53 protein-coding genes and 1 pseudogene (1 of these 54 running past the window's edge) are annotated in these 56,651 nt (G+C 58.9%); 18 read left to right on the top strand and 36 right to left on the bottom strand.

Going from position 1 to position 56,651, the window contains the following annotated elements; genetic code table 11:
* The first annotated feature begins 14 nt into the window (after nt 1–14).
* The gene (gene azu, locus I6L41_RS02805) at nt 15–455 is read left to right on the top strand and encodes an azurin (RefSeq protein ID WP_005337768.1); all 441 of its coding nucleotides are present in this window, start codon (nt 15–17) and stop codon (nt 453–455) included.
* Between the two features lie 112 nt (nt 456–567).
* Here the strand turns inward: azu and I6L41_RS02810 are convergent, their stop codons facing one another.
* From I6L41_RS02810 to I6L41_RS02855, 10 genes are all read right to left on the bottom strand, one after another.
* Nucleotides 568–1,125, bottom strand: a complete 558-nt coding sequence (locus tag I6L41_RS02810) for a HutD family protein (protein WP_204483094.1) — start codon at nt 1,123–1,125, stop codon at nt 568–570.
* A gap of 85 nt (nt 1,126–1,210) precedes the next feature.
* Nucleotides 1,211–1,870: a YceH family protein gene (locus I6L41_RS02815; protein WP_204483096.1), complete on the bottom strand. Its 660-nt coding sequence runs from the start codon at nt 1,868–1,870 to the stop codon at nt 1,211–1,213.
* A 139-nt stretch (nt 1,871–2,009) separates the two neighbouring features.
* Entirely contained in the window at nt 2,010–4,148 is a 2,139-nt protein-coding gene (locus tag I6L41_RS02820; protein WP_216961859.1) for a GGDEF domain-containing protein, read from the bottom strand.
* Nucleotides 4,145–5,338 (bottom strand): extracellular solute-binding protein, encoded by a 1,194-nt coding sequence (locus I6L41_RS02825; protein ID WP_216950473.1) that lies wholly within the window; start codon nt 5,336–5,338, stop codon nt 4,145–4,147. Before I6L41_RS02825 ends, I6L41_RS02820 begins: the two co-directional genes overlap by 4 nt.
* Nucleotides 5,339–5,500: 162 nt before the next feature.
* Entirely contained in the window at nt 5,501–5,716 is a 216-nt protein-coding gene (locus tag I6L41_RS02830) for a YdcH family protein (protein WP_005337763.1), read from the bottom strand.
* A 275-nt stretch (nt 5,717–5,991) separates the two neighbouring features.
* Nucleotides 5,992–6,603, bottom strand: a complete 612-nt coding sequence (locus I6L41_RS02835) for a hypothetical protein (protein WP_005361671.1) — start codon at nt 6,601–6,603, stop codon at nt 5,992–5,994.
* Nucleotides 6,600–7,961: an MATE family efflux transporter gene (locus tag I6L41_RS02840; RefSeq protein WP_013723595.1), complete on the bottom strand. Its 1,362-nt coding sequence runs from the start codon at nt 7,959–7,961 to the stop codon at nt 6,600–6,602. Before I6L41_RS02840 ends, I6L41_RS02835 begins: the two co-directional genes overlap by 4 nt.
* Nucleotides 7,962–8,082: 121 nt before the next feature.
* Nucleotides 8,083–9,906, bottom strand: coding sequence for a SulP family inorganic anion transporter (locus tag I6L41_RS02845; protein ID WP_204483110.1), 1,824 nt, complete (start codon nt 9,904–9,906; stop codon nt 8,083–8,085).
* Between the two features lie 71 nt (nt 9,907–9,977).
* Nucleotides 9,978–10,568: a nucleotidyltransferase family protein gene (locus tag I6L41_RS02850; RefSeq protein WP_216961864.1), complete on the bottom strand. Its 591-nt coding sequence runs from the start codon at nt 10,566–10,568 to the stop codon at nt 9,978–9,980.
* Complete coding sequence (locus tag I6L41_RS02855) at nt 10,555–10,815, bottom strand: GNAT family N-acetyltransferase (RefSeq protein WP_005337747.1); 261 nt, start codon at nt 10,813–10,815, stop codon at nt 10,555–10,557. Before I6L41_RS02855 ends, I6L41_RS02850 begins: the two co-directional genes overlap by 14 nt.
* Nucleotides 10,816–11,009: 194 nt before the next feature.
* Between I6L41_RS02855 and I6L41_RS02860 the strand changes: the two genes are divergently transcribed.
* Nucleotides 11,010–11,315: a hypothetical protein gene (locus I6L41_RS02860; RefSeq protein ID WP_129503659.1), complete on the top strand. Its 306-nt coding sequence runs from the start codon at nt 11,010–11,012 to the stop codon at nt 11,313–11,315.
* A gap of 3 nt (nt 11,316–11,318) precedes the next feature.
* Here the strand turns inward: I6L41_RS02860 and I6L41_RS02865 are convergent, their stop codons facing one another.
* The 4 genes from I6L41_RS02865 to I6L41_RS02880 are packed head-to-tail and all read right to left on the bottom strand — an operon-like array spanning nt 11,319 to nt 15,098.
* Nucleotides 11,319–12,503 (bottom strand): iron-containing alcohol dehydrogenase, encoded by a 1,185-nt coding sequence (locus tag I6L41_RS02865; RefSeq protein WP_216961867.1) that lies wholly within the window; start codon nt 12,501–12,503, stop codon nt 11,319–11,321.
* Between the two features lie 18 nt (nt 12,504–12,521).
* Nucleotides 12,522–13,040, bottom strand: a complete 519-nt coding sequence (locus I6L41_RS02870) for a hypothetical protein (RefSeq protein ID WP_040094758.1) — start codon at nt 13,038–13,040, stop codon at nt 12,522–12,524.
* The gene (locus I6L41_RS02875) at nt 13,021–13,641 is read right to left on the bottom strand and encodes a TetR/AcrR family transcriptional regulator (protein WP_064337669.1); all 621 of its coding nucleotides are present in this window, start codon (nt 13,639–13,641) and stop codon (nt 13,021–13,023) included. The genes I6L41_RS02870 and I6L41_RS02875 overlap by 20 nt, the downstream gene beginning before the upstream one ends.
* An 11-nt stretch (nt 13,642–13,652) precedes the next feature.
* Entirely contained in the window at nt 13,653–15,098 is a 1,446-nt protein-coding gene (locus I6L41_RS02880; protein ID WP_216961871.1) for a coniferyl aldehyde dehydrogenase, read from the bottom strand.
* Between the two features lie 212 nt (nt 15,099–15,310).
* Here I6L41_RS02880 and I6L41_RS02885 point away from each other — a divergent pair, with 212 nt between their 5' ends.
* From I6L41_RS02885 to I6L41_RS02895, 3 genes are all read left to right on the top strand, one after another.
* The gene (locus I6L41_RS02885) at nt 15,311–15,604 is read left to right on the top strand and encodes a hypothetical protein (protein ID WP_005337735.1); all 294 of its coding nucleotides are present in this window, start codon (nt 15,311–15,313) and stop codon (nt 15,602–15,604) included.
* A 222-nt stretch (nt 15,605–15,826) separates the two neighbouring features.
* Nucleotides 15,827–16,795: a nucleoside hydrolase gene (locus I6L41_RS02890; protein ID WP_216961874.1), complete on the top strand. Its 969-nt coding sequence runs from the start codon at nt 15,827–15,829 to the stop codon at nt 16,793–16,795.
* Between the two features lie 106 nt (nt 16,796–16,901).
* Complete coding sequence (locus tag I6L41_RS02895) at nt 16,902–17,237, top strand: DUF3634 family protein (RefSeq protein ID WP_005353195.1); 336 nt, start codon at nt 16,902–16,904, stop codon at nt 17,235–17,237.
* A gap of 89 nt (nt 17,238–17,326) precedes the next feature.
* Here the strand turns inward: I6L41_RS02895 and I6L41_RS02900 are convergent, their stop codons facing one another.
* Nucleotides 17,327–18,532, bottom strand: coding sequence for a cytochrome c (locus I6L41_RS02900; protein WP_216961877.1), 1,206 nt, complete (start codon nt 18,530–18,532; stop codon nt 17,327–17,329).
* Complete coding sequence (locus I6L41_RS02905; protein WP_043821315.1) at nt 18,529–20,454, bottom strand: FAD/NAD(P)-binding protein; 1,926 nt, start codon at nt 20,452–20,454, stop codon at nt 18,529–18,531. The genes I6L41_RS02900 and I6L41_RS02905 overlap by 4 nt, the downstream gene beginning before the upstream one ends.
* 367 nt (nt 20,455–20,821) lie before the next feature.
* Here I6L41_RS02905 and I6L41_RS02910 point away from each other — a divergent pair, with 367 nt between their 5' ends.
* On the top strand, nt 20,822–21,196 hold the full coding sequence (locus I6L41_RS02910; protein ID WP_005337730.1) for a DUF805 domain-containing protein: 375 nt from the start codon (nt 20,822–20,824) through the stop codon (nt 21,194–21,196).
* Nucleotides 21,197–21,278: 82 nt separating this feature from the next.
* Here the strand turns inward: I6L41_RS02910 and I6L41_RS02915 are convergent, their stop codons facing one another.
* From I6L41_RS02915 to manA, 4 genes are all read right to left on the bottom strand, one after another.
* Nucleotides 21,279–22,382: a YdcF family protein gene (locus I6L41_RS02915; RefSeq protein ID WP_216961879.1), complete on the bottom strand. Its 1,104-nt coding sequence runs from the start codon at nt 22,380–22,382 to the stop codon at nt 21,279–21,281.
* A 323-nt stretch (nt 22,383–22,705) separates the two neighbouring features.
* Nucleotides 22,706–23,458: a DNA/RNA non-specific endonuclease gene (locus tag I6L41_RS02920; RefSeq protein WP_216961883.1), complete on the bottom strand. Its 753-nt coding sequence runs from the start codon at nt 23,456–23,458 to the stop codon at nt 22,706–22,708.
* Nucleotides 23,459–23,690: 232 nt separating this feature from the next.
* Nucleotides 23,691–25,571 carry a PTS fructose transporter subunit EIIC gene (locus I6L41_RS02925; RefSeq protein ID WP_216961887.1) on the bottom strand — a complete coding sequence of 627 codons (1,881 nt, stop codon included), beginning with the start codon at nt 25,569–25,571 and terminating at the stop codon, nt 23,691–23,693.
* Nucleotides 25,572–26,074: 503 nt separating this feature from the next.
* Nucleotides 26,075–27,274, bottom strand: a complete 1,200-nt coding sequence (gene manA, locus I6L41_RS02930) for a mannose-6-phosphate isomerase, class I (RefSeq protein ID WP_216961889.1) — start codon at nt 27,272–27,274, stop codon at nt 26,075–26,077.
* A 129-nt stretch (nt 27,275–27,403) separates the two neighbouring features.
* Here manA and I6L41_RS02935 point away from each other — a divergent pair, with 129 nt between their 5' ends.
* Together I6L41_RS02935 and icd are read left to right on the top strand one after the other, a co-directional pair.
* A complete protein-coding gene (locus I6L41_RS02935; protein ID WP_005361632.1) occupies nt 27,404–28,279 on the top strand; it encodes an AraC family transcriptional regulator in 876 nt (291 codons plus the stop codon).
* Nucleotides 28,280–28,435: 156 nt separating this feature from the next.
* The gene (gene icd, locus I6L41_RS02940) at nt 28,436–29,689 is read left to right on the top strand and encodes an NADP-dependent isocitrate dehydrogenase (RefSeq protein WP_216961892.1); all 1,254 of its coding nucleotides are present in this window, start codon (nt 28,436–28,438) and stop codon (nt 29,687–29,689) included.
* 72 nt (nt 29,690–29,761) lie between these two features.
* On the opposite strand, the gene I6L41_RS02945 is transcribed toward icd, so the two are convergent.
* From I6L41_RS02945 to dsdX, 3 genes are all read right to left on the bottom strand, one after another.
* The gene (locus tag I6L41_RS02945) at nt 29,762–29,938 is read right to left on the bottom strand and encodes a hypothetical protein (protein WP_005337712.1); all 177 of its coding nucleotides are present in this window, start codon (nt 29,936–29,938) and stop codon (nt 29,762–29,764) included.
* Between the two features lie 308 nt (nt 29,939–30,246).
* The gene (locus I6L41_RS02950; protein WP_216961895.1) at nt 30,247–31,578 is read right to left on the bottom strand and encodes a D-serine ammonia-lyase; all 1,332 of its coding nucleotides are present in this window, start codon (nt 31,576–31,578) and stop codon (nt 30,247–30,249) included.
* A 16-nt stretch (nt 31,579–31,594) separates the two neighbouring features.
* The gene (gene dsdX / locus I6L41_RS02955) at nt 31,595–32,932 is read right to left on the bottom strand and encodes a D-serine transporter DsdX (RefSeq protein WP_216961899.1); all 1,338 of its coding nucleotides are present in this window, start codon (nt 32,930–32,932) and stop codon (nt 31,595–31,597) included.
* Between the two features lie 223 nt (nt 32,933–33,155).
* Here dsdX and dsdC point away from each other — a divergent pair, with 223 nt between their 5' ends.
* Nucleotides 33,156–34,100, top strand: a complete 945-nt coding sequence (gene dsdC, locus I6L41_RS02960) for a DNA-binding transcriptional regulator DsdC (RefSeq protein ID WP_216961902.1) — start codon at nt 33,156–33,158, stop codon at nt 34,098–34,100.
* 168 nt (nt 34,101–34,268) lie between these two features.
* Here the strand turns inward: dsdC and I6L41_RS02965 are convergent, their stop codons facing one another.
* From I6L41_RS02965 to I6L41_RS02975, 3 genes are all read right to left on the bottom strand, one after another.
* A complete protein-coding gene (locus I6L41_RS02965; protein ID WP_005337704.1) occupies nt 34,269–34,445 on the bottom strand; it encodes a hypothetical protein in 177 nt (58 codons plus the stop codon).
* 311 nt (nt 34,446–34,756) lie between these two features.
* Nucleotides 34,757–35,206 carry a C40 family peptidase gene (locus I6L41_RS02970; RefSeq protein ID WP_042083908.1) on the bottom strand — a complete coding sequence of 150 codons (450 nt, stop codon included), beginning with the start codon at nt 35,204–35,206 and terminating at the stop codon, nt 34,757–34,759.
* Between the two features lie 198 nt (nt 35,207–35,404).
* Complete coding sequence (locus tag I6L41_RS02975) at nt 35,405–36,313, bottom strand: hydrogen peroxide-inducible genes activator (protein WP_005337702.1); 909 nt, start codon at nt 36,311–36,313, stop codon at nt 35,405–35,407.
* Between the two features lie 146 nt (nt 36,314–36,459).
* Here I6L41_RS02975 and I6L41_RS02980 point away from each other — a divergent pair, with 146 nt between their 5' ends.
* Complete coding sequence (locus I6L41_RS02980; protein WP_005337701.1) at nt 36,460–37,062, top strand: peroxiredoxin C; 603 nt, start codon at nt 36,460–36,462, stop codon at nt 37,060–37,062.
* Nucleotides 37,063–37,354: 292 nt separating this feature from the next.
* On the opposite strand, the gene I6L41_RS02985 is transcribed toward I6L41_RS02980, so the two are convergent.
* From I6L41_RS02985 to I6L41_RS03010, 6 genes are all read right to left on the bottom strand, one after another.
* Nucleotides 37,355–38,320 (bottom strand): alpha-L-glutamate ligase-like protein, encoded by a 966-nt coding sequence (locus tag I6L41_RS02985; protein WP_005353164.1) that lies wholly within the window; start codon nt 38,318–38,320, stop codon nt 37,355–37,357.
* Nucleotides 38,321–38,323: 3 nt separating this feature from the next.
* Nucleotides 38,324–39,862, bottom strand: coding sequence for an inactive transglutaminase family protein (locus tag I6L41_RS02990; RefSeq protein ID WP_005337699.1), 1,539 nt, complete (start codon nt 39,860–39,862; stop codon nt 38,324–38,326).
* 3 nt (nt 39,863–39,865) lie between these two features.
* Nucleotides 39,866–40,654 carry an ATP-dependent zinc protease gene (locus I6L41_RS02995; protein WP_005337698.1) on the bottom strand — a complete coding sequence of 263 codons (789 nt, stop codon included), beginning with the start codon at nt 40,652–40,654 and terminating at the stop codon, nt 39,866–39,868.
* 52 nt (nt 40,655–40,706) lie between these two features.
* A complete protein-coding gene (cmoB, locus tag I6L41_RS03000; RefSeq protein ID WP_042083906.1) occupies nt 40,707–41,684 on the bottom strand; it encodes a tRNA 5-methoxyuridine(34)/uridine 5-oxyacetic acid(34) synthase CmoB in 978 nt (325 codons plus the stop codon).
* Nucleotides 41,681–42,427 (bottom strand): carboxy-S-adenosyl-L-methionine synthase CmoA, encoded by a 747-nt coding sequence (gene cmoA, locus I6L41_RS03005; protein ID WP_201904247.1) that lies wholly within the window; start codon nt 42,425–42,427, stop codon nt 41,681–41,683. The genes cmoB and cmoA overlap by 4 nt, the downstream gene beginning before the upstream one ends.
* Before the next feature lie 275 nt (nt 42,428–42,702).
* Entirely contained in the window at nt 42,703–43,551 is an 849-nt protein-coding gene (locus tag I6L41_RS03010) for a DUF72 domain-containing protein (protein ID WP_216961905.1), read from the bottom strand.
* 162 nt (nt 43,552–43,713) lie between these two features.
* Between I6L41_RS03010 and I6L41_RS03015 the strand changes: the two genes are divergently transcribed.
* The 3 genes from I6L41_RS03015 (at nt 43,714) to I6L41_RS03025 (ending at nt 46,607) form a co-directional block, all read left to right on the top strand.
* On the top strand, nt 43,714–43,965 hold the full coding sequence (locus I6L41_RS03015; RefSeq protein WP_005337686.1) for an FmdB family zinc ribbon protein: 252 nt from the start codon (nt 43,714–43,716) through the stop codon (nt 43,963–43,965).
* 32 nt (nt 43,966–43,997) lie between these two features.
* Nucleotides 43,998–45,764: an aspartate--tRNA ligase gene (gene aspS / locus I6L41_RS03020; protein WP_129503677.1), complete on the top strand. Its 1,767-nt coding sequence runs from the start codon at nt 43,998–44,000 to the stop codon at nt 45,762–45,764.
* Between the two features lie 102 nt (nt 45,765–45,866).
* The gene (locus I6L41_RS03025) at nt 45,867–46,607 is read left to right on the top strand and encodes a YebC/PmpR family DNA-binding transcriptional regulator (RefSeq protein ID WP_005337681.1); all 741 of its coding nucleotides are present in this window, start codon (nt 45,867–45,869) and stop codon (nt 46,605–46,607) included.
* A gap of 237 nt (nt 46,608–46,844) precedes the next feature.
* On the opposite strand, the pseudogene I6L41_RS20860 reads toward I6L41_RS03025, so the two are convergent.
* The 4 genes and pseudogenes from I6L41_RS20860 to adhE all read right to left on the bottom strand — a co-directional run.
* Nucleotides 46,845–47,057, bottom strand: a pseudogene (locus I6L41_RS20860) (PT domain-containing protein); the annotation flags it as partial.
* Entirely contained in the window at nt 46,961–47,185 is a 225-nt protein-coding gene (locus I6L41_RS20865) for a PT domain-containing protein (protein ID WP_367947676.1), read from the bottom strand. The pseudogene I6L41_RS20860 and the gene I6L41_RS20865, both read right to left, overlap by 97 nt.
* Before the next feature lie 21 nt (nt 47,186–47,206).
* Nucleotides 47,207–48,426 (bottom strand): IS3 family transposase gene (locus tag I6L41_RS03035; RefSeq protein WP_216961908.1). Its coding sequence is split into 2 segments (ribosomal slippage): nt 47,207–48,078 and nt 48,078–48,426, totalling 1,221 coding nucleotides; the frame shifts between segments, so codons are not numbered across the junction.
* Nucleotides 48,427–48,533: 107 nt separating this feature from the next.
* On the bottom strand, nt 48,534–51,200 hold the full coding sequence (gene adhE / locus I6L41_RS03040; protein WP_106844015.1) for a bifunctional acetaldehyde-CoA/alcohol dehydrogenase: 2,667 nt from the start codon (nt 51,198–51,200) through the stop codon (nt 48,534–48,536).
* Between the two features lie 840 nt (nt 51,201–52,040).
* Between adhE and I6L41_RS03045 the strand changes: the two genes are divergently transcribed.
* The 5 genes from I6L41_RS03045 to I6L41_RS03065 form a co-directional block, all read left to right on the top strand.
* A complete protein-coding gene (locus tag I6L41_RS03045) occupies nt 52,041–52,676 on the top strand; it encodes a YchE family NAAT transporter (protein ID WP_005337678.1) in 636 nt (211 codons plus the stop codon).
* Nucleotides 52,677–52,956: 280 nt separating this feature from the next.
* Nucleotides 52,957–54,576, top strand: a complete 1,620-nt coding sequence (locus tag I6L41_RS03050; RefSeq protein ID WP_216961912.1) for an ABC transporter substrate-binding protein — start codon at nt 52,957–52,959, stop codon at nt 54,574–54,576.
* Nucleotides 54,577–54,674: 98 nt separating this feature from the next.
* Entirely contained in the window at nt 54,675–55,595 is a 921-nt protein-coding gene (oppB, locus tag I6L41_RS03055; RefSeq protein ID WP_005337672.1) for an oligopeptide ABC transporter permease OppB, read from the top strand.
* A gap of 14 nt (nt 55,596–55,609) precedes the next feature.
* Nucleotides 55,610–56,521: an oligopeptide ABC transporter permease OppC gene (oppC, locus tag I6L41_RS03060; protein ID WP_139407229.1), complete on the top strand. Its 912-nt coding sequence runs from the start codon at nt 55,610–55,612 to the stop codon at nt 56,519–56,521.
* Between the two features lie 54 nt (nt 56,522–56,575).
* Nucleotides 56,576–56,651, top strand: the 5' end (the start) of a protein-coding gene (locus tag I6L41_RS03065; protein WP_005337668.1) for an ABC transporter ATP-binding protein. Its footprint extends 905 nt past the window's final position; 76 of the gene's 981 nt are visible here — the first part of the coding sequence; its start codon is at nt 56,576–56,578; its stop codon lies beyond the right edge, outside the window.

Here is a 56,651-nt window from a genome sequence, read left to right on the forward strand (position 1 = left end):
CAAAGGAGAAGATGATGAAAAAGGCGATTACCCTGCTGTTTCTGAGTACCCTGGCTGCCCCCGTGCTGGCGGATGAGTGTGCACTGGTCATCGAAGGCAATGATGCCATGCAGTACAACCTCAAAGAGATGAGCGTGCCGGCCACCTGCAAGGAGGTGACGGTCACCCTGAACCATACCGGCAAGCTGCCCGTGACCGCCATGGGTCACAACTGGGTGCTGGCCAGCACCGCCGACTATCAGACCGTGGCAACTGCCGGGATGAGCGCCGGGGCCGAGAACGGCTATCTGCCCAAGGATGATCCCCGTGTGCTGGCTCACACCAAGCTGATCGGCGGCGGCGAGAGCAGCAGCGTCACTTTCAAGACCGACGGTCTGGCGGGCAAGGATCTCACCTTCTTCTGCTCCTTCCCCGGCCACTTCGCCATGATGAAGGGCTCCTTCAAGGTCAACTAAGGTGCTGACCGGCACGAGCCGGTTGCCTCAATAGCAAAAGCCGGGATTTCCCGGCTTTTTCATCTCTGCTGTTTGTGTGGCGTGGCATGACTGCACACCGCCGACTTTTGCGTTATTTAGTCTGCAGGGTAAAGAAGGCGATGGCGGTCTTCTTCTGGCATTCGAAGTGAATGCTCTCTTCACCGGTCACCACCAGCGTCTCGTTGATGGCCACCTCTTTGCCCTGCACGGCCAGCTGGCCGCTCAGCAGGTGACAGAGGTAGGTCTTCTCTGGCTCGAGGGTAAGGGTCAGCGGGAAGGGGAGGTTCAGTACCCGCACGTTGGCGCTGATGCGATCCGGATGGTAGATAAGCCCCAGATCGGTCACCTCTTTTTTCAGCAACTCGCAGTGGGTCTCCTCATCGCCGCTAAAGTGCGCCGCCTCGAAGGTGGCGTAGGGGTGACCATTGAGCACAAAGCCTGCCCCGCTCACCGGCAGCAAAATGCGCTGATAGCCGGGAAAGGGGGAGAAGGGACCCGCGCTCTTGATGGGGGCCGAGCTCAGTCGATAGTTAAAGTCGAGTTTGGCAAGGCTGCTCCCCTTGGGGGAGATGAGGATCTGGCTGGTAGTGCCCTGCTGGTTTTTCCAGGGCATCTTCTGGTGGTCAGACTCTTTAATCAGGGTGATCACGGGCACTTCCTCACGATAAAAAAACGCAGGGAGCCGGGGACATCAGCCCCGGCTCCCTGATAGAGAGTGGCGATGGTAAAGGCGATCAGCCCTGACCATCCAGAACGGCCAGCCGTGCTTCCATGGCGGCGAGACGGCTCTTGAGCTCGTTTACCTCCTGCTCCAGCTCGCTCAGGCGGTCGGCGGCAGGGGAGGCATAGGCCGCGGCGGGAGCGGCATCCATCATCGCCTGAATATCCACTTCGCCGCTAAACAGGTGAGCGTAGCGGGATTCGCGCTTGCCCGGCTCGCGCTGCAGCTTGACCACGTAGGGGCCACGCTCGATAAGCTGGGTCAGCACCGCATCCACCTCGGTGACATCATCGAAGCTGCAGAGGCGGTTGGTGCGCGAGCGCAGCTCCCCCGGGGTTTGCGGGCCGCGCAGCAGCAGTTCGCAGACGATGCCGAGCTCCTGGGCACTGAATTTCAGCTCGCCAAATTCGGTGTTGCAGAATCTGTGCTGATAGCGGGGCACCCGGGCGTTGAAGCCGGCGGTGTTGACCACCAGCCGCTTGCGGATCAGCTCGTCCACCACGGCGCGGATATCGAGCTCGGAGAGCTCCAGCACCGGCTCGCGGTTGCTCTTCTGGTTGCAGGCGTTGACCAGTGCATTAAGGGAGAGGGGATATTGATCCGGGGTGCAGATCTCTTTTTCAATCAGACAGCCGATGACGCGGGCTTCCAGCGGGCCAAGTACTAACTCCATTTCCTACTCCCTTCCAAATCGAGACATCAAGAGCCCCTATCTTAGTCATGGTCCGCGCCGCGTCTAGCGTTGCGCGCCATTTTTGCGAGCTGATCAGGGCGTTGGCGAAAGGCTCGCCAACGCCAGAGGCCTCCACTTTTTATCGCTGCCCCTGATAGAAGCGCGCCTTATTGGCATACATGGCGTCGTCCGCCACCCGGCTCAGCTCCGCCAGGGGGGTCTGGTCGCTGCTGCTCCAGCCGATGGCAAAACGCAGCGGGAAGCTATGCTCCCCATGCTGCACGATGGCGTGCTGCTGGCTTGCCTCCAACCTGCCTGCCAGCAGCTGGCTGGCGAGGTGATCCGCCTCCGCCAGCAGCACGAACTCGTCGCCGCCGATGCGGAAAATCTTCTCATCCTGACGGCAGAGGGTGCGTAGCTGGTGAGCCATCTGGATCAGCAGGGCGTCGCCTGCCTCGTGCCCATACTGGTCATTGGTACGCTTGAGGCCGTTGAGATCGAGCATGAAGAGGGCGAGGTGACGCTCGGGATGGCGTGCCAGCACCGCCTGATAGTGATGGAAGGTCTCTTCGAACGCCTGCCGGTTGGGCAGCCCGGTGAGGTTGTCGGTGCGGGCGACCCGCGCCAGCTCGTCGGTGAAGAGGCGCCCCTCGATGCCCACCGCCAACTGCTTGGCAAACAGCCGCAAGATGGCCCTGTCTTCGGACTCCAGCCCTTCTGCGCTCACCATCAGATAACCAAACAGCACGCCGCTCTGGCTACCGGGCAGGGTCATGATCTTCCAGAGAGCGTCATCCCACTGGCATTCGGAGTGTTTGACCTCCTCATCCATCAGTTGAGCCAGTTTCTCCAGCAGGGCATCCCGCAAGGGGGCATCGACCCCCTGGATCAGGGAGTAGTGGGGCTGCCCGTCTCGGCGGATCACCAGTCCCCAGCGGTGGCCGGGATAGAGCTGCGAGAGCTGCAGCAGGGCAGAGCTGGCCAGCTCGGCAATATCGATATCCAGCTGCTGGTGCAGACCGAACTGCAACCAGGATTGCAGGATATGGCGGCTGCGCTCCTCCCGGCTCAGGGCCGAGCGCAGGGCGGTCGTTTGCGAGGCAACCTCTTGCTCCAGTTCGTCGTTGAAGCCGAGCAGCCGCTGGTTGAAGGCCTCTTTCTCGCTATTGGCCTGCTGCAGCTGTTCATTTTGTTGATAGAGCGCCCGCACCTGATCCGAGATGGTGCTGGCCATCTCCTGTAGCAACTGGCGCACCTCGTCGTACTCCACAAAGCGCAGCGGCGCCTGCCGTTGCTGGTAATTGCCCTTGCCATAGCTGCGCACCAGCGCGGCCAGCGAGCGCAGCGGTCGGGTGAGCCAGCGGGTGAGCCAGACGCAGCCGATGGCTACCAGCAGCAACATGACGGCGATGCTGACGGTCAGCAGCTGTTGGGATTTGTTGAGCTCGCTGACCCTGTCATTGCTGTAGCTGTAGAGGGTGATGGTGGGGGTGATCTCCTGCTCCAGCTGGGGCCAGCCAATGGCCAGGGGCTGCGCCATCTTGCTTGGCTCCCTGTCATCCATGGCGTTGGCGCTCTGGTGAGCCCCTTCGTAAAGACGGTTCTCGCCCTGGGAGATCACCAGATATTCGCTTCCCTTGAGATAGGGTTCCAGCAACTGGGCCATCTGCCGCCAGGGGAGGATGGCCATCACGAAGCCGGAAGGAGCCTGCATCACCCCTGCGCGCTGGTGGTTGCGATAGATGGGGGCTACCAGCGCCAGCCCGCCGCTGCGGTTTTGCTCCATGTCGTCGACCAGCACGGGATCATCGACGGGCAGCAGCAGATGCTTGCCCTGTTTTGCCTCGCGGGTCTTGCCCCAGGCCATCAACTGCGGCATCAGGTTGCTCGACTCGAGGTGGGAGGCCTGACCATTGATGTACTCCACCACCAACCCCTTGTCATCGATGAGGTAGGCCGAGGTGATCAGGCTGTTGGATTTGACAAAGGTGGCCAGCGCCAGCCGGGCATGGCTGGAGAAGAGAAAGTTGTCGAGGGCCTGATGGAGTACCCGATCCTGGCTGAGCTGATTGAGCTGGGTGCCGATCAGCTCGCTGCGAAAGCGGGCCTCGCGGGTCATGCTGGTGAGGGCCCGCTCCAGCTGTGACTGCTCGCTCTGGGCGATGATCTGGTGCTGGCGGATCAGCAGCACAGTGCTGGCCAGCAGGGCCGGCAGCAAGGCGACGGTGAACAGGATGATGATGAGGGTCGGGCCGAGCCGAAAGGTGCGATGTTTCATGGTGCTTTGACCTGCCGGTACTGCTGATCGGCCAGCTGCTGCATATAGCGGGCGGTGTCGGCGGCACTGATCCCCTCTTTAAAGCGCTCGAACCCTTTCTCCATCGCTTGCCAGGCGATGGACATGGCGCTGTCGGAGGGCATGGGGGTACTGAGGGTGAACTGTTCCAGCAGCACTTTTTCCTGAGGCGTGGGACGGAGGTTGATGGCGGTAAAAGCCTGCTGATTGACCGGCAGCAGCGCCCCCTGATGATAGATGAACTGCTGAATATCCTGACGCTGGATAAAGGCCATCAGTGCTTTGATGACGGGTTGCCGATCCTCATCATCCATCGCCCAGCGGGAGGCTCCCATCACGTAGGCGCCGCTCATGGAGTGCATGGGATGGCTTTGCCAGCGGGGCAGCAGGGCAACGCCCAGCTTATCCCCCATGTTCTTCACCAGATCGTTGAAGGCCCAGTCCCCATTGATGAGGTAGGCGCTCTTGCCCTCATTGAAGCGGGCGAGGGCGGTGTCATAGTCGCACTCGGGATCGACCCACTGTTCGCTGGCGACGGTGCGGTAGGCCTCCAGTGCCTGCACCATGGCAGGGCTGTCGAGGGTGATGTGCCCTTCGGTCACCGGCGAACCGCCAAAGGTGTGTAAAAAGGCGGCGAAGTAGTACATGTCGTGATAGGGCCAGCTGACGGGGTAGACCCCCTTGGCCTTGAGGGCCGGGGTGATAGCAGTCAGTTGCTGCCATTGGGTCACCGGAGTCGAGACCAGCGCCTTGTTGTAAAACAGCATCAGATGGTTGCCCTGCATCATGGGCATGCCCCAGCGTTGCCGATCCAGGGTGACATAACGCAGGGCGCTGGCCATCAGCGCGGGGGAAAACCACTCGGCCGGGAGGGGAGCGAGGGTCATCTGGCGATAGAGGCCGATAAAATCGGAAGGGATCAGCATCAAATCGGGCAGTCCCCTGGCCTGAGCTGCCAGCAGGAGATCCGCCTTGATCTTGCTCGGCTCAATTTGGGTGACCCGCACTCTGTGGTTCCCCTCCTGATTGAAGCGGGCGATCACTTCGTCGATCACGTAACCGGCTTGCTGGGAGTGCCACAGCTCCAGTTCAGGCTCCTGAGCCTGCAGGGGGTGGCTCAATGCAAACAGGCAAAGCAGCAAGAGATGATAAAAAGATCGTTTTCTGCTCATGTTATCATCACCATTATTCCCTGATTTCCAAGGGAAAAATGTAACAAACTACCGGCAAGATCGGTAGGCTAGAGTGTCAACTAATTGACTGAAAAAACAAAAAGCCCGGCGCGTGGGCCGGGCTGGGGGATAAATTGCTTATCCGCATATTCTTCGAGGCATCTATTGTGGATGTTGTTTGAGGATGTCGTATATCTCCTCTTTCAGTTTGAGTTTCTGTTTTTTCAGATCTCTCACCTCGGCGCTATAGTCGCTGGCGTGATGCTTTTCCAACTTTCTAATCTCCGCATCCAGGTCGTTGTGCAAGTCAAACTTCTTCTGGAAATGGACATCACTGCTCTTCAGTTTCGAGATGAGTTCTCTGTACTCTGGGAACATGTAATGGAGCCTCCTTGGTTTCGTTTGATTGTGCCTGTAAGACCAAAGCTACCCCTTAGTGCCGGGGATAAATGTGATCCTGATCGGATTTGGGGGCAATGATTTGGAGTATTCGGCGGGATATTTATAACTTGTTGAATCAAAACAAGATAAGTGATTTATCAATCTGAATGGTGAGCCAAACTGTGCGACAAGTCACAACAGGGGCTGTGTTGGCGTGAGGGTGCAGGATCAAAAAAGGGGCCGACTGGCCCCTTTTATGGATGCAGGCAACGTTACTCTTTCTCTTCGTCCGCCTGCTCTTTTTTCTTTTTCTTCTCGGGCAGCGGCTTGCCATCGCGGTGGATCACCTTGCCCGCTTCAAAGCCAATCTGGGCCGCCAGCTCCTCCAGATCCGCCGACTTGGCCTGATCCCCGATGGCGTAGCGATAGTTGGCGATGGAGAGCTTTTCGGCCACCGGCGTGCCCGGGACGATAGGCTCGCGCCAGCCCTGGCCGATGTGGGCCACCAGGGTGCCGTTCATCAGCAGCTCGCCGACGATCTCCTGGGTCGGATTGCCCTTGCCGTAGGTGAGACCCTGCGGGTGCTTCTTGCCGACCAGCGGCTCGTTGCTGGCGGGGATCAGCTTGGTGCGGATCAGCCACTTGGGCTTTTTGGTGTTGCCCACCGCCTTGCCGGTCTGGTACTCGTTGATCTTGATGGTCTTGATCATCTGGGCCATGAAGTCCTTGGTCAGCGCCTTCTGGGCGTCGCTGGTTTCATCGATGGCGATGGGGGCCACATACCAGGTCTGGGTGGCTTGAGCCTTGGGAGCGGCAGGGGCAGTTTGCGCCATGGCCAGGGGGCTGAGCAGGATGGCAGCCAGCAAGAGTCCTATCTTCTTCATTGTGATTCCGCTTTTGTTTCAACAAGAATTTTGTTTTGCCAGCGACGACTGCGCCAGCGCCAGAACATGGCCAGACCGCGCACCCACTCGTCGCAGGCCAGCGCCAGCCAGATACCGACCAGTCCATAACCCTGCATGATACCGAGGAAATAGGAGAGTGGCACGGCAATTCCCCACATGGAGAGCAACGCCATGTAGAGGGGGAAACGGGCATCCCCGGTGGCCCGCAGGGCGTTGATCACCACCAGATTGAAGGTGCGGCCGGGTTCGAGGATAAGGCTGATAAGAAACAGCTGCGCCACCTGGGTGATGATGTCGGCATCATCGGTAAAGAGGCTGATGATGGTGCGGCCATTGAGGGCCGCCGCCACGGCGATGACGCAGGTAACTGCCAACCCCAGCTTGAGGCTCTTGAGCAGCTGCTGATAGGCGCGATCGAACTGTCTGGCCCCCGCCAGATGACCGATGATGATCTCGTTGCCAAGGCCGATGGAGAGGCCAAACAGCAGGATAAACAGGCAGATCTGAAAGAAGTAGGACTGGGTTGCCAGCGCCTTGTCACCCAGCAGTCCGACAAAGGCTGTCACCACCATAAACTGCAGCATCCAGGAGAGGTTCTCTCCTGCCGCCGGCAGGCCGATATGGAGCACTTTGCCCAGCATCTCCCGGCTGGGGTGGACGATATCGCGCACCACCAGTCGAATGCCGGTCTTGCGGGCTACCAGCCACACCAGCAGCACCACGCCGATCAGGCGGCCCGCGACCGTGCTGATGGCGACACCGGCGACGCCAAGCTGGGGCAGGCCGAACCAGCCGTAGAGCAGCAGCAGGTTGCCGACGAAGGTGATGAGGTTGACGATGAGGGTCACATACATCGCCTGACGGGTGTGGCCGTGAGCGCGCAGGGTCGCCGCCAGACAGAGGGCTGCGGCCTCCGGCAACAGGCAGAGACCGATGATCTGCAAGTAAAGCGTCCCGTCGCTCATCAGGTTGGCAGGCAGGTTCATCAGCGCCAGCATGGTGCTGGCCCCCGCCATCACGCCAATGGCCGCTACCAGACCGATCAGCAGGTTGAAGCCGATGGCGGTGTGGATCACCACCCGACTCTTCTCCCGATCGCCGGCCCCCAGATACTGGGTGATCACCACGCTGGTACCGATACTGACGAAGCTGAACAATGTGATGGCGAGATCGAACACCTGATTGCCGACCGCCAGCGCGGCCACTCCCTGATAGGAGACGTGACCCACCATGAAGGTGTTGAGGGCACCGGTCAGAAAGTGCAGGGCGAGATCGATAAAGAGCGGCCAGGTCAGCGCAAAGAGCGTGCCCGGGCCTGCATGGGATTGAGATTGCATGGCATGTCCAACAGCTGGGAGGGCACGGGGGAGTGCCCTCTGGGGGCGCATTTAACACCAAGGCCAAGGCCGGTGCAATCCTTGTGCAGGATTGCACCGGCCAGGGGAGCAGGCCAAGGTATCAGGCAGGCGTGGCGCCCGCCTCCTGTTCGCTTGGCAGGGTGAGGCGAGCTGAGTCGGGCAGGGCATCATCTTGCGGCCAATTCGAGCGGATGGCATCAGTGGTGCTCTCCACCACCGCATCATCCTTGAACACCGGCTCGCGATAGCAGCGGGTCAGGCGCAGCGCCTGATACATGTCGGGGCAGAGGATGATCCCTTCATCGCCCACCCGCACGCCCGCCTGCTTTAGCCAGTGGGTCATCTGGCCGTGGCGACCCGCCATCACCATATGGATGCCACGCCGTTTCAGCTCCTTGTGCAGCTCTCCCACCATGCTCATCACGCTGATGTCCTGATGGGTGAAGCAGGCGACCGCATCGATCACCAGACACTTGGGGGCTCGGGGATCCTGCACCAGCAGGGCCAGCACCCGCCGCTTGAAATAGGGGGCATTGAAGTAGGTGAGCGGCGAGTTGAAGCGATAGACCAGAATACCCGGGATCGCCTTGGCCTGCTCGTTGTCTCCCAGGGTGCGCACCACCCCCTCGTCATCCATGCCGAGCAGTTGATCGGTGGGACGCATCACATTACGCAGGAACTGGAACAGCCCCAGCAACACGGCGAGGGTGATCCCGGGGATCACTCCCATGGTGAGCACGCTGATAAAGGTGATCAGCGCCAGCCAGAAGGCGGAGCGATCGGAGTTACGCAGCGCCCAGAGACCGCGAAAATCGGTGAGCGACAGGGAGGCCATCACCAGCACCACCCCGAGGGCGGCGGTGGGAATATATTTGAGCGGCGCCGTCAGATAGAAGGTGATGAGGGCGATCACCGCCGCGGCGATGATGGAGACCAGCTGGCTCTTGCCGCCGTTGGCGTCGTTGACCGCGGTGCGCGAATCCGCCCCGCTGATGGCAAAACCCTGGGAGACCGCGGAGGCGAGGTTCGCCATACCGAGGGCCCGAAACTCCTTGTCTGCGTCGATTTCGTAACCGTTTTTGGCGGCAAAGCTGCGGGCGGTCAGCATCATGGAGACGAAGCTCACCATGGCCAGGTTAAGGGCAGGCAGCACCAGCTCCCGCATCAGACCGGGGGGAAATTCCGGCATCTGGAACGCGGGCAGGCCGGAGCCCACCGTCCCCAGGGTGGCGATATCAAACTGGCCGAGATTAAAGCCCCACACCAGCGCAGCGGTCACCACCATGGCCACCATGGAGGAGGGCCATGCCGGTTTGTAGCGCTTGGCCAGCAGCAAGGTGAGCAGGGCTACCAGACTCATGGCCAGGGTCGGCAGATGGGTCTGGGTGATATAGGTGGCCCCGCTGGCGATCCGCTCGATGAGGTAACGTTCGCTGAAGGTGAAGCCGAAGATCTTGGAGAGCTGGCCCACCATGATGGTGATGGCCACACCATTGAGCAGCCCCATCAGGATCGGGCGGGAGAGAAAGTCCGCCAGCACTCCCAGCTTGAAGCGGCTGGCAATCAGGCACCAGAAGCCGGTCATGGCGGTCATGGTCATCACCAGTTGCCAGTGACGGGTGGGGTCGCCTGCGGCTAGCGGTGTCACCACGGCGGCGATGACCGCACAGGTGGCGGCATCGGGGCCGACAATCAGCTGGCGGGAGGTGCCAAACAGGGCGTAGACCAGCATGGGCAGGATGCAGGAGTAGAGACCGACGATGGCGCCCACTCCGGCGAGTTCTGCATAGGCAATGGCGACGGGCAGCGCCACGGCCGCCACCGAGAGTCCGGCGCGAAGATCTGGCATCAACCAGGCGCGCTGGTAATGCAGCAGGGCGGCGAGGCCCGGTAGCCAGCGTTCGAGAGAGAAGAAATCGCGCATTATTTAACCCATTGAGTTACAACCAGCTTTTCCCCTAGTGTGCCCAAGGTTATCGAAAGATTGCAATCAGGTTATGGCCAGTTTACCTGAAGGTCAGGCCAGATAGCCTGCCAGCGTTTCTCCTTGATGCGCTGGGTAAAAATCTGTTTGTCTTGGCGACATCTGGGGTTGGCACTCACTTGCAGCGACCAGTTAATGGCAAAGCCGTAGGGGGCGAGCCACTCGAACTCGCCATCCTGATTCAGGCGCACGCCGATGCAGGTGGGCACTTCGACCCAGTGGCTGAGCGCCTCAAGGCTGCTGGCAAACGGCGTTACCAGCTGACGAGTGTGCATGCGGGCCTGATTGCGCACTTCCCACTGCTGATCCGGCAGCCGCTTTGCCAGCCAGGCTTCATGCGCCGTCTCGGCCAGCCCTTGCGGATCGCTTTTATCGAGATAGATAAGGTCGATGTCGTTGAGCGGGGTGGGCACCGCCTTGTGGTGAAGGTGATCCCAGATGAGGTTGCGGATAAAACCGGCCCCCAGCGCCCAGTCGGGCAGATTGAGCTCGGCCGCGGCTTGCAGGCAGGCCATCCGCTGCGGATCGGCCTGCAGCAGGGCTTCTGTTTTGGCTTGGAATTGCTGTTCGAGGACGGTGTTCAGAGGTTCAGTTGTTGGCATTGCGGCGTAACCAGACATCAATGTAGCGGCAGCTCGGCACTATAGTGAGCCCCTCCGCCTGAGTCCAGTTGAAGAAGGCGCGCGCCAGCTGATCAGCAATCCCCTGTACTCGCAGCTCGGGCGGCACGAAGGTGCTGTAGGCGTCGATGGTCTTGGCATCGAGCCGCCGGTAGCGCAGTCTCGACTCTTTCCCCTCCACCATACAGATGAACTGCTGCTGGTTGGCCTGATGGATGATGTCGCTCATGGTGGGCACCTCTGGCATAAAGTTGGGTCTCTCGGCACAACATAACTGTTAGCCAAGGTATAGAACAGATAGTGGATGATGTATCGATTGTTATCAGGATTATTGAGCCAGCTCTTGCTCTCTGGCTTTTATCTTGGCACGAATCGATGTGGCAATAATCAGCAAGTTCGGAAGAGGTAAAAATGGACACGGTAATGTTGAAAGTTACCCGGAAGGTGTTGGCTCAAAGTCAGAACAGCCCGGATCAGCGGCAGATTGCGATTTCTGATGCATCTAACCCTGAACTCAAGGCTCAGTTTGAAACGGCAGGTAAAAATAGAAAAATTCGGCTGTTGTTGGCCAAGAGAATCTCATTGTGGATGGGAGATACGGGGGCTATTTGGTATAGCCACAATCGCGCGAGCAAAAAGAACCAAGAGGATTTTGATCAACTCTTTTCATTGTTGGCGCACCATCCTGATGCGCCATTCCAGTTTATTTGTGAGGTTGCGGCCGATTAGCCACTAGGCCCATGCTCGCTCCAGCAGGGTGAGTAACTGCTCACGGTCGGCATCTTTGCGATTGAACAGCAGGGCACCGTCGTTGATCGCCAGATCGCGGATCTCGGTCAGTAGCGAGCGATCGCTTACCCCTGCCTCGCTCATGGTGCGCGGCAGCTTGACCGCTTGCCACAAGGTGTCGCGCAGGGTGCGAATGGCTGTGATGGTCGCCTCCGCCCGCTGATGGGCCGGGGTGGCAGCAAAGCGCTCTGCCCCCACCAGCGGCAACAGCAGCCGGGCCAACTCGCTATCCACCTCGGGGCGGTTGTAGTCGAGCACGGTCGGCAAAAAGAGGTTCATGCACAGCCCGTGTGGCAGATGGCAGCGGGCTCCCAGACTGTGGCCGAGGGCGTGCACCAGCCCCACCATGGAGTTGGAAAAAGCCATGCCAGCCAGCGTGGAGCCTTCCGCCAGTTGCAGCCGCAGCTGTTTGTTTTGCGGGTCGTGGATGATTTGCGGCAGGGCGCTGGCGATCTTCTCCACCGCCATCAGGGCCAGCGCATCGCTCACTGGGTTTTTCGCTGTGCCGATAAAGGCCTCGATGGCGTGGGTCATGGCGTCCATGGCGGTAGCGGCGGTGATATTGAGGGGCAGTCCCTGGGTCAGGCGCGGGTCGAGCACCGCCAGCTGGGGCAGCAGGAAGGGGGAGGTGAAGGGCACCTTGCGCCCGCTCGCCTCATCCTTTATCACCGCCACCAGCGTCACTTCTGAGCCTGTGCCCGCCGTGGTGGGCACCACCGCCAGCGGCTTGAGGGGACGGGTAAGGCAACCGGCGCCCGAGTAGTCGAGCAGATGATCCCCCCCCATGGAAGTGAGAATGTTGACTGCCTTGGCGGTGTCGATGACCGAGCCGCCCCCCAGCGCCACCAGACTGTCGCAGTCGAGCTCGCGATAGCGTTTGGCGATCCGCTCCACCACGGCGGTGGAAGAGTCGGCCGGGATCTCGTCCCAGATGGCGGCGACCGGCAGCTCCCCCTCGGCCAGCACATTGGCCAGCAGGGTGGCAAGGCCGGTGGCATTGACCCCCTTGTCGGTCAGCAGCAGCGGGCGACAGGCACCCAGACTGGCCAGCTCGCTGGCCAGCTGCTCCAGCGCCTGTTCACCGGCCAGCAGTTTGACCGGGCAGAAGAAATCGTAATAGCGGCTCATTTCAAGGCTCCTTGCGCGTTAGCCGGTCACCAGACCCAGATAGATGTTGCAGGCCCGGCCGATCTTGTTGGTCGGGGCGGGATAGTGGCGCAGCAGCGGCCGCGCGATAAAGGCGGGCAGGATCAGGGACTGCAACTGCTCAAGCCCCCGCACCAGATGCATGGCAACGGTCAGGTCTCCCTCCACCAGCAGCCGGTTTTCGCCAAATGCCTGATTGACCCCGAGCCGAAAACTCAGGGCGCGAAAGGCGATATTGGGGTGTTTGAAGCGTACCCGCAGCGGATGGATGGTGGCATGAGGAGCGGCTGGCGCACCGGGATACCAGCGCCCACCCTGCTTGTGCATGTTCATGGCGTAGCCGATGCCGCCCACTTCGAGGCGAATAGCCAGCCCGTCCGGCAACGGCGCCAATTCGCGGCGTACCGCCTCATCGGTGCGGGCGGCGCGGCAGAGGGTACGACCCACCACCCAGAGCAGAGTGGTGATCCAGAGGCGGCGGCCAAGGGCGGCCGCAGGTTCAAACATCCGTGTTTGCATGGGGATTGGCTCCTGAGATGGCTGACCAGAAGAGGGCGAACGCACTGGCTTGCCAGTAGTCGTCCTCTCCCAGCTCCGGTTGATCGACAAACAGTGATGCGCAGGCGAGGAACTGGCCCTGACACACCTCCAGCAACAGTGGCGCGGGGGCCTGCATCAGCTCGCCGCTGGCCTGCCCCTTTGCCAGCAGGGCAGGCAGAAAGCGCAGGGCATCGTTCAGGATCTGGCTGCGAGCCGGTCTGGCCAGCAGCGGGGAGTGAAAGAAGCCGAGCACAAATTTGAGCTCATTGGGGTTAGCCTGCATCCACTCCATCGCCAGCTGCCAGTAGTGGCGGGTCTGGTCGTACAGCGGCAGGGTGGGGTCTGCTTCATGGATGGCGCTCCCCATCCGGGTTTTCACATCCTGATAGAGGGCGAGGATCAGCGCCTCCTTGCTCGGAAAGTGGTGGAACAGAGTACCGTTGGCCACCCCGGCCGCTTTGGCGATACGGGCGGTGGCGGCCCCCTGCAGGCCATCTTCGGCGCAGAGGGCGAGGGCGGCATCCAGGATCTGGCGGCGCTTGTCGGTCATGTTTTGTGGCTGCGGGATAGCCTGGTTCATGGTCATCTCCATCAGCGCAGGAAGAAGGCCATCATCAGCTTCTGGATCCAGCTGTGGTAGGGGGGATGGATCAGGGAGCCGGTGGTGAACTTGCCGCGGGTCAGCACGGTTTTTGCCTTGGAGAAGGTGAGGAACCCCTCGTGGCCGTGGTAGTGGCCCATGCCGGAGGCGCCGATGCCGCCAAACGGCACATCGTCGGCCGCCACCTGAAACAGGCTCTCGTTGATCGCCATGCCGCCGGAGTGGGTCTCCCGGGTCACTCGCGCCTGCAGCTCGGGGTCGAAGCTCATCAGATAGAGGGCCAGCGGGCGGGGCCGCTCAGCAACATAGGCGAGCGCCTCCTCCAGAGTGTCGTAGGGGATAAGCGGTAGCAGCGGCCCGAAGATCTCCTGCTGCATCACCTGACACTGACTTGGTACCCCGGTCAGCAGGTGGGGCACCAGCAGGCGGCGCTGGTCGTCGCGGGCCGGGCTGCCACAGGGGTGGAGCTGGGCACCCGCCTGCTCGGCTTCATCCAGCCAGCTGACGAGACGTTGATACTGGCGGTCGTTGATGATGGCGCCGTAGTCGGCACTATTGAGCCCCTGCGGGTAGAGCTTGCTGAAGTGGCGGCGATAGGCGGCGATAAAGTTATCCACCTCGCTGCGGGGCAGCAGCACATAGTCGGGGGCGACGCAGATTTGTCCGGCGTTGAGGCTCTTGCCGAAGATCATCCGCTCGACCGCGGTGGCGACCGGCATGTCGGGGGCGATGAGACAGGGGCTCTTGCCACCCAGCTCAAGGGTGAGGGGGGTGAGCTGGGGCGCGGCGGCGGCCATCACCAGCTTGCCTACCATGGTGGAGCCGGTAAAGAGCAGGTGATCGAACGGCAGTGAGCTGAACGCCGCCGCCATCTGGGCATCTCCCTCGATGATGGCGATCTCGTTTTCGTCAAACACGCTGGTGAGCATGGTGCGCAGCACGGCATTGGTATGAGGGGTGAACTCGGAGAGTTTCAGCATCGCCCGGTTGCCCGCCGCGATGGCGGTGATGAGGGGGCCGAGGCTCAGCATCACCGGAAAGTTCCACGGCACGATAATGCCGACCACCCCGAGCGGCTGGAAGTGCACCTCTACTTTGGCGGGGGCCAGCAGCAGGCCGGTGTGGCGGCGGTGGGGCTGCATCCAGCGCTTGAGCCGCTTCTGGGTGTAGTTGATCTGCATGATGCAGGGCAGCACATCGGCGATCAGGCTGTCATAGTGGCTGCGCTGGCCATAATCTGCTGCCAGCGCCTTGCACAGCTGCCCCTTGTGGGCGAGCAACGCCTGCTTGAGTTTGGTCAGCTGCGCCCGGCGCTCGGCCAGGGTTGGCATGGGATGAGCCAGACTCGCCCGCTTGAGTCGTGCCAGCTGATCCGGCAGGGACATCTTGATGGCGAGGATATCCTCAGGAGTGTGTTGAAGCTGCGCCGCACCCATGTTGTTCTCCGCATGAAAAATGACCGACTGATTAGTCGGTCTAAATCTAGCTATTTGTTAGCGGAATGTAAAGCTGGCAAGCTGTCTGCCGTTCACCACGAGCCAGACGCAAGAGAGAACTGTGTGTCTCCCCACACTTTTGTGGTTTGCTCGTTGGTGACTTATCTAATAAGGGGTAGTTTTTGGCTATTAACCTACACGGAGAGAGCACTATGACCAGGGAACTGAACAGCTTGTTGGCCCGGCTTGAAGATGTGGTTGAGCGGATGCCGGATTGCTTCAACACCTACGAATTCGCCCAGAAGCTGGCACTGCAATATCAGCCGGAATTCTTTGCCGCGGGCCACTCTCTGGCCGAGCACGAGGGCAAAGTACTGCGGGTGTTGCACCAGAAGATCGCCGAGGCGCTGGCGGGTAGCGAGATGGTGATTGAAGGGGCGCTGCTCCCCTGTGTGACCCCCTGGGGAGAGAAATCCACCTCACCACGCTGGCACCGTAAACACTGAGGATCCGGTCAGGCAGATCACTGCCAGATAGCAGATAACGAACAACGATAAAGGGCGCGGCGCCGGCAACAGGGCCGCGCCGTTTTTTGTGAAGATTGTCGCCAGCAGCGCCCCCGCTGCCGGGAGCAAAGGCCCGCTCTGTGATCCCATGCCGGGATATGGGAGCGTCAGCCGGGTAGACTCCCCCTTTTGTCGCAGGGTTTGTCACCGTAGGAATTTCTCATGACCCATAAAATCATTCTGGATACCGATCCGGGTATCGACGATGCCATGGCTATCCTGTTTGCCGAGGCCCACCCCGCCATCGAGCTGCTCGCCATCACCACAGTTTTTGGTAACGCCACCATCGACAATGGCACCCGCAACGCCCTCTGGCTCAAGCAGAAGTACGGCATGAAGGCGGATGTGGCCAAAGGCGCTGCAGCCCCGCTGCTGCGCGAGCCGGTCGGCCCCACCACCATAGTCCACGGCCCGAGCGGCTTTGGCGACATGGAGGCGGGGGAGGTGACTATTGCTCCGGATCCTCGCCCCGCTTGGCAATATATTGTCGAGGCGGTGAAAGCCGCGCCGGGGGAGATCACCCTCGTCACTATCGGCCCGCTGACCAATCTGGCGCTGGCGCTACAGCAGGCGCCCGAGATTGTCTCGCTGGTGAAACAGGTGGTAGTGATGGGCGGCGCCTTTGGCGTCAACGGCCATCGTGGCAACGTGACCCCCTATGCCGAGGCCAATATTCACGATGATCCCGATGCCGCCGACCGGGTCTTTACCGCCGATTGGCCTGTGGTGATCATCGGGCTGGACGTGACCCAGCAGAGCTTCTTCAGCGGCGACTATCTCGATGCGCTGCGCGACGAGGCGGGGGAGCCGGGCCGCTTCCTGTGGGATGTCAGCCGCTTCTATCTGCGCTTCTACTCCGAGAAGCTGGGGCTCTCCGGTTGCCATGTCCACGACCCGTCCGCCATCGCCTATGTCATTGACCCGACCCTCTTTACCCTGCGGGAAGGGCCGGTACGGGTGATCACCAGCGGTCCGGCCATCGGCCACACCCTGCAAAAGTTCGATGGCAAGCGCCACTCCCACGATGACTGGGCAGCCTATCGCCCGCAGCAGGTCGGGGTGGCGGTGCGCGATAAAGCCTTGCTGGCGCTCTATCGCGAGACGCTGGTGGGCTGGGGCAAGGATTGCTGAGCTAAGAGGCGCTATTGCGCTGACGCGGGGGCTGTGATCGGCGCCAAACAATCGGAGCGCACGGCCGCTTATACTGCCTTATATCAAGAGCTTGGGAGGGATGAAGATGGCCTGGATTTCCTTGATAGTGGCGATAGCCCTGATCTGGTGGTTGATGAAGCTGGGGCGTGGTGCCCTGTTCGAAATCCGCCTTGCCCCCGGCAAGGTGGTGGTCAAGCAGGGCAAGGTGTCACCCGCCTTTATTGAGCATGCTAAACAGATCCTGCGCCACGACACGGTGCGCGGTCGCATTGTGGGGCAGCGCGATGGCGATGGCGTCAAGCTGATTTTCTCCCGATCCATCCCCGAGCCGGTGGCCCAGCGGTTTCGCAATATCTTCCCCTATGGCGATTACCGCCAGCCAACGGCGCCACTGCCGGGGCCAAAATCCCGCAAGGGATAAGTACCGGAACCTGGTTCATCAATAGCAAACGGGCCTCCAGTGGAGGCCCGTTTTCTTATGACACTTGGTCAAGAGAGAGCTGACCGCCCTTACTCCTTGCCGTGCAGCTCGCGCTGGGCCTTGACCGCCGCCGCCTTGACGGCGGTGCCTTCATTGCCCCAGGAGGCGCGCAGGGTGTTGACCAGCTCGGCGAGCCGCTCGTCATCCATGGTCCAGCCATAACCCGGCATGTGGTAACCCAGATGGCCGTGGGTGACCGGTGTTTCGGCGCCGTGCAGCAGCACATTGATCAGGCTCGACGGATCGCTCGCCAGCACGGTGCGGTTGTTCACCAGCGAGGGGATGACGTGGTCATTGCCCCGGCCGTTGACCCCGTGACAGGTGGAGCAGTACATGGCGTAGTCCGCCTTGCCGCTGGCACTGGCGTAGGCGCGGGCCCCTTTCTCCGCCACCGGTTCATCTTTCAGATCGGTCAGATAGGTGGCGATGCTGGCCAGATCGGCGTCGCTGAAATACTGGCTGCTGTGAGTGATCACTTCCCCCATGGGGCCCGCGACCGCTTCATGCTGGCTGCGGCCGGTTTTCAGCAGGTCGATCAGCGCCTGCTTGCTGTAACGGCTGCCGCGAATGTCGGGGGCATACCAGCCATCCAGCGCAGCACCGCTCAGGTAGACAGGATCCGCCTCGGTCAGCGCTTTCTCCTGCATGCCGAGCCCGCGCGGAGTGTGGCAGCTGCCGCAGTGGCCGGCACCCTGCACCAGATAGGCGCCGCGGTTCCACTCTTCGCTCTTGCCCGCCACCGGGGTGAAGCGGCTGTCATCGTGGTAGATCCAGTTCCAGCCCATCAGCGGCCAGCGCATGTTGAGGGGCCAGGGGATGTCGCTCTCCTTGTTGGCGATGGCCAGCGGCTGTACCTCCTTCATCAGGTAGTGATAGAGATCTTCGAGATCCTTATCGCTCATCTTGGCGTAGGCGGTGTAGGGCATGGCCGGATAGAGGCGATGCCCATCGCGGGCCACCCCTTCGCGCATCACCTTGATGAACTCCGGCAGGCTGTAGTTGCCGATACCGTGGGTCTTGTCGGGGGTGATGTTGGTGGCAAATACGGTGCCGATGGGGGTCGGGAACCCTTTGCCGCCCGCCAGCGGCTTGCTGGTTTCGCTGGTGTGACAGGCGGCGCAATCGCCGAGCTTGGCCACGTATTCCCCCGCCGACATGGCGGGGGCTGCGTGGGCGGCAAGGGCAGGCAGGGCCAGCAGCAGGGCGCTGGCGGTCAGTGACAGGGCGCGGCTCATTGGGCACCTCCCTTGCTCATGGCAACCAGCTCGTTGACGGCGCGCCACGCTTCGTCGATGGCGGCGTGGGCGTAGGGGCTCCAGCCTGCATCCGAGTTGGCGATGGTGATGTTGCCGATTGGCTGGCGACCCAGTTCAATCCATTTTTCGCACTGCGCTTCGTCATCAAACAGGGTGTTGGTGACATAGGAGTAACCGTGAGACCAGCGGTTGACCGTGATGGCGAGGATATCCTGCTCATGGTTGAAACCGGCGCTGCCCAGCATTCCCTGCAACTGCTCGCGGATCATCTGTTCATGCTGCTCGAACGGCATGCCGAGGATCATGGCGCGCCCCTTGCGGGACTGTTCACGGGCCGACAGACCGCTGCCCGGCAGGGTCGGCACATAGACCATGTGCAGGCACATCGGCTGATCCGGGCTCTTGGGATGCTCGTAGCCACCCATGCTGACCGGATAGTCGAGCTTGACCCGGCTGTAGGGGGCGGCAGGGGAGTAGACCTCGTGTACCCCCAGCTTGACGAAGGCTTGCCAGTTCTTGATCACCACCTTGGTGTAGACCAGCGGCGCCTTGGCGTTCTGGCGCAGCGCCTCCTTCTGGGGCTCCGGCATCTCGGGCACCATGTAGGGGATCATCATGTTGTAGCCAGCCATGATCGACTGCTTGGCACGCACCCGGTGCAGTTTCCCCTCCTTGATGTAGGTGACGTCCACCGCCAGCTTGCCGTCGGCGAGGCGCACGTTTTTGGCTTGCAACGCCGTGCTGCCAAGGCGCAGTTGCACCTTGTGCTCAGGCAGGTCGAGCTTGCTGTAGTCAAACTTGGCCAGCACCACATCCTGCATGGTGTGACCCGGCGCCACCTGCGGAATGAGCTTGCGCACCATCAGACGGGTGAGACCGGCGTTGCCATCGGGGAAGTGGAAGATGTAGGGATCGTCCAGTTCCGCCTGCTCCTCGGCATCCAGCGGCGTCAGATTGAGGCCGTCGAACCCCGGCAAGGCGCACAGACGCGCATCGGCGCAGGCGGTGGCGTCGATGCCGACCGCCTGGAAGTCGTTGGTGCGCTGCTGGAAGTAAGTGATCGCCCGCTCGCTGAGGCCCACTTTATCGCGCAGGAAGGTGGTGTAGCTGTTGCGAGTCACCCACTCATCCTGCTGCTCGCGGGTCATGCCGCTCAGGTAGTCGATCTTCGATTCGTGCAGGGCCAACAGGGCGGCCTTGTCGGCATCATCGAGGGGGAAGTCACCGATAAACTCTGCCAGCGGCCGGCCGTTCAGGCGATCGCGCGGGATGTCATCCGCCACGTTGTGGCCCGGATCCCCGTTCACTATCTTGTTGACGCCAAAGTGCTTCTCGTCGAAATAGACGCCGCGGCTCAGCCCCAGATCCGGATAGAAGGTCTGCTGGAAACCGGCGGCCAGCTCGTCGATGTTGACCTCCAGCGCCTTGAGCAGACCGAGCGCCACCGGGCTGTAGACCGAACGCGGTGATTGCAGGGACTCACTGCCGCCGTAACCCAGACGCAGGCCATCGGGGGTGGTGAACTCGTTGCGCTTGGCGTGGCCGCCAAAGTCGTCGTGGTTATCGAGTAGCAGGATCTTCTTATCCGCGCCGAGCAGTTGCTGATAGAAGCAGGCGGCGGCCAGACCGCTGATCCCGGCGCCGACGATCACCAGATCGTACTCCCCCTCAAGGGGAATATTGGCAAAATCATACTGCTTGCCGTCACGGGCGATGCTGTGGGCCGGTTCGAAAGAGCCCGGGTGGTTGCCGCGCAGGCCGGTGAGGGCGGGCGGGTAGGCCAGGGTTTTATCCGCCAGCGTGCTGCCGCCTTCGGCAGCCTTGAGCAGATTGATGGGAGCGACGCCTGCCGCAATGGTGATGGCAACGCCGTTGAGAAAATCTCTGCGTGTAATACTCATGGCTATCCCTGTGTTAGGAGAAGTAATGAATAAGTGGATTCATTATGGGAGGGAGACACAGATCCTGTTCAGGATTGGGCGCCGAATCTACCGCTATCCTCACGCTGAGTCCATACGATTGCTAATGGATTATTAAGCACCATTTTCCTGCTTGTGACGAGAGTGATGCGCTGATGGGGGTGATTTGCCCTGTTGCAGGGCAAATCATCTTCCGGATCGGTCGGTCAATGATTGCCGCCGCTGATTAGTTTGGGAGGCGTTCGGGCATCATTGTCGACTCGGGGTGATGATCGCGCTAAGCTCTTAACTACTTGTTTTATCGACTCTCTTTTTTATTCATAGGCATAAAGGCCACTCAGGAGGCGCAATGAACTGGTATATCTCGGTCCTCAAGCAATATGCGGTATTCAGCGGGCGAGCCCGTCGCACCGAATACTGGATGTTTGTGCTGTGCAACGTCATCGTCATGCTGTTGCTCGGCATGGTGGACAAGCTGATTGGCGGCGACAATGAGCTGATCAGCTCCATCTATTCGCTGGCTGTGCTGCTGCCATCGCTGGCGGTGGCGGCCCGTCGTCTGCACGATACCGACCGCAGCGCTTGGTGGCTGCTGCTCGGGCTTATCCCCATTATCGGCACCCTGGTGCTTATCTACTTTATGGTTTGCAACGGTCAGCAGGGGCCGAACCGCTTCGGTGATGATCCCAAAGCGGCCCCCTCGCAGGGCTTTATCGTCAGCTAACGGGCGCGGCTTGGCCAATCATCGGTCAATAAAAAGAGAGGGAGGCATCACGCCTCCCTCTCTTTTTCGTTTTGATGGCCGATCAACGCTCAATCAGCGGGGCAGATCGGTAGCTCCACATGCCGTAGGTGCGCAGGGCGTCGCGGTAGATGCCGAGCAGCTCGCTCTCGCTCGGGGTAGCCAGCTCCTCAAGGGGCTTGTCGGGGTAGCTGACGCTCGCCACCTTGATGTTGGCCGGGCCAATCTGGTCGCAGGCGATTTCCAGCACCGTCTGACCGCGGCGCACATGGCTGGCTGAGCTTACCAGCACCGCATAGTCAATCTGGTGGCGGGCGAGGGCATAGGCGCTGTAGAGGGCGTTATCCACCGTGCTGGTGGCGTAGTTCTCTTCAATCAGGCGGCTGCGGTCAATGCCGTGGTTGGCCAGCCAGTCGGCCATCAGCTTGCCCTCGGTCTGGCGGTTCTGGGGCACGCCGCCGGTCAGGATGATCAGCGCTTCCGAGTCGGCTTTGGCCAGCTCAAGGGTGGTTTGCAGGCGGCCCAGCAGGATCTTGTCCATGCTGCCGTCGGGATTGAGGGCGTAGCCCAGGGTGACGATGGCGCGCTTGCCCTCCCTGCTGGCCTTGACCTGATCCCCGGTCAGTTCGGTCTGCAGCGGGGCGGCGGTGATCCGCTGTACCCGGGCGATGATCTCCTCCAGATCGGCTGCGCGGCCACTGTTGCGATCCGCCACTTTCGCCAGATAGCTGCGGGAAGCCTCCTTGTTACCCTTCACCAACAGCCAGATGGCGAGATAGCTGTTGATGTCGAGATCATCGGGGGCGACGGCCTGCGCCTGCTCCAGCAAGGTGATGGCGCGACTCAGGTTGCCGTTGTAGATCTGGGCGTTGGCCGCCGAGATGAGCAGGTCGGTGCGGTAGGGTTCCAGCTGGTAGGCGGCCAGTAGCCGCTCGGTCACCAGCTCCATATTGCTCGGCATCTTGGCGGTAAAACCGGCGTGGGAGATCTTGGCTGGCGACTTGTATATCTGCAGTGCTTCGCCGAGCAGCATGTCCACCGCCTGCCGTTTGCTGACCAGAGTATTGAGGTCATGCTCCATCTGCATTGAGCTCTCGGCCGCTTGCAGGGTGAGGGGCGAGAGCGCCAGCAGGCCGCCGAGGGTGAGGGCAAGAAGGGTCTGTTTCATCAAAAGGTCCTCTGTCGGGCTGAATCGCGCGGTGGCGCAGCGGTTTGCGGGCCGATGCGACGAGGCAAATGTGCGTCAATTCAGTCTGTTAGTGCCAAAGAGAGGGCAATATACCAGCTAACGGTGCGGCAAACTGTGAGTCGGGGCGGGTCGTCGGGTGATGCCACACCTAGTGACCGCAAAAATGGCCGCAATGGGTCAGCTGCCATCTGAAAAGGGCAGGAGGCGCGTAACTCCCCCTGCTGGGAGGGGCGCTGGCCCCTCCCTCTATCGCGATGCAAGACTGATGGCGTCTGAATCTATCTGCTGACGAGTATTCGCAGTCAGTTCCACATCGGGGAGACGCGGGCTTCCAGCGTCTCTTGCTGCTCTTCGGGCATATCGCTGAAGAAGTTGAGCTGGGTCTGCTCTTCCACCTCGCGTACCGAGACCCGGTAGTCGGCGATCTGGCTGATGGGCACCTCTTCCTGCGGCATGATAAAGGCGATGGCCTGCAGTCTGGCCGGGTCCATCACGATCTTGTAGTAGGCACTCGGGATCGCCACACCCTGACCGATGGACTCTTCAGAGCCGGTAAAGATGGGGCCGGTGATCACCTGCACATCCTTGCGGGAGACCGCCCACTTGTTCACCTTGTCCTCCAGCACGCGCCACGCCTTCTGGTTGAGCACCCCGATCTGCGGTGTCATGTTGCTCAGCAGGAAGCTCTCTTTCATGGTGTTCTTGTTCGATTTCATGTCCCCCGCCGGGGCCTGATGGCCACGGTCGTAGCCCGAGCCCTTGTAGTCGAAGAGGGTGGCGCGGTAGGCAACCGGGATCTCCCTGTCCTCGGCGAAGGCATCCTTGCGCGGTACTGTGCCCTGTGCGCTCTGGGCGGTCATCCGGTAGGAGACCCAGTCCGCCACCTTGTAGTCGTAGTTGTAGCCGACCGCATACCCTTCACGGCAGAGCTTCTGATCCGATTCGGAGGGCAGGCCGAAGCGCACGTGCTCGCCACACGTCCAGTGGGCGGCCAGCAAGGGGGTGGCAGTGAGGGTGAGGGTAACAGCCAGAACCAATTTATTGATTTTTATCATTTTTGTGATGCTCCAGTTTAGTAGGCGGAGCCATTTGACATGAGATCTGACCAGCGCTTCAATTGCTGTTTTTTACACGTCACCGTTCTGTGACGGCTCGCCAAGATCCGTGATGTGACTGGTTAATATGTTTTAAATCAGTGGCTTGGTCGGTGGGATGATGTGCGGTTGCTTAGCAGGTAACGAAAAGGGGCCCGCGATGGGCCCCTTGTGATGAGCTGTCTGACTGCTATCAGGCGGCGTTTGCCTTGTTGCCCAGCGTGCGGGCCAGCAGTGCTTCCGGATTGTGAATCGCCTCCTTGGTCTTCACATCGATAACTTCGATATCGGTGAAGCGCTCGCGGTTCTTGATAGCCACGTCGTGGGCGAAGATGACGCAACGGGCGTTGGCGACATCTTTGGCGGTGATGCGGTTGATGATGCCGTTGGCGCCCTGGGTCTCGACCTTGATCTTGATCCCCTGCTTGGCGGCGGCCTTCTGCAGGCTCTTGGCGGCGAGGAAGGTATGGGCAACGCCAGACGGACAAGCAGTGATGGCCAGTACGTCTGCTTCCCCTTCCGCTTCAATGACTTCGAAGCTGGTTTGGGTGGCGGTCACGTCATCTTCTTCGCTCACCGGCTTCTTCAGCAGGTTGACGATGATAGCGGTGGTCAGGGCGCCGAGGATGGTACCCAGGATGTAGCCCATCTTGCCTTCAACAACCGGCAGGACAATCCAGCCACCCCAGGGGGCGTGGTTGATACTGTGCATCATAAAGCCGGTGATGTTGCCGACGATACCGCCTGCCACGATGGCCGGGATAACACGCATGGGGTCAGCAGCGGCAAACGGGATGGCACCTTCACTGATACCGATCATGCCCATGATGGCGGCCGCTTTGCCGGATTCACGCTCCTCTTTCTTGTAACGCTTCGGAGACATAAAGGTCGCCAGTGCCATACCGAGCGGCGGCACACAGATGGCGATGCCGACGCCGCCCATCAGCCAGGGCTGGGTGTTGACCTGAGTCTGGGCAAACAGGGTAGCAACCTTGTTGACCGGGCCGCCCATATCGAAGGCGGTCATGCCACCCAGAATGGCACCCAGCATCACTTTACCTGAGCCCGCCATGCTGGAGAGCCAGTGGTTCATCCCTTCCATCATGGCGGCGATCGGGGCACCGATCCCCCACATCACGATGCCACACACCAGGAAGGTACCGATCAACGGATAGATGAAGATGGAACCAAGGGAGGTCATGGAGTCAGGCAGCTTGATCCGTTTGAGCTGATTGACCACGAAACCGGCGATGAAGCCCACCAGAATGGCGCCGAGGAAACCGGTTTGATAGTGCTGAACGGCAATCCAGGAGCCGATCATGCCCGGAGCCAGGCCCGGCTTGTCAGCCAGCGAGTAGGCGATGTAGCCACCCAGTACAGCGGTAAACAGGGTCAGACCGGCGATACCCATGGTCGCCATGTCTTTGAGGAAGCCCGCTTCCGGCACGGCGCCCTTGCCGCTCATCATTACCGACAGTGACAGCAGCACACCGCCTGCCACGATGAAGGGGATCATGTGGGAGGTACCAAACAGCAGGTGCTGCTTCATGGTGTTGAGGCGATCCTTGAAGGTGCGCTCTTCGGGGGCCGCCGGGGCAGTGGCTGCCGGCGCCGGTTTTTCCGCTTTCGGGCCTTGCTTGAGCAGAGTCAGGGCTTGCTCGACGGTAGTGGCCGCCTTCATCTGCTCGATAAAACCCGGCTCCAGCAGACGGGTAGAGAGCTCCGCCAGCACTTCGATGTGGTGGTTGGCGCCGCCATCCGGGGAGGCGATCATGAAGATCAGCTGGGTCGGTTTGCCATCTTCGGCGCCGTACTCGATACCCTGACGGCTGACACCGATGGCTATGGCCGGACGACTGACCGCCTTGCTCTTGGCGTGGGGCAGGGCCACACCTTGCTCGAAGCCGGTGCAGTCCAGCTGCTCGCGGGCCCAGATATCCTTGACGAATTGTTGTTGATCAGACACGGCGCCATCGCGCGCCAGCATCTGTGCCATCTCGTCGAATAGAGCCTCCTTGCTGGTGGCCTTCAACTCCAGGCAGATGAGTCTGCCGTTGGTCATGGTGGGTAACATATTACTCTCCTGGCTCCGTTGCCGAGCCGCATGATGGGGGGAACAATTGACCTGGATATTGTTCTCCCGTTAGCGCGGTGCCGAAATCGGACAAATGTGCCGTTTACTGGATTTTTGTGCTGGCAAGAATGAGCTGTGATTCTCATCTCGTTTTGGCGTGATGATTGAATTCGATGTGAATATTAATTTAATTATTTAGTATCAATCACTTACTTTTGTTTCGTTCGTGCAAAATCTTATCTGAGTGTCTAGGTCGATGATGAGTTTTCTTTGATGGAATGGATATTTGTGTGATTTGTTATGGGTCAATAGTGTGAGCTGGTTGGCAAATAGCAGGCGCCTCAAGTGATTTTATTGTCATTAATTGGGAGGGAGATAACTCTGTGAGTATGGTCAACCGTGTTGTGAAGCGATGAAAGGGGATGGATGGGGATAAAAAACAAGGGCCATCATTGATGGCCCTTGTGCATATTCGAATGGGGCATAGCCTCAGGATGTGCCCGTTAGCAGCGGTTGCTGGCGCGGGCGACCCGTCCTTCGGCCAGCAGTTGATAACTGCCAGTCGCTGCAGGAATAAAGGCAGATTGCCCCTTTTCCAGACGCAGTGACTGTTCGCCTTGCTTGAGGGTCACTGTTTCATCGATGGCAAACAGGATCTCGGCGCTGGCAGTGGTGAGCTGGTGCTCGCCAGCCGGGTAGACGCTGAAGGTGAAGTCCGGCACAGGCACATCGAAGTGCTGCACCGCACCCTCGCAGCGGGGGGCCAGCAGGATCTGGTCATCTGGCTTGGGCTGGCAGCGGGTGCAATCCAGCAGCTCTGCCACATCGATGTATTTTGGGGTGAGACCGGCGCGCAGCACGTTGTCGGAGTTGGCCATGATCTCAAGACCTGTGCCGCGGACATAGGCGTGCGGGGTGCAGGCATCGAGGAACATCGCCTGACCCGGCTTGAGGGTCACGACATTGAGCAAGAGCGGCGAGAAGAGGCCCACATCCCCCGGATATTGGGCGGCCAGACTGGTGATGAGGGCAAAGGTCTCTTCATCCTGATGGTCGGTGGCATAGGCCTGCAAGGCCGCCAGCGCGGCTTCCTTGCGTGCCCCAGTCAGGATCAGCAACTGGTGGAAGAAGTGCTGCAAACCACTTTCATTCTGGCTGGCGGCAAAGGCTGCGGTCAGATCGGCGATGGCCGCCAGATTGACCCGCTCGAACAGTGCCAGAATGGCGGGAATGGCGCGAAAGCCGTTCATCGCCTGATAGGGGGTGAGGGCAAAGACCAGCTCCGGCTTATGGTTCGGGTCCTTGTAGTTGCGATTGCTCGCCTTGATATCGATGCCTGCGGCCTCCTCTTTGGCAAAGCCCGCTTCGGCCTGAGCCTTGCTCGGGTGCACCTGAATGGAGAGAGCCTTCTCGGCACACAACACCTTGAACAGGAACGGCAGGCTGCCAAAACGGGCGAAGGTGGCCTCACCCAGCGCGGCGGCCGGAGCCCTGTCGATCACCGAAGAGAGCTTTTGCACACTGCCCGCCAGCGTCACCTCGGAGCAGCCGTTGGGATGGGCGCCCATCCACAGCTCGGCCTGGGGTTTGCCTTGCGGGTTGGGGATGCCAAACAGGGTGGTGAGGGAGTCATGACTGCCCCAGTCATAGCCTTGAATCGGGTTTTGCATCAACAGAAAGGAGGGCAGATCGCTACTGCTCATAAGGGACGCCTCGTCTAGTTTGAAGAAAATCGGGTGCAGAAAAGGGTGGCATTACTGCTGTGGACCGGACTATAACATGGGCGGTCGTGCGCGCCGCAACCGCTTGCCTCTCTCTTGATCAGGATCACCATGTCTCTCATCTTCAGCCAACTGCTCGACGGAGCCCTGAGCGAACAGGTTCCATTTGACCAAATCTGGTTTGCCAGTGAACAGGGGGTGCCACCCAGTTTCAGCTATCAGGTCAACTTTCCACGCCTCGAGCTGGTCTTTAGCGGCGAGTATCTCAACCAAATTTGGGACAGGGAGGAGGGGGTCAGAGAGATCAGTGTATTGCCGGGACAGGCGCTCTATATCCCTCCCAACGGCTGGAACAAGCCGCTCTGGACCACCGACTGCTCGGTGCTGAGCCTGCTGTTTGGCAAACGCCAGCTGGGGTTCAGCCTGGTGAGCAAGCGCCGTGAAGATCCGGACTTTTTCGATGTGCAAAAGCACAGCATCATGGCGCGGGCGGGCCATGTGATCGAACACATTTTGGCGGCGCTGAACGTACTGACCGAGGATCCCGGTCGCTCCCCCACCGATGATCACCTGCTGCAGGCTCTGCTGGCGAGTGCCCGTCAGCTGTTGCTGGAGTCCGCCACGGATCGGCCACGGGGGGCAGAGCTCTTTCACGGGATCTGCATCTATATCCAGGAGAACTTTCACCGTCCCATCACCCGTGACTCCATTGCCCACCGCTTCAACGTTTCAGCCAGTCATCTCTCCCACCTGTTCCGCGAGCAGGGTCATATGCGCCTTGCCGATTACATCAGCTGGGTGCGGATCGATCGGGCCAAATTCATGCTGAAAAAGTACCGCTTTCGTCTTGAAGAGGTGGCCAGTCGCTGCGGTTACAGTGACGTGAACTACTTCTGCCGGGTGTTCAAACAGAAGACCGGCTTGACCCCTTCCCAGTACCGTTCCCTGAGTCAGCCGCAGGCTGCGGCCAGCGAGCTGGAGGGATAACGGGGCTGGGTCGGCAAGGCGTGGTGACGGCGCACTGGCGGGTGGCTACCTCTTTGGTCTGACATGCTTTCTTGTCGTTTTATTATGAAAATGAATGGGCTAAGATGGCCGCGCGCAACAAACAAGTTGATAACAAACGGAAGTTAGGAGATGCCGATGGAAAGCAAAGTAGTAATCCCGACCCAAGGTCAGAAAATCACAGTCGATGCCAACGGCAAGCTGCAGGTTCCCAACCATCCGATCATTCCGTTTATTGAAGGGGATGGCATCGGTGTTGACGTAACCCCGGCCATGTTGAATGTGGTGAATGCTGCGGTCGAGAAAGCCTACAAGGGCGAGCGCAAGATCGCCTGGATGGAGATCTATACCGGCGAGAAGTCGACTCATGTCTATGGCGAAGGTGCCTGGCTGCCGGCCGAAACCCTGGATTTCATTCGTGAATATTGTGTGGCCATCAAGGGCCCGCTGACTACTCCGGTCGGTGGCGGTATTCGCTCCCTCAACGTAGCCCTGCGTCAGGAGCTGGATCTCTACATCTGCCTGCGTCCGGTGCGTTACTACGACGGCACCCCGAGCCCGGTGAAACGTCCTGATCTGACCGACATGGTGATCTTCCGCGAAAACGCCGAAGACATCTACGCCGGCATCGAGTGGAAGGCCGACAGTGCCGAAGCGAACAAGGTGATCGCCTTCCTGCAAAACGAGATGGGCGTGAAGAAAATTCGCTTCCCCGAGTCCTGCGGGATCGGCATCAAGCCGATGTCCAAGGCCGGTACCGAGCGTCTGGTGCGTGCCGCCATCGAGTATGCCATCGACAATGATCGTGACTCCGTGACTCTGGTGCACAAGGGCAACATCATGAAGTTCACCGAAGGTGCCTTCAAGGATTGGGGTTATGCTCTGGCCCAGAGCGAGTACGGTGCCCAGCTGATCGATGGCGGCCCCTGGTGCTCCTTCAAGAACCCGAAAACCGGCAAGACCATCGTCATCAAGGATGTCATCGCCGATGCCTTCCTGCAGCAGATCCTGCTGCGTCCGGCCGAGTATGACGTCATCGCCTGTATGAACCTCAACGGCGACTACATCTCCGACGCGCTGGCCGCTCAGGTAGGCGGTATCGGTATCGCGCCGGGTGCCAACATCGGTGACGGCGTGGCCCTGTTCGAAGCGACCCACGGTACTGCACCGAAGTATGCCGGTCAGGACAAGGTCAACCCGGGCTCCCTGATCCTCTCCGCCGAGATGATGCTGCGCCACATGGGTTGGGTTGAAGCGGCCGATCTCATCATCAAGGGGATGGAAGCGGCGATCCGCAACAAGACCGTCACCTATGACTTCGAGCGTCTGATGGAAGGGGCCACCCTGCGCTCCTGCTCCCAGTTTGCTCAGGACATGATCGACCAGATGTAATCTGCTGCTTGCCAGAAATGTAAAACCGGCGCCATGTGCGCCGGTTTTTTTATCGCGAAAGAGTGTAGGGGCTTATTGCGCCTGCTCTACGTGTTGCTGATAGCGTTGCTGCCATTTGCTGGTTTCTGCTTCATCACCCTGGGCCTTCCAGAAGGCGCAGATGGTGTTGGCAAGTTCCGAAGCCATCGCGTGATCTCCGTCACGTCGGCTCATCAGATAATCTCCCAGCCAGCTTTGATATTGTTTCATTACCCGATCTCCTTATCTCATGTGCCCTTGAGGGTGCCCACCTTGACGGAAGCCTGTCGGCTCATCCTGGGGGGAGCATCATCAGGCATGATGGTGCAAAGTCACGACCCGGGCAGAGAGCCCGATGGGCAATCTGGCGGCGAACGTGACGCGAGATGTCAAAAAATGAGCGCCATTTTAGCACAAACTGACCAACTTGGGGAAATTGTCGCCATGGATTGCGACAGAACTGCCCCATCCCCTTGTTCCCAAAACAGAAAACCCGCCGTGATGGCGGGTTGATTTGCAGATAAATGTGGCGAAAAAGCCTAGATCTTGGCGCTGGCCAGGTACTTTGCCATCTCTTCGGCGGGCACCATGCCACCACCGGTGGCCCACACCAGATGGGTGGTCTGCGCCATGGTGGCGGCATCGAAACTGCGCCCGGTTAGCCACTCGGGATTGGCTGCCACCCGCCACGGGCCAGCCATACCAGCCAGAGCGGAGGGTTCGAGTGTGATCTGCTCATCGCGCGCCAGCAGTCCCAGCAGGTCATACATCTCCTGATCGCTCAGGGTGTAGAAGCCATCGAGCAGCCGCTCCATGGCGCGGCCGACGAAGCCGGAGGCGCGACCTACCGCGAGGCCGTCGGCTGCAGTGAGGTTGTCTATGCCCAGATCCTGCACCGCAATGGCATCGTGCAATCCGGTGTGGACCCCCAGCAACATGCAGGGGGAGTGAGTGGGCTCGGCGAAGAAGCAGTGAACGTTATCCCCGAACGCGAGCTTGAGACCAAAGGCCACCCCGCCCGGGCCGCCACCCACGCCGCAAGGGAGGTAGACGAACAGCGGGTGGTCGGCATCCACCTTGATACCCATCTGGTCGAACTGCGCTTTCACCCGCTCGCCCGCCACCGAATAGCCGAGGAACAGGGTGCGGGAGTTCTCGTCGTCGATAAAGAAGCAGTTGGGATCGCGATCGGCCTCTTTGCGCCCCTGTTCCACCGCCACCCCGTAATCTTCGGCATATTCGACCACGATGACGCCGTGTTCACGCAGCTTGCGCTTCTTCCACTCCCGCGCATCGGCTGACATGTGGACGGTGACGGTAAAGCCGAGCTTGGCGCTCATGATGCCGATGGACATGCCAAGGTTGCCGGTAGAGCCTACCGCGATGCTGTACTGGCTGAAGAACTGGCGAAACTCATCGCTGAACAGTTTGCGGTAGTCATCCTCTTCCCGCAGCAGACCAGCCTTGATCGCCAACTGTTCGGCGTGAGTCAGCACCTCGTAGATACCGCCTCGCGCCTTGATGGAGCCTGAGATGGGCAGGTGACTGTCTTTTTTCAGCAGCAGTCGACCGGTGACCTCAACCCCGTAGCGCTGGTTGAGCGTAGCCTGCATCGCCGGAATAGCGGCGATGTCGGACTCCAGAATACCTTTGCTGACGCGGGTCTCGGGGAAGGCTTCGCACATGTAGGGGGCGAAGCGGGCCAGCCGAGCGGAGGCGTCCGCCACATTGTTGTTATCGAGCCCCACATAGGGCAGACCGGCAGCCAGAGTGGTGGTATTGGGGTTGAACCAGGTGACTGGTTCAAGCGCGATCAGGAATTGCACCAGTGGAAATTGCGCTGTGAGCTGTTGTACGTCGATGTTTTTCATAGTGTTCTCGGTCTTGTTACACGATAAAGGAGAGCAGGAAGGTACCGGCCAGCGCCATCAGGGAGGCGACAAAGGTGGCGGTGGTGTAGTACTTGAGCGTTTCGTTCAGGGTGGCGCCGCAATACTGCTTGACCAGCCAGAACAGAGAGTCAGTCACCATGGTGCAGCCAATGGCGCCGGAGCCGATGGCCAGGGTCATGATCTCTGGGCTGATGTTCGGGTAGTGCACCATGATGGGGGAGACGATGGCGGTGGCGCCCATCATGGCTACGGTGGCGGAGCCCACGGCGGCGTGCAGCACGATAGCCACCAGCCAGGCGAGCAGAATGGGGTGCATATCCAGCTGTGAGAGGATAGTGGCCAGACTATCGCCCAGCCCACTCGCCTTGAGTACGCCGTTGAAGGCGCCGCCCGCTCCGATAATGAGCAGGATATTGGCGATGGAGGAGAAGCACTCCTCGGTCTTGTTGAGCAGCCCTTCCATCTTCATCTGCTGGCGGATCCCCAGCACGTAGTAGGCGGTGAAGGCAGCGATAAACATGGCGGTGATGGGGTTGCCGATAAACTCCAGCACGACATAGAGGTGGCTGGCGTGATCCATATTGAGCTCGGCGACCGTCTTGGCCAGCATCAGCAGGATGGGCAGCAGCACGGTAAAGAGCGAGGCGCTCAAGGTCGGGAGAGTGGCTTCATCGCGGGCTTTGATATCGGCAAAGGCGGCTGGCACTTCCTTAAACGGTACCCGCTTGCCCAGCAGTTTGAGGAACAGGGGGCCGCCGATAAGCGAGGCAAAGAGGCCGACCGCCAGACCATAGACGATGACGGAGCCGACGTCAGCCCCCAGCTGATTGGTGACATAGAGGGCTGCCGGGTGGGGCGGCACTATGCAATGCACAGCCATCAGGGCGGTGCAGAGCGGAATGGCCAGAGTCAGCAGCGAGGTGTTGGTCTTGCGGGCGATGGAGAAGGCGAGCGGGATCAGCAGCACTACCCCGACTTCGACAAACAGGGTGATGCCGCACACCAGACCCACCAGTACCATGATGACATCCGGCGAGAGCCAGCGGCATCTCTGCAGGGCGAGACCGATGCGCTCTGCTGCCCCTGACACCTCCATCATCTTGCCGAGTATGGTGCCAAGACCGATGACGGCGGCGAGAAAGCCTAGCGTGCCGCCAATGCCCTCTTCCATGGCGCTGACCATCTTGAGGGGCTCCATCCCCATCAGGGTGCCCACATAGAAGCTGGCCAACAGCAGGGCAAGAAAGGGGTGAATCTTGCCCTTCACTATGGTGACCACGATAAGAACGATGCTACTTAGCAAGGTAGCGATGACCCATACCTCTGAACTCATACTGCGCCTCGACATCTGTTGTGTGTGATTGTTTATGCGCTTATTGAATGAAAATGAGGCGGGGCTGACAAATGATGAAATCGACCACTTGGATGAGATGAGGTGATGCAAAGGCGCTACATTGGTCACAATTTATCGAAATCACACTCTTTGGGTCATTTGGTTTCATCCTGCAGGTGGCCTGTGGGTGTATCATCGGCGGCCATTGCGAAGAGGGGAATGAATGTATAACGGGGATAATTACATATCGCGCAACAAGCTGCTGAGCGGCTACCAGTTGGCCAAGCTGCATACCTTCGAGGCGGCCGCCCGCCACGGATCCTTTGCCATGGCAGCTGATGAATTGTCGCTGAGTCCCAGTGCCGTGAGTCACCGGATCAGCGCACTGGAAGAGGAGCTGGGGTTCAAGCTCTTTGAGCGTTTTCACCGCAAGGTGGTACTGACGACGGATGGGCAGCGGGTGTTCTGGGCGCTCAAATCCTCGCTGGAGTTCATCAATCAGGAGATCCTGGAGATCAAGAATCAGGAGCTCTCCGGTACCCTGACCATCTATTCGCGTCCCTCCATCGCCCAGTGCTGGCTGGTGCCCAGGTTGGCGGATTTCTCCCGCCTGCATCCGCAGATCGAGCTCAATATCATCACCGGTAACGAGAACATCAACCTGCATGGTTATGGCATCGATTTGACCCTCTATTTCGATGAGAAGAGCCCGGAGCGGCTTGCCATCCACCCGCTGATGGATGAGTTCATGCTGCCGGTCTGCAGCCCGGAATATGCCGAGCAGCACGGGCTTGTCGGTAATCCCGCCAACTTGTCTTTGTGCCGTCTGCTTCATGATCGGCAGGCATGGGGATTTGACTCGGATACCGACGAATGGAGCAGCTGGGCTCGCCATGCCGGGGTTAGCCTCGAGGCATGCCAGCTGAGCATGGGTTTTGATCGCTCGGATCTCGCCATCATCGCCGCCATGAATCACGCCGGGATCGCCATGGGGCGCAAGAATCTGGTGAGCAAGCGGTTGGCACGCAACGAACTGGTGGCTCCTTTCCCCGGCTTGGAGGTCAAGTGCGAGCAGCGTTATTACATGGCGACCCTGCCCAATCGGGCGTGTCCCAAGATCCAGGCCTTTATCGACTGGGCGCAGGAAATGGCTGCCGAGATGGAATGAACAGAGGCCGGTGCGCAAGAGCAACATGAAGATGGTAAAGAGCGAGTGAACGAAGGTAGCGGTTTAACGTAGCGGGAAAATTGGGGGAGAGGGGTTGGCTGATGGTGGTTGGTCGCGAGTGGCCTTGCTGCCAACACCGGGTGGCTGGCAGCAAGGCAACGGTCGGGATCAGGTGGTCTTTTCCAGATGGTTCTGATAAATCTGCTGCCACTTGTCCAGTTCGTTTTCATCACCCTGCTGCTGCCAGAACTCGCAGATGGAACTCGCCATCTCGCATGCCATGGCGTGGTCACCGTCACGGCGACTCATCAGGTATTGCCCCAGCCAGCTTTGATACTGTTTCATTGCACGATCTCCTTATCTATTTAACCCTTGATACTGCAGCGGTGGGCCACCCGTCCGGCAGTGTTGCGCCACACTCCACTTTCGCCGCGCGCTGCTTGTTATCGCCTCGCTTGTTGTCAATCAGGACAGAGAGCGTATGAGAAAAAGGCGAAAGTGTTAAAAATTGGCCACCACCTTATCACAAAATGGTGTGATATGCAGGCTTTGGGGCCAATTGAGTTATAAGCGCCGGTTGTGTGTCCCGACATAGCGACAGGGATTGACGGAGAGTATCGGCACGCAACTTGTGCCGCAAGCAGGCGTTTGAGCGGCTACTGGGTCACCCGACGTGCCTGCCAGTAGCGACTGTTCCAGTAGACGTTGTCGAGGCGGGAGCGGATCACTCCCTTGCTGGTGGAGGCGTGAATAAACTCGCCGGCACCTGTGTAGACCCCCACATGGTACTGTTGCCAGCCGGTTTTGAAGAAGACCAGATCCCCGTGTTGCAGCCGGTAGCGATCCACCGGTTTGCCAATGCTGGCCTGAGATTCGGTGGTTCTTGGCAGGTTGAAGCCCAGCACCTGACTGTAGGCGAGCTGGGTGAAGGCGGAGCAGTCTAGCCCGGCGCGGCTGGCGCCGCCCATGCGGTAGGGAACACCGCGCCACTGTTGGTAGAAGCCATCAAAGGCACTGCTCTGCCGGGGGGGCGGAGGCGGCTCCGGCGTGCTGGAACAGGCGGCCAGCAGCAGAGTCAGCAGGGATAGCAGCAGCTTGCGATACATCGGGCTCTCTCCACGGACGGGTCTAGCAAACGATACATTTATCGAACGCCATATCCTGCCAAATCGTTCTGGGGGCAGGAGGGCACGCGACAACTTTTCCATCATAAACAGGGATCTGGCTCCAGACCTAGTCTCCGAGAGGAAAAATGTGGCGGTGAACTGAAAAACGCCAACCCGCGGGAGGGCTGGCGTTTGTTGTCACTCGTTGTGGCTGATCAGCGGTTTAAGCAGCTCGGCCAGTTTGTAGAAGGTCTGTACCCGGGTGGTGCTGGGGCGCCAGACCAGCCCAATCTCGCGATAGGAGGTCTCTCCCGGCAGCGGGATGGCCACCAGATCGGAGTTGGCAAGAATGCCGGCATCGATGGCCATCTGCGGCAGGAAGGTGGTGCCGAGACCCGCTTCCACCATCTGTACCAGGGTGTGCAGGCTGGTGGCGGCGAACGGGTTGATCTTGCTCTTGTCCCGCAGGCGACAGGCGCTCACTGCGTGCTCGGTGAGGCAGTGCTCCCGCTCCAGCAGGAAGATGCTCTGGTTGGGCAGCTCCTTGTAGTCGAACGGGGTATGCAGACCGGCCGCCATGCTGGCGGGCATCACCATGTGGAACGGATCTTGGCCGACGGTCTTGCAGTGAAATCCCCCGATCTCGATGGGCAGGGCAAGGATCAGCAAGTCGAGCTGACCCTGTTCCAGCTGCTTGAGCAGATTGCTGGTGGTGTCTTCACGCAGCAACAATTCGAGGTCAGGATAGGTTTTGCTGCACTCTTTCAGCAGCTTGCTGAGCAGGAAGGGGGCGATGGTGGGAATGCAGCCAAGACGTACCGTCCCCTGCATCACGCCACCCTGATGTTGCCCGAGCTCCATGAGATCCCGCGCATCGGAGAGCAAATTGCGAGCGCGCTCGACGATTTCCATGCCGACCGGGGTCATAATGAAGCTCTTGTGGTCCCGCTCCACCAGTTGCAGGTTCATCATGTCCTCCAGCGTCTGGATCCCGGTACTCAGGGTCGACTGGCTGACATGACAGGCCTTGGCGGCGCGGTTGAAGTTCTTGTGCTCATCGAGAGCGACCAGATATTGCAGCTGTTTGAGGCTGGGCCAACGTTGCATAGAAAAACCCGATTAATGCTATCTATTTAATTTGATTTAACTAATCTACCACCGGGTCTATAGTTTGTCGCTTGAATTAGATGGACTTGGCTCTAGGTAGCCCAATCCTCACCGGATTGTTCACTTCACATAAAGAGGAATTGAATATGGTATTGGTAGGCCGTCCCGCACCCGATTTTACCGCCGCAGCTGTTCTGGGTAATGGCGAGATCGTTGATTCATTCAACCTGTCATCCCACATCAAAGGCAAAGCTGCCGTTGTCTTCTTTTATCCGCTCGATTTCACCTTCGTCTGCCCGTCCGAGCTGATTGCCTTCGATCACCGTTATGAAGAGTTCCAGAAGCGTGGCGTGGAAGTGATTGGTGTTTCCATCGATTCCCAGTTCTCCCACAACGCATGGCGCAACACCAAAGTGGAAGATGGCGGTATCGGTCAGGTCAAGTACCCGCTGATCGCCGACGTGAAACACGAAATCTGCAAAGCCTATGACGTTGAGCATCCGGAAGCCGGCGTGGCGTTCCGTGGCTCCTTCCTGATCGACAAGAACGGTGTCGTTCGTCACCAGGTTGTCAACGATCTGCCGCTGGGCCGCAACATCGACGAGATGCTGCGCATGGTCGATGCCCTGCAATTCCACGAAGAGCACGGCGAAGTGTGCCCGGCTCAGTGGGAAAAAGGCAAAAAAGGTATGCAAGCCTCTCCGGACGGCGTTGCCAAGTACCTGTCCGAGAATGCTGACTCCCTGTAATCGGGTCGCACTCTCCTTGAAGAACCGGCGTCTTGGCGCCGGTTTTTTTATACCTGAGATTTATCCATCCCCTGACATAGCCACACTCTTCTCGTTCCATCGTTCCATCGTTCCATCGTTCCATCGTTCCATCGTTCCATCGTTCCATCGCTATTCCAAGCAGCCGTTTGCTGGCGTACTCGTCGTTTCGAAATGAGGTGCTGATCCGAATGGCTGGGTGGGGGGATATGCCGACAGACAATTGCCATAAAAAAAGCGCGCCACAGGCGCGCTTAGTTCACAAGCGAAGAAGTTATTCCTCAAAGATCCCGAAGTGATCCTTGGCGAAATTGACCCGCTGCTCCACATTCATCTTCACCTGGCCCAGCTTCTCGATAGTCTTGAGATTGGGCACCAGGCCGCGACCGTTGGCGATCTGGATGGCAAGACCGGGACGGGCGTTGAGCTCCAGCAGCATGGGGCCGCGGAACTTGTCCAGCACCATGTCGGTACCAATGTAACCCAGACCCGACATCTCATAGCAGGAGGCGGCGAGGGTGAGCAGGGTATCCCAGTGGGGCACCTTGAGCTCATAGAGGTCGAGGCCGGTATCCGGATGGTGGCGCAGCGGATTGCCAAACTGCACTGCCCGCAGGGCACGACCGGTACGCAGGCACAGACCCACCCCCACAGCGCCCTGGTGCAGATTCGCCTTGCCGTCGGAGGCGGCGGTGGAGAGGCGCATCATCGCCATCACCGGGAACCCCTTGAAGATGATGACCCGGGCATCGGGTACCCCTTCAAAGGAGTAGCCGTCGAACACATCATCAAAGTTGATGAGGCCTTCGACCAGAGCCACGTCGGGCTTGCCGCCGAGGGAATAGAGCCCCGCCAGAATGTTGGAGACATGGCGCTCCAGATCCTGACCGGTAGAGGCGCTGCCGTTGGGCTTGTAGAAGAGGCCATCTTCCTGACGCAGGATCACCAGGATACCCTTGCCGCCCGAGCCACGAGCCGGCTTGATGCAGAAGCCCGGCCAATCTTTTACCAGCTCGGTGATGCGACCCACATCGTGCTGGGCACGGATGGTACCGATCAGCTCAGGCACGGTGACCCCTGCATCCAGCGCAATTTGCTTGGTCTGCAGCTTGTCATCCACCAGCGGATAGAGGCTGCGCGGATTGTAGCGGCTGATGTAGGAGTGGTTGCGCTTGTTCATGCCGAGGATGCCTGATTGGGACAGGCTCCACGGGGTGGTGTATTTTTCCCAGAACCACATCGGTTACTTGTCCTTACCCGGGGTGACGCCAGATTTCATCTCGTCCACCAGCGGCTTGAAGCGCTTCAGTTCGCTCAGCTTGTAGCCGGTGTAGTTACCCATCAACAGCACGGTCGCCATCAGCACCAGCTGCAGGCCGAGGAAGTTGAAGGTGAGGTGACGAATAAGCTCGTTATCCATGGCTAGATAGGCGATGACGGCAACCAGCAGAGAGCCGCCGCCCTGGCGGAACACCTCTTTCGGGCCCTCTTCTTCCCACAGGATGGACATCCGTTCGATGGTCCAGGAGAGAATGATCATCGGGAAGAAGGTGATCTTCATACCGTCGGTCAGCCCCAGCTTGAAGGCGAACGCGGAGAAGATACCGATCATCGAGATAACCATGATGATGATGGCCGATATTCGGGCGACCAGCAGCAGGTTAAGCCGAGACAGATAGGAGCGAATGATGAGACCGGTGCCGACGATCAGCAGGAAGCCGATGAGACCGGTGACCAGCGAGGTCTGGATAAAGGCGACCGCGATCAGCACCGGCATAAAGGTACCTGAGGTCTTGATCCCCACCAGCACCCGAAGGAACACCACCATCAGCACGCCGATCGGGATCAGCAGCAAGCCCTTGAACAGGGTCTGCTCTTCCAGCGGCAGGCTGTGGATGGAGAAGTTCATCATCTCTGATTTTTCGAACTTCTGGGCCAGAGCAACGCTGACCGGCTGCTCCTGCTCGATCATCGAGAAGCTGACACGGGAGTTGTGACCACCGGTCACGTCCAGCAGAGCGCCGGAGTTGTATTCCCACAGCAGCAGGTTGGCCGGACGGCCCTGTTCACCGGTTTGCGGGTTGAACAGCTTGTAGTCGGTCGGGCTGTTGAATACCTGCAGGTAATCCACCAGCTCCTGACGACGGCGGCCATCTTCCAGATTCAGGGCATGCACCACGCGGGTGGGGACGTCAGCATTGTTGAGCAGCTCGGCAATCAGGTTGGCGCGGCTCTTGTGCTTTTTCAGCAGCTCGGCGTTCTGCTCCTGCTTCTCGATCTCCTTGATGATCTCGCGAGTCAGGGTGTAGCCGTCGGCAGAGCGCTCCTGGGCCCGCTCGAGGATCTGCTTCATCGCGGTGGCATAAGGCTCACTCTCGATCTGCTTCTCGATGGCAGGCGGCTGCGGATTGGCGGCCGGTTTGGCATGGGCATCCGCCATCATGTCGACGCGGTAGTAGAGCTCCTGACGGCCAGAGGCGGTGCGGATGGACCACTCGGCGCGGGCATCGCCATCTTTCTCGACGAAGGAGAGGCCGTAGCCGGGGCTGGCGGCGTTCTCGTTCATCAGGGTGAAACCGGGCTGGGTGCCCGGAATGGCCAGAGAGGCGATCACCGGCTCACCGGTCGCCTCAAACTCCAGCTTGGCTTCGATGGACCAGATCTGGCGCTTTTCACCAGGCGTCAGCGGCACATCCAACGCGATATGGTGATAGATCGTCATCCCCAGGCCGACAATGTACAGCAGGGCTACCAGCAAATAGAACGGCTTACGGGAAACCATGGATTATTTCACATCCTTGAGCTTGGGTTTGGGTTGGATATATTCGCGGGCCACATCAACCACGGCGATGTCTTTCAAAAATTCGCGACCCAGCAGCACAGGGAAGGTCATGTCGCTACGGTCTTTCAGGGTAAATTCGGCTTTCTCGGTCATGTCGCCAATGCGCACGGCCAGACGCACTACCGGACGGCGGTCCAGATCGTCGGCAGAGGCCTGACGCACCCGTACATGACGTACCAGCGGCGCTTCGATCTGGATCTTGTCGTCCACTTCCTGATGGCTCAGGAAGAAGCGCACCCAGTTTTTGCCGTTGCGCTCGAAAATGGTGATCTCCTGCGCACTGATGGAGGAGGTGGTCGCACCGGTATCGACCCGCGCCTGGAAGGCGTCGTTGGCCGCATCAACCCAGATCCACTCGGCTTCACCGACCATCAGCTTGCCATCGATGGTGTGACCCTGATTGGGGGCCGGGCACTTCTCGGTGGGGATGGCCATCGGCTTGGGCGGCTCGGAGGGGAGGGTGGCGAGCTTGTGGTCTACTTGCTTGACGGACTCTTTCATATTGGTGACATCTGTGTTGAGCTGAACCAGCAGGTGCTGTTGCTGCACATACTGCTTCTGTTGCTGTTCCATGGATGTTTGCAGGCGCTGCTCGCTCTGGCTCAGCTCGCTACGAAGCTCGGCCAGCGTCAGAGCAGGGACCTGAGGCGCTTTTTCCATATTGACACACCCGCCGAGACTAAGCAGGGAGAGCAGGGTCATTCCTTTTAATTTGCTTTTCATGTCATTCATTTAACTGTGCTTCCTGGAATTGGGTCAGTGTAACTTCCACAAGCGCCACCGGCTAGTCTTTGGCCTTGCGGGCAATCAGTACGGCACGTTTCGGCGCCGGGTGTCCTTCTACCGTGAGTGCCGGATTGTCTGGATCCAGATAGTCACTCAGGGATTCATTAATCATCCAGTCGGTACGACGCTGTTCGTCGGTGCTGGTCATATTCTCGTCTACTATCCGCACGTCGGTGAAGCCGCAGCGCTCGACCCACAGCTTGAGGGCGCGGCTTGAGGGAATAAACCAGACGTTGCGCATCTTGCCGTAACGGTCGGTGGGCATCAGCACGTCGTTGACCCCGCCATCAATCACCAGCGTCTCCAGCACCAGCTCGCCATCATCTTTCAATTGATTGCGCAGCTGCTCGATGTGCTCGATGGGGGATTTGCGGTGATAGAGCACCCCCATGGAGAAGACGGTGTCAAAAGCACGCAGCTCCGGCAGCTCCTGAATGCCGAGCGGCAACAGGTGGGCGCGCTGATCATTGCCCGCGAAGTGGCGAATGGCCTCGAACTGGCAGAGAAACAGCGGACTCGGATCGATGCCGACCGCCAGCTTGGCCCCTTCACCCACCATACGCCAGAGGTGGTAGCCGCTGCCGCAACCCACATCCAGCACGTAACGCCCTTCGAGCGGGCTGATATGGGGCAGCACCCGATCCCACTTCCAGTCAGAGCGCCACTCGGTGTCGATATGGATGCCGTGCACGGTGAACGGCCCCTTGCGCCAGGGCATAAAGTGGCGCAGCAGGCTCTCGACCTTCTTGCGTTCACCTTCGCCAAGGCTCTCGGCCGAGCCAATCTCGACCCGGCTTTTCAGCTCGATGTTGCCGGGAGCCACCTGCGGCAGCTTGTTGAGGGCGCGATTCCAGCGCGGCAGGTCGCCATGCTGGTTGTCATGTTGCCAGGCGTGCAGCTGGGCGGGCAGGGTATGCAGCCAGTGGCTCAGCCGGTTTTTGGCAATCAGTTGATAGAAATTGGCAAAGTCGATCATGGCTGGGCGTCGCTGGATTTGATGGCAATCATGGAGCCGAAGTTGAAACACTGGAACCAGAGATCCTGATGGACGAAACCGGCATCCCGCAGACGGGCCTGATGCACCGGCAGGCTGTCGGTGCGCATCACGTTCTCAAGGGCAGTGCGTTTCTGACTGATCTCCAGCTCGCTGTAGCCATTGGCCCGCTTGAAGTCGAGATGCAGATCGATGAGCAGCTCGTTGACCGGTTCATCTTCGAAGCGGAACTTTTCGCTCAAGATCAGGATCCCGCCCGGGCGCAGCCCATCGTGAATGCGCTGGATCAGGGTGGCCCGTTTCTCTGGTTCGACAAATTGCAGGGTGAAGTTGAGCACCACCACGGAGGCGTTCTCGATCTCGATGTCGCAGATATCCGCCTCCACCAGCTCCACCGGCACCTCGGATTTGAAACCGGAGAGGTGGGCGCGGGCGCGCTCGATCATCGGATGGGAGAGATCCACCGCGGTGATGCGGCAGCCGGGCTGGCTGACATGGCGACGCATCGCCTGGGTCGCGGCGCCCAGTGAGCAGCCGAGATCATAGAGTCGGCTCTCGGGTTGGGCGTAGCGGGCGGCCATCATGCCGATGGCAGAGATGATGTTGCTGTAACCCGGCACCGAGCGCTGGATCATATCGGGAAACACGTCGACGACCTGTTCGTCAAAACAGAAGTCACCCAATCGGGCGATCGGGGCGGCAAAAATTTGATCTTTGGTATGCATGCTGGCGCAACCTGACAGTCGGGACATCACCCGGCTGTATTGTTCAATTGAGTCGTTGGGTGACACCCATCAGAGTAGATTTATCACCTGTTTACGAACGGGGTGGCTGGTCATGAAATCCTTTGGACCTGTCCTGTTCGTACGGGCCATGTTCCGAACCCTTACTTGGGGCGGTAGTGTAGAGGATTGATGGCCGTTTGTCTTGACGCCAGGGCTTGCCACGCCACAAAAAAGTACTTTTTTTACAGCGAAACGATGGCCGCAGAATGGGTTGGCTAAAAGCGCAGCACTCCCTGCCGTGCGCGATCGTTTTCCCCCGGCCAGGGGGCCATCTCCTGCTCCAGCAAGCGGGTGATCTGGCGGGCCAGCTCAGGTGCCTGGGCGTTGTCGGCAGTATGTATATAGAGGTAGAGATCCTTGTCCTCGGAAAGCCACTGGCGCCAGTGGGGGAGCCAGCTGGGCAGGAAGGGGTGATTGGCCGCCGGATCCGGCAGGCCGATAAAGCGGACCATGGGGGCGTTGGCGGTGGCCAGCAGATGCACCGGCAGGCGTGGCTTCTTGCCCTGGGCATCGACAAGGGCTGGCGTGGTTGCTGGCACCGAGAAGAGTGGCCGGCTGTCGAGCATCACCCGGTTCACTCCCTGTTCCATCAGCAGCCGGTTCAATGCCCGCTCGGCCTCCCCCTTGGCGAAGAACTCAGGGTGACGCACTTCAATGGCGTAGCGAAACTCCCGCGGCAGCCGATCGATGAAGGCCGCCAGTCTGGCCAGCCCCTGTGGCCCGAAACGGGCGGGCAACTGCAGAGTGAGCAGCCCCAGCTTGTCGTGCAGCGGGGCGAGCAGGCGAATAAAGTCGGCGACTTGTTTGTCTGCGCTCACCAGATCGCTTTGGTGGCTGATGGTTTGCGGAAATTTGAAGTTGAAACGAAAGTGATCGGGCACCGCATCGGCCCAGCGCTTTACCGTGTCCGGTGTCGGCAGGGCGTAGAAGGTGGTGTTACCCTCCACCGAGTTGAAGACGGTCGCGTAGTGGGCGAGGTGTTCGGCAGGCTTGGCGCCAAGGCCCAGCAACTGGCCGGGCCAGCTGGGGTGGGACCACTGCGGCAGGCCCAAATAGAGGCTCATGATGGCTATTCTCTTCGCTCTTGGTGCATTCGTGCCGATTTTTTGCCCGCTTTTTGCCATCGAGTGCAAAAAACTGGCGAAAGGAGGCTGCTGGCCATTTTACCCAAAAGGGGGTTTTCCTCTATAATGCCAGCCCTTTTGTTTTTCAATTTCTTGTGACCCATGCCTATCTACGAATATCGTTGCGACGTCTGTGGCCATGAATTGGCAAAACTGCAAAAGCTTTCCGATGCCCCCCTGACCGACTGTCCGGCCTGTAGCAAGCCGAATCTGGTCAAGCTGATATCGGCGGCAGGCTTCCGGCTCAAGGGAACCGGATGGTACGAGACTGATTTCAAACCGGGTAAGAAAAAGAATCTGGCCAGCTGTGAGACAGACGGTGCTTGCCAGTCGTGCCCGGCGGCCCAAGGTTAACCGTCTCTCTACAATTTCGAAGGAAGAAGTCCATGCGCTCTATCTATTGCGGACAGGTCAATGAGGCCCATGCAGGGCAGACCATTACATTGTGCGGTTGGGTTCATCGTCGTCGTGATCTCGGCGGTCTGATCTTTATCGATATGCGCGACCGGGAAGGGATCGTTCAGGTGTTCTTCGATCCGGACAAGCCGGACGCGTTCGCCCTGGCCTCCGAGCTGCGCGGCGAGTTCTGCATCCAGGTGACCGGCGTGGTGCGTACCCGTCCCGAGTCCCAGCGCAACAGCGACATGGCCACTGGCGCCATCGAAGTGTTCGCCCACGAACTCAACATCATCAACCGTGCCGAGCCGCTGCCGCTGGACTTCAATCAGGTCAACAGCGAAGAGATCAGCCTCAAGTATCGCTACCTGGATCTGCGTCGTCCCGAGATGGCCAAGTACCTGAAGACCCGTGCCAAGGCCAGCGCCTTCGTACGCCGCTTCATGGACGAGCACGGCTTCCTCGATATCGAGACCCCGATGCTGACCAAGGCCACCCCGGAAGGTGCCCGTGACTATCTGGTGCCGAGCCGCGTGCACAAGGGCAAATTCTACGCTCTGCCGCAATCCCCCCAGCTGTTCAAGCAGTTGCTGATGATGTCCGGCTTCGATCGCTACTACCAGATCGTCAAGTGCTTCCGTGACGAAGACCTGCGTGCAGACCGCCAGCCGGAATTCACCCAGATCGACGTGGAGACCTCCTTCATGACCGCGCCGCAGGTGCGTGAAGTGATGGAAGAGATGATCCGCAAACTGTGGCTGCACATCCTGAACGTGGATCTGGGCGACTTCCCGATCATGACCTTCGACGAAGCCATGCGTCGCTACGGCTCCGACAAACCGGACCTGCGTCTGCCAATGGAGCTGGTTGATGTGGCTGATCTGCTGACTGCTGTCGAGTTCGCCGTGTTCGCGGGCCCCGCCAACGATCCGAAAGGCCGTGTGGCTGCCCTGAAAGTCCCGGGCGGTGCCGAGCTCTCTCGCAAGCAGATCGACGAATACACCAAGTTTGTCGGCATCTACGGTGCCAAGGGCCTGGCCTGGATGAAGGTCAACGAAGCGGCCAATGGTATCGAAGGCGTGCAGTCTCCGGTTGCCAAGTTCCTCTCTGACGCCATCGTGCGCGAGATTCTGGCTCGTACCGGCGCAGCCGACGGCGACATCATCTTCTTTGGCGCTGACAGCAAGAAAGTGGTCTGCGATGCTATGGGCGCCCTGCGTCTGAAAGTGGGTCGCGATCTGGGCCTGCTGGAGAACAGCTGGAAACCGCTGTGGGTCATCGACTTCCCGATGTTCGAGGAAGATGGTGAAGGTGGTCTGGCCGCCATGCACCACCCGTTCACCGCGCCGAGCAACATGAGCCCGACCGAGCTGAAAGCCAACCCTGTGGGTGCTTACGCCAACGCCTACGACATGGTGATCAACGGCTACGAAGTGGGTGGCGGCTCTGTCCGTATCCACAACAGCGAGATGCAATCCACCGTGTTCGACATCCTGGGTATCACCCCGGCCGAGCAGCGCCTGAAGTTCGGCTTCCTGCTGGATGCCCTGAAGTACGGTACCCCGCCGCACGCCGGTCTGGCCTTCGGTCTGGACCGTCTCAGCATGCTGCTGACCGGCACTGAAAACATTCGGGACGTCATTGCCTTCCCGAAAACGACCGCGGCCGCCTGTCTGATGACAGACGCCCCCAGCCTTGCCAACGCCGCCCAACTGGGTGAGCTGGCGATTGCAACCACCGTCAAGGGCGACGAGTAAGCCGATACCGGCACCGGAGGCCGCCGCCGTGCGGCCTCTGTGTTTCCCTTGGGTTAGTCATGATCAGTGTTACTGACATTTAAAAAATAACGGAGAGTCTCTATGGCAGGTCACAGTAAATGGGCCAACATCAAACACCGCAAGGCCGCTCAGGACGCCAAGCGTGGCAAGATCTTCACCAAACTGATCCGCGAAATCACTACCTCCGCGCGTCTGGGTGATGCCGATCCCGCCAACAACCCGCGTCTGCGTGCTGCGGTGACTGCCGCCCTGACCAACAACATGACCCGCGACACCATCAATCGTGCCATTCAGCGTGGCGCCGGTGGTGGCGATGGCGAACAGCTCGAGACTATCGTGTACGAAGGTTACGGCCCGGCTGGCTCTGCCGTGATGGTAGAGTGCCTGACCGACAACCGTAACCGTACCGTAGCCGAAGTGCGCCACGCCTTCAGCAAGTGTGGTGGCAACCTGGGTACTGACGGCTCCGTAGCCTATCTGTTCAGCAAGAAAGGTCTGCTGACCTTCGTGGGCGTAGACGAAGATGCCCTGATGGATGCCGCGCTGGAAGCGGGCGCCGATGACGTGGTCACTGAAGAGGATGGCACCATCGAGGTGTACACCACCCCGAACGACTTCGGTACCGTGCTGGATGGTCTGGAAGCTGCCGGCTTCAAGGCCCAGAGCGCCGAAGTGACCATGATCCCCTCCACCGAAGCGGAGCTGGATGCAGAGACTGCACCCAAGCTGATGCGTCTGATCGACATGCTGGAAGATCTGGACGACGTGCAAGAGGTGTATCACAACGGCTCCATCTCCGATGAAGTCGCTGCGACCCTCTGATTGCTTAATCGTGCTCTCCCGATGGCAGCCTGATGGCTGCCATTTTTTTATCTTTGCATCGTGGCAACTGCTGATGTGTCGGTTGCACAACCGGTGCAACAACTCTCTTTACTGACAGTCTTTCCCGCTTTCTCCGCGCATTATCATTGATCTGTCCCTGCCAGTCGGTTGGCCCTGCACGTATGCCAGTCGCAGTTCTGCTGCATTGCGTTAGCGAGGCTCCGATTATCCTGTTTATCACACCTTTAGCTCTTGAGATGGCGTTGACTGCTCACATCTGCCCGTCAGGGTAATTGCGTTGCGGGTAGGGGATGGGAGGTGATGGAGCGTGCTCTTGTTATCAGAGGGGGCCATCAATACAGAGTGACAGGTTGGGATGTCGATAACGGATTGGCTGGGGCGAGTTGGTTGGTTGGTTGGTTGGTTGGTTGGTTGGTTGGTTGGTTGGTTGGTTGGTTGGTTGGTTGGTTGGTTGGTTGGTTGGTTGGTTGGGACGTTAGGGGCTGCACTACCGCAATCGGGTGGAGAGAGGAGCTCTGTGATAAGTGGCTGTCTAGTCCTGAAATAGGTTTACACATTTTCAACTAGCATTTCTCTACTCAGAACCCCCTATGTACCGCATCGGGGGTTCTGTATTTCAACGCATGATGCGGCCGCTCCGCGTTGTAAATATCCACCGCTTCACGCACCATTTCCCGCGCTTGCATCAAATCCTGCGGGCTTTGCAACAACAACTCTCCTTTCAAAATCCCGTTCACCCGCTCCGCCAACGCATTCTGGTAACAGTCATACCCATCCGTCATCGAGCATTTCACCCCGTACCGTTCATGTAGTGACTGATACAGCCCCGAGCAATACTGCACGCCGCGGTCCGAGTGATGGATGAGTTCACCGCCGCCACGCCGTTGCTTCAGCGCTTTCTTGAACGCCATCGCCACCGACTTGGCGTGCATCCCTTGGTGCACATGATGGCCCACTATCTTGCGTGAGTACGCATCCGTCACCAGGCTCAGGTACAGCGGCCCGCTCCTGGCTGGCAGATAGGTGATATCAGCGACCCAGACCTGCTCCGGGGCCACCGGCATGACCTGCTCTGGCCCCGCCTTGAGCAAGTTGGGATGACGGTAGAAACGGTGAAAACTGTGGGTGGTCTTGTGATACGCCCGTCTGGGGTGCACCAGCAGGCGGTGCTCGGCCAATATCTGAAACAGCCTGTCCCGCCCGACCTTGAGCCCGCCATCCTCCTGACCCTGCAGCAGATAATGCAGCTTGCGAGTGCCCACCCGAGGTTGTCGCAGTCGAACCTGACGCACAAAACGCACCACTTGCAATCCCTGTGCATGGCGCTCGTCGGCGACCCGATTGCGCTTGTAGTAAGCCTGCCGGCTTATCCCCAGAAACAGGCAAGCCCTGACCATGGTCAGCCTCTCGACTTGCCGCTGCGAGAGGACTTGCCGGGTCGCTTTTTTACGATGGAGACGCCGTAGTCATTCTTCAGTACATCGACGACGGCCTCAAAGAACCGGGCCTTCTGACTCATCAGCGCCAACTGCTGCTCGAGTTCCTTGATGCGCTGTTCGGGCGTCTGGTTGTCGGGGTCAGGCATGGTGATGCTCCTGCCGGCGCGTACAGAAGCCCCCTGGCTCCAATCTTGCCGACCATGTTTACGCAACCATACCAGAACGGTGGAGCGGCCCTGAATGCCATAACGCACCTGAGCCTGTTTATAGGTGAGCTCGCCTTTTTCAATCTGCTCGACCAGTGCCAGTTTAAAAGTCAGCGAGTAATCGCGCTGTGTCCGTTTCACACCTTGTCCCATCGGGTTCTCCATTTATTGGGAGGAAAGGTGTAAACCATATTCAGGACGGGACAGGCAGATAAAAAAAGCCCGCGCAGTGCGCGGGCTTGTTATCTCAGGACTGGTTATCAGGCCTTGGATTTCTTCTTGCCTTCAACCTTGGCTTCAACCGGGGCAGCAGTTACCGGAGCGGCTTCGGTGAACGGACGACCGTAGTAGGAGTCCAGCAGAACCTGCTTCAGCTCGCTGATCAGCGGGTAGCGCGGGTTGGCGCCGGTGCACTGGTCATCGAAAGCTTCGATAGCCAGCTGGTCAACCTTGGCCAGGAAGTCAGCTTCAGTCACGCCAGCTTCGCGGATAGAGGCCGGGATACCCAGGGTCGCCTTCAGCTCGTCCAGCCAGGTCAGCAGCTTCTCGATCTTGGCGGCGGTGCGGTCACCGGCAGCAGTCAGACCCAGGTGGTCAGCGACTTCGGCGTAACGACGACGAGCCTGCGGGCGGTCGTACTGGGAGAACGCAGTCTGCTTGGTCGGGTTGTCGTTCGCGTTGTAGCGGATGACGTTGCTGATCAGCAGGGCGTTAGCCAGACCGTGCGGAATGTGGAACTCGGCACCCAGTTTGTGAGCCATGGAGTGGCACACACCCAGGAAGGCGTTGGCGAACGCGATACCGGCGATGGTGGCAGCATTGTGCACCTTCTCACGAGCGATCGGGTCGTTGGCACCGTTCTGGTAGCTGGACGGCAGGTACTCTTTCAGCATTTTCAGGGCTTGCAGTGCCTGGCCGTCGGAGTACTCGTTAGCCAGTACGGAAACATAGGCTTCCATGGCGTGAGTCACGGCATCGATACCACCGAAGGCACACAGGGACTTCGGCATACCCATGACCAGGTTGGCATCAACGATGGCCATGTTTGGGGTCAGCTCGTAGTCAGCCAGCGGATACTTCTGACCAGACACTTCATCGGTTACTACCGCAAACGGAGTGACTTCAGAGCCGGTACCGGAAGTGGTGGTGATACAGACCAGTTCGGCCTTCACGCCCATTTTCGGGAACTTGTAGATACGCTTGCGGATGTCCATGAAGCGCATGGCCAGATCTTCGAACGCAGTGTTCGGGTGCTCGTACATCACCCACATGATCTTGGCCGCATCCATCGGTGAACCACCGCCCAGCGCCAGGATAACGTCCGGTTTGAAGGAGTTGGCCATCTCGGCACCCTTGCGAACCACAGCCAGGGTCGGGTCAGCTTCTACTTCGTAGAACACTTCCACTTCCATATTCTGTGCTTTCAGCAGGCTGACCAGTTCATCGGCGTAGCCGTTGTTGAACAGGAAGCGGTCAGTTACGACCATGGCACGCTTTTTACCTTCCAGGTCGCTCAGAGCGATCGGCAGGGAACCACGACGGAAGTAGATGGATTTCGGAAGTTTGTGCCACAGCATGTTTTCTGCCCGTTTTGCGACTGTCTTCTTGTTGATCAGGTGCTTCGGACCCACGTTTTCGGAGATGGAGTTACCGCTCCAGGAGCCGCAACCCAGGGTCAGGGACGGAGCCATTGCGAAGTTGTACAGGTCACCGATACCGCCTTGGGTAGACGGAGTGTTGATCAGGATACGCGCGGTCTTCATCTTGTCGCCGAAGTACTTGATGCGGTCAGCGTTGCGGTCCTGGTCGGTGTACAGACCGGAGGTGTGGCCGATACCACCGATGTTGACCATGTCACAGGCCATATCAACGGCGTTTTCGAAGCTGCTAGCACGGAACATACCGAGCAGCGGGGACAATTTCTCGTGAGCAAACTCATCTTCTGCACACAGCTTGACGCCTTCACCGATCAGGATCTTGGTATCAGCCGGTACAGTCACGCCTGCCATCTCGGCAATCTTGGTGGCTGGTTGGCCAACGATGTTGGCGTTCAGGGCACCGTTGATCAGGATGACTTTACGTACCTTGTCAGCATCTTCTTTGGAGAGCACGTGGCCCTTGTGGGATGCAAAGCGCTCTTTAACTTGGTCGTAGATGGCATCAACAACGATGACCGCCTGCTCGGAAGCACAGACCACGCCGTTATCGAAAGTCTTGGACATCAGGATGGAGGCAACCGCACGCTTCACGTCGGCAGTTTCGTCGATAACGATAGGTACGTTACCGGCACCCACACCGATAGCAGGCTTACCGGAGGAGTAGGCTGCTTTCACCATGCCCGGGCCACCGGTGGCCAGGATCAGGTTGATGTCGTCGTGCTTCATCAGGGCGTTGGAGAGCTCAACAGACGGTTGGTCGATCCAGCCGATGATGTCTTTCGGCGCACCAGCGGCAACAGCGGCATCCAGTACCAGCTTGGCAGCGGTATTGGTGGAGTTCTTGGCACGGGGGTGCGGGGAGAAGATGATGGCGTTGCGGGTCTTGAGCGCGATCATGGATTTGAAGATCGCAGTGGAGGTCGGGTTGGTGGTCGGAACGATACCACAGATGATACCTACCGGCTCGGCGATGGTGATGGTACCCATCTGATCATCTTCGCTCAGAATGCCGCAGGTCTTCTCATCTTTGTACTTGTTGTAGATGTATTCGGAGGCGAAGTGGTTCTTGATAACCTTGTCTTCGATGATACCCATACCGGATTCTTCCACGGCCATCTGGGCCAGAGGGATACGGGCGTTGTTGGCGGCCAGGGCGGCGGCACGGAAGATCTTGTCTACCTGCTCTTGAGAGAAGCTGGCGAATTCACGCTGGGCTTCCTTAACGCGGGCGACCAGTGCATCCAGTTCAGCCAAATTGGTTACTGCCATGTTTATCTCCTGATTATTTGAAAACTGTTTAGTAAGACGTTGGCAATGCCCGGCAATTATAGTCGCCCTGTCAAGACGGTATCGTTGCAACAGCTTTTTCACATGCCTTACTAAATCGCTTTCTGAGTCGATTATAGAGCGGGGCTGACTCAGAAAAACTTGATCTGGATCATGTGTAACAAAAGAACAAAAGAAATTTTATTTCACAATCCTTGTTTGACTGATGTTATCGGAATGTGCATCAAAGGGAAAGGTGAGAGGCTTGTTAACGCAGGGTAATAAACCACATTTATCAAGTGGTTAATTGCAATCGAACATAGGATTGCAGAGCTATTTTGGCGGTATAGGTTAGTAAATATGAGTGAATCGGTTTCAAAATCACCGACAAACGCACTTTATTCCAGCGTTTGTTGCAAAAATGATTGTTGTTTTAATCCATGACTAATCCGCTTTATTCCCCGAGGGGGCCATTTCTGCCCGCTTTCCCGGTTTTTGCATTGTGGCTCTCTTGCCGAGTCAATGAAGTGATGTCTGGCCTGAAATAGTAGGAAGGCAAAGCTTGGATTCTCTCGAGTCGCTTGGTCATTCGGTCAGTCATCGTCGGACTCTCTGGTCATGATTAAGCAGGCTTGCGCTCACTTTTCTGGCGCGTGTCGGGCGGTAGAAAGGGCTTTTGGCATCGGTTTATGCCAGTTAGCGCGGATGCATTAGATGAACTAACTAAAAAACCCTCAAAATGGTGAGATTATTTGATTGGTACCCACTCTGGCTATGATGTAAATTTACGCACGAAATTAATGGACTGGCCCGCTGGGCCCGAAACTCTATTGGAAGGCGCCTATGGCAGCAATTGACGTCTCGTTGTATCTGAAGTTTTTTGTCGGTTTGTTCGCAATTATCAACCCGCTTGGTTTGTTGCCGGTGTTTGTCAGTCTGACCAGCCACCATACCCAGGCCGAGCGGATGAAAACCAATACCACCGCCAATATCGCGGTGATGGTGATCCTGCTGGTCTCCATGTATATGGGGCAGCTGATCCTCGATGGGTTTGGCATCTCGCTGGCGTCGTTCCGGATCGCCGGTGGGTCGCTGATTACCCTGATTGCCTGGTCGATGCTGCAGGGCAAGCTGGGCGAGGTGAAGCACAACAAACAGGAGAAGGGTGAACTGGCGGTGCGCGAGTCTATCGCCGTGGTACCGCTGGCGCTGCCGCTGATGGCGGGCCCAGGTGCCATCTCCTCGGTGATTGTCTATGCCAGCCAGAGCCACTGGCAGCAGCTGCTCGGTATGTCTGTGGTTGTCGTGGTCTTCTCTTTCTGCTCCTGGCTCATCTTCCGCGCCGCGCCGCTGCTGTTCAAGATCATGGGCAACACCGGCATCAACGTGGTGACCCGTATCATGGGTCTTATCATGATGTCGCTGGGTATCGAGATCATGGTGGCCGGTATCAAGGGGGTTTTCCCCAGTTTGATGTGAGCCAGCTCAGCTTTATGAAAGCCGGTCCTCGTGACCGGCTTTTTATTGGTTGCTTTTTGCCCGGTCTTTTCTAGAATCGGTCGTTTGTGTGAAAAATGAGCGCCTTGCCGGTGTTTTAATACTGAAAAAGCGCACCTTAGCTGTTTTTTTTGACCAGAAAATGACGATTACCCTGACAATATCTGTTGCATTATCGGAATTGGCAGGGAATTATGCTGGGAGCGGGTTTTAACCCCGTCACTTTAAAAAACGCATGGAATGTTCTTGTTGGAGTAGGGAAATGACTCATAAAAAAACAATGATTAACACATTGCTGGTGGCTGCACTGTTTGGTGGCGTCAATGTGGCTCAGGCTGCCGATGTTCCGGCGGGAACCAAGCTGGCTGAAGTCCAGCAACTGGTAAAAGGCAACGGCTCCGAGCCTGCGACCCTTGACCCGCACAAGACCGAAGGAACGGTCGAATCCAATATCCTGCGCGACCTGTTCGAGGGTCTCGTTGCATCCGGCCCGAAAGGGGAAATTCTCCCGGCTGTGGCTGAATCCTGGGAAACCAAGGATAACAAGCACTACGTCTTCCACCTGCGCAAAGATGCCAAGTGGTCCAACGGTGACCCGGTCACTGCCCACGATTTCGTTTTTGCTTTCCAGCGTGCCGTTGATCCGAAAACCGCCTCTCCTTACTCCTGGTATCTGGAGATCCCGACTATCGCCAACGCCACCGATATTATCGCTGGCAAGAAACCCGCTGATACGCTGGGCGTGAAGGCGACCGACGACTACACCTTCGAAGTGCAGCTCGAGAAAGCGATCCCTTACTTCGTCAGCATGCTCTCCCACACCACCACCTATCCGGTACCGAAGAAGGTGATCGAGAAGTTCGGTGACAAGTGGACCCAGCCGGAAAATATGGTATCCAACGGTGCCTATACCCTGAAGAACTGGGTGGTGAACGAGCGCGTCGAAGTGGAGCGCAACAAGCACTACTGGAACGATGGCAAGACCGTCATCAACAAGGTGGTCTATCTGCCCATCCAGTCTACCAACGCTGACCTGAGCCGCTATCTGGCGGGCGAAGTGGACATCACCTATCAGATGCCCATCGAGCGCTTCAAGCAGATGAAGAAAGAGAAGCCGGACGAGCTGAAAGTGACCGGTTATGTTGGTACTTACTACTACCAGTACAACGTCAAGAAGAAGCCGTTTGACGATGTGCGCGTCCGTACTGCGCTCTCCTATGCCATCGATCGCGACGTGATCGCCGACAAGGTGATGGGGCAGGGTCAGACGCCCGGTTACACCCTGGTGCCGGACTTCGTCGATGGCTTCAAGCCGGTAGCGCCCGAGTGGTCGAAGATGACCCAGGCCGAGCGTGATGCCAAGGCCAAGGCGCTGCTGCAAGAGGCCGGTTTCGATGCCAGCAAGCCGCTGAAGTTCGAGCTGCTCTACAACACCGACGACAACCACAAGAAAGTGGCTGTGGCTGTGGCTTCCATGTGGAAGAAGCTGGGGGTGCAGGTGAGCCTGGTCAACCAGGAGTGGAAAACTTACCTAGAAACCAAGAAACAGGGTCAGTTTGACGTAGGTCGTGCCGGCTGGATCGCCGACTACAACGAAGCCTCCTCCATGCTGGATCTGATGCAGACCACCCACGGCAACAACGACGGCAAGTACTCCAATCCGGAGTTCGACAAGCTGATGGATTCGTCCCGTGATCAGGTTGATGTGGCGGCCCGTAACAAGCTCTACGTCCAGGCTGAAGAGATCCTGGCCAAGGACATGCCGATCGCCCCCATCTACCAGTACGTGACTGCCCGTATGGTCAAACCCTATGTAGGCGGCTACCCGGCCAACCCGCTGGATAACCTCTACAGCAAAGATATGTACATCATTGCTCACTGATTTAAAGCAACAAGTCGCATAACAAGCAGGGCCCGCCGGACGGCGGGCCTTTATTACAACCGCGACCATTTGGAAGCAGTACAGGACAGGAAATGTCTATGTTGAAATTCATTTTTAAACGGCTATTGGAAGCGATCCCGACTCTGCTGGTCTTGATCACCGTCTCTTTCTTCATGATGCGTTTCGCCCCCGGTAACCCCTTTACCAGCGAGCGTTCACTGCCCCCCGAAGTCATCGCCAACATTGAGGCCAAATACGGGCTCGACAAACCCATTGGCATGCAATATCTCACCTACCTGGGCAACTTGGTGCAGGGTGATTTGGGCCCCTCTTTCAAATACAAGGATTTCACCGTCAATGATCTGGTGAGCCAGGCGTTGCCTGTATCCGCCAAGATCGGGACTACGGCCTTCTTCTTCGCCGTGTTGCTGGGGGTCACCTTCGGCACCATAGCGGCACTGAAACAGAACACCATCATCGATTATCTGCTGATGTCGTCGGCTATGGCCGGGGTGGTGATCCCGGGCTTTGTGCTGGCGCCCTTGCTGGTGCTGTTTTTCAGTATTCATCTGGGTTGGTTCCCTGCCGGTGGATGGCAGGGGGGTGGCATCCAGTTTATGGTGCTGCCGGTGTTCGGCATGATGATGTACTACATCTCTGCCATCTCGCGGATCATGCGGGGCAGCATGATCGAGACCATGAACTCCAACTTCATCCGTACCGCCCGTGCCAAGGGCTTGCCGCTGCGCCACATCATCCTGAAACACGCGCTGCGTCCGGCCATGCTGCCGGTGGTCTCCTATCTGGGCCCGGCCTTTGTCGGCATCATCACCGGTTCCGTGGTGATCGAGACCATCTTCGGTCTGCCGGGGATCGGTCAGCTGTTCGTCAATGGTGCCCTTAACCGTGATTACTCCATGGTGCTCGGTCTGACCATTCTGGTCGGCGCCCTCACCATCACCTTTAACGCTGTGGTCGATATTCTCTACGCCTTTATCGATCCCAAGATCCGTTACTAATTCGGGAGTTCATCATGGTTGTTTCAACTGAAAAACGCGATGCCGTCGAGGCGTTCGCGCAAAAAGTGGAAGTGGTGGAGGGACGCTCCCTGTGGAAGGATGCCCGTCGCCGTTTCCTGCGCAACAAGGCGGCCCTGACCAGCCTGATCATTCTGACCATCATCGGTCTGGCGGTCATCTTTGGCCCCCATTTGTCCCAATACACCTTTGACGATCCGGACTGGGGCGCCATGCAGTCGCCGCCCGATATGGAAGCGGGTCACTACTTCGGTACCGACAGCCTGGGGCGCGATCTGTTCGTGCGCACTCTGCTGGGTGGCCGGATTTCCCTGATGGTCGGCATCATGGGCGCCATGGTGGCGGTCATCATCGGCACCCTGTATGGCGCGGCCTCCGGCTTTATCGGCGGGCGGGTCGACAGCCTGATGATGCGGGTACTGGAGATCCTCAACGCCTTCCCCTTCATGTTCTTTGTCATCATGCTGGTCACCTTCTTTGGCCGCAATCTGGCACTCATCTTTATCGCTATCGGGGCGGTGAGCTGGCTCGACATGGCGCGTATCGTGCGCGGCCAGACTCTCAGCCTCAAGAGCAAGGAGTTTATCGAGGCGGCCCACGTCTGTGGCGTCTCCAAGTGGAAGATCATCACCCGTCACATCGTACCGAACGTACTCGGTATCGTGGCCGTTTACGCCACCTTGCTGGTGCCGGGGATGATCATGTTTGAATCCTTCCTGAGTTTCCTGGGCCTTGGGGTTCAGGAACCGATGACCAGCTGGGGTGCCCTGCTGGATGAAGGCTCCAAGTCGATGGAAGTGGCCATCTGGCAACTGCTGTTCCCCGCCGGTTTTATGGTGGTGACCCTGTTTTGCTTCAACTTCCTCGGGGATGGTCTGCGTGACGCCCTCGATCCGAAAGATCGTTAATCGAGCATCGGGTCGACAGGAAAGCATCACGAAAGATCGATAAGGAGTTTTTATATGAAGTTACTGGATGTGAAAGATCTGCGGGTCGAGTTCAAGACCCCGGATGGCAATGTGGTGGCGGTCAACGACC

It is taken from the genome of Aeromonas sp. FDAARGOS 1411, from assembly GCF_019047125.1.
In the GTDB taxonomy this organism is placed as follows: domain Bacteria; phylum Pseudomonadota; class Gammaproteobacteria; order Enterobacterales; family Aeromonadaceae; genus Aeromonas; species Aeromonas veronii.

Bases quoted from the DNA above. Each gene is read 5' to 3' on its own strand.
- dsdC (WP_216961902.1), top strand. From the start codon at position 33,156: ATGTATAACGGGGATAATTACATATCGCGCAACAAGCTGCTGAGCGGC.
- I6L41_RS02895 (WP_005353195.1), top strand. From the start codon at position 16,902: ATGGCCTGGATTTCCTTGATAGTGGCGATAGCCCTGATCTGGTGGTTG.
- I6L41_RS03025 (WP_005337681.1), top strand. From the start codon at position 45,867: ATGGCAGGTCACAGTAAATGGGCCAACATCAAACACCGCAAGGCCGCT.
- I6L41_RS03010 (WP_216961905.1), bottom strand. From the start codon at position 43,551: ATGAGCCTCTATTTGGGCCTGCCGCAGTGGTCCCACCCCAGCTGGCCC.
- I6L41_RS02840 (WP_013723595.1), bottom strand. From the start codon at position 7,961: ATGCAATCTCAATCCCATGCAGGCCCGGGCACGCTCTTTGCGCTGACC.
- I6L41_RS02850 (WP_216961864.1), bottom strand. From the start codon at position 10,568: ATGCCAACAACTGAACCTCTGAACACCGTCCTCGAACAGCAATTCCAA.
- I6L41_RS02860 (WP_129503659.1), top strand. From the start codon at position 11,010: ATGTTGAAAGTTACCCGGAAGGTGTTGGCTCAAAGTCAGAACAGCCCG.
- azu (WP_005337768.1), top strand. From the start codon at position 15: ATGAAAAAGGCGATTACCCTGCTGTTTCTGAGTACCCTGGCTGCCCCC.
- I6L41_RS02820 (WP_216961859.1), bottom strand. From the start codon at position 4,148: ATGAAACATCGCACCTTTCGGCTCGGCCCGACCCTCATCATCATCCTG.
- I6L41_RS02825 (WP_216950473.1), bottom strand. From the start codon at position 5,338: ATGAGCAGAAAACGATCTTTTTATCATCTCTTGCTGCTTTGCCTGTTT.
- I6L41_RS02880 (WP_216961871.1), bottom strand. From the start codon at position 15,098: ATGGGTGCGGCGCAGCTTCAACACACTCCTGAGGATATCCTCGCCATC.
- oppC (WP_139407229.1), top strand. From the start codon at position 55,610: ATGGTTGTTTCAACTGAAAAACGCGATGCCGTCGAGGCGTTCGCGCAA.
- I6L41_RS02920 (WP_216961883.1), bottom strand. From the start codon at position 23,458: ATGATAAAAATCAATAAATTGGTTCTGGCTGTTACCCTCACCCTCACT.
- I6L41_RS02875 (WP_064337669.1), bottom strand. From the start codon at position 13,641: ATGAACCAGGCTATCCCGCAGCCACAAAACATGACCGACAAGCGCCGC.
- I6L41_RS02935 (WP_005361632.1), top strand. From the start codon at position 27,404: ATGTCTCTCATCTTCAGCCAACTGCTCGACGGAGCCCTGAGCGAACAG.
- aspS (WP_129503677.1), top strand. From the start codon at position 43,998: ATGCGCTCTATCTATTGCGGACAGGTCAATGAGGCCCATGCAGGGCAG.
- I6L41_RS02870 (WP_040094758.1), bottom strand. From the start codon at position 13,040: ATGCAAACACGGATGTTTGAACCTGCGGCCGCCCTTGGCCGCCGCCTC.
- oppB (WP_005337672.1), top strand. From the start codon at position 54,675: ATGTTGAAATTCATTTTTAAACGGCTATTGGAAGCGATCCCGACTCTG.
- I6L41_RS03015 (WP_005337686.1), top strand. From the start codon at position 43,714: ATGCCTATCTACGAATATCGTTGCGACGTCTGTGGCCATGAATTGGCA.
- manA (WP_216961889.1), bottom strand. From the start codon at position 27,274: ATGAGCAGTAGCGATCTGCCCTCCTTTCTGTTGATGCAAAACCCGATT.
- I6L41_RS02995 (WP_005337698.1), bottom strand. From the start codon at position 40,654: ATGAATGACATGAAAAGCAAATTAAAAGGAATGACCCTGCTCTCCCTG.
- I6L41_RS02950 (WP_216961895.1), bottom strand. From the start codon at position 31,578: ATGAAAAACATCGACGTACAACAGCTCACAGCGCAATTTCCACTGGTG.
- I6L41_RS02925 (WP_216961887.1), bottom strand. From the start codon at position 25,571: ATGTTACCCACCATGACCAACGGCAGACTCATCTGCCTGGAGTTGAAG.
- I6L41_RS02965 (WP_005337704.1), bottom strand. From the start codon at position 34,445: ATGAAACAGTATCAAAGCTGGCTGGGGCAATACCTGATGAGTCGCCGT.
- I6L41_RS02985 (WP_005353164.1), bottom strand. From the start codon at position 38,320: ATGTGGTTCTGGGAAAAATACACCACCCCGTGGAGCCTGTCCCAATCA.
- I6L41_RS02865 (WP_216961867.1), bottom strand. From the start codon at position 12,503: ATGAGCCGCTATTACGATTTCTTCTGCCCGGTCAAACTGCTGGCCGGT.
- adhE (WP_106844015.1), bottom strand. From the start codon at position 51,200: ATGGCAGTAACCAATTTGGCTGAACTGGATGCACTGGTCGCCCGCGTT.
- I6L41_RS03045 (WP_005337678.1), top strand. From the start codon at position 52,041: ATGGCAGCAATTGACGTCTCGTTGTATCTGAAGTTTTTTGTCGGTTTG.
- I6L41_RS02905 (WP_043821315.1), bottom strand. From the start codon at position 20,454: ATGAGTATTACACGCAGAGATTTTCTCAACGGCGTTGCCATCACCATT.
- I6L41_RS02990 (WP_005337699.1), bottom strand. From the start codon at position 39,862: ATGGTTTCCCGTAAGCCGTTCTATTTGCTGGTAGCCCTGCTGTACATT.
- icd (WP_216961892.1), top strand. From the start codon at position 28,436: ATGGAAAGCAAAGTAGTAATCCCGACCCAAGGTCAGAAAATCACAGTC.
- dsdX (WP_216961899.1), bottom strand. From the start codon at position 32,932: ATGAGTTCAGAGGTATGGGTCATCGCTACCTTGCTAAGTAGCATCGTT.
- I6L41_RS02845 (WP_204483110.1), bottom strand. From the start codon at position 9,906: ATGCGCGATTTCTTCTCTCTCGAACGCTGGCTACCGGGCCTCGCCGCC.
- I6L41_RS02885 (WP_005337735.1), top strand. From the start codon at position 15,311: ATGACCAGGGAACTGAACAGCTTGTTGGCCCGGCTTGAAGATGTGGTT.
- I6L41_RS02980 (WP_005337701.1), top strand. From the start codon at position 36,460: ATGGTATTGGTAGGCCGTCCCGCACCCGATTTTACCGCCGCAGCTGTT.
- I6L41_RS02910 (WP_005337730.1), top strand. From the start codon at position 20,822: ATGAACTGGTATATCTCGGTCCTCAAGCAATATGCGGTATTCAGCGGG.
- I6L41_RS03050 (WP_216961912.1), top strand. From the start codon at position 52,957: ATGACTCATAAAAAAACAATGATTAACACATTGCTGGTGGCTGCACTG.
- I6L41_RS02915 (WP_216961879.1), bottom strand. From the start codon at position 22,382: ATGAAACAGACCCTTCTTGCCCTCACCCTCGGCGGCCTGCTGGCGCTC.
- I6L41_RS02970 (WP_042083908.1), bottom strand. From the start codon at position 35,206: ATGTATCGCAAGCTGCTGCTATCCCTGCTGACTCTGCTGCTGGCCGCC.
- I6L41_RS02830 (WP_005337763.1), bottom strand. From the start codon at position 5,716: ATGTTCCCAGAGTACAGAGAACTCATCTCGAAACTGAAGAGCAGTGAT.
- I6L41_RS02855 (WP_005337747.1), bottom strand. From the start codon at position 10,815: ATGAGCGACATCATCCATCAGGCCAACCAGCAGCAGTTCATCTGTATG.
- cmoB (WP_042083906.1), bottom strand. From the start codon at position 41,684: ATGATCGACTTTGCCAATTTCTATCAACTGATTGCCAAAAACCGGCTG.
- I6L41_RS02975 (WP_005337702.1), bottom strand. From the start codon at position 36,313: ATGCAACGTTGGCCCAGCCTCAAACAGCTGCAATATCTGGTCGCTCTC.
- I6L41_RS02890 (WP_216961874.1), top strand. From the start codon at position 15,827: ATGACCCATAAAATCATTCTGGATACCGATCCGGGTATCGACGATGCC.
- cmoA (WP_201904247.1), bottom strand. From the start codon at position 42,427: ATGCATACCAAAGATCAAATTTTTGCCGCCCCGATCGCCCGATTGGGT.
- I6L41_RS02835 (WP_005361671.1), bottom strand. From the start codon at position 6,603: ATGAAGAAGATAGGACTCTTGCTGGCTGCCATCCTGCTCAGCCCCCTG.
- I6L41_RS02815 (WP_204483096.1), bottom strand. From the start codon at position 1,870: ATGGAGTTAGTACTTGGCCCGCTGGAAGCCCGCGTCATCGGCTGTCTG.
- I6L41_RS02900 (WP_216961877.1), bottom strand. From the start codon at position 18,532: ATGAGCCGCGCCCTGTCACTGACCGCCAGCGCCCTGCTGCTGGCCCTG.
- I6L41_RS02945 (WP_005337712.1), bottom strand. From the start codon at position 29,938: ATGAAACAATATCAAAGCTGGCTGGGAGATTATCTGATGAGCCGACGT.
- I6L41_RS20865 (WP_367947676.1), bottom strand. From the start codon at position 47,185: ATGTGTAAACCTATTTCAGGACTAGACAGCCACTTATCACAGAGCTCC.